The following is a 55,546-nucleotide window of genomic DNA, read 5'->3' on the forward strand; positions in this document are numbered from 1 at the left end:
GTTCGCCCAGCAGGGCTTCGAAGTCGCGCTTCACTTTGGCGATCATGCCGGCCATTTTGGCCTGTGCGGCAGCCGGTGCGGCATCGAAGGAACCGGTGCGGTTCCAGTAATCGATGAAGATGCGGGTGGCGTCCTGTGCTTCGGCGCAGGCCTTGATGCGCTCTACTACGGCGACGATTTCCGCGCGCGCCGGATGCTGCTCGGGCAGCAGGTGGAAGGCCACCGGCTCGTACACCGTCAGCGACAGCACGCGTTCCGGCATGCGACGCGCCATGTGCAGGGCCGAAGCGCCGCCATACGAGTGGCCGATCAGGTGGAAAGCTTCGCCCGGTTGCAGATGGGCCGCAACGGCCGCATTGACGGCGTCGATCTCGTGCGCCAGCGTGTGGCGGTATTCTGGGCCTAGCTGGGCCGGAAACGGCGCGCTGCCGTAGCCCAGCAGATCGACGGCGATGCAGCGGTAGCCGTCGCTTAATTGCGACACCAGCTCGCCCCATTGGGCTTTGGTACTCATGGAACTATGCAGCAGTACGACAGCAGGTTTCATACTCGGACAGGGGCGGAAAAAAGACCGCATATTATACCGGCATGGTGGTGGCACTTGTGAAAACGGCTACACTGCCTCATCTGCTGCAACAGTCGTCCTCAGGAAGCTAGCTGTTACATGAAACATACGAAAAAAGTCGCAGGGCTGGCCGGTATCGCCAGCGTGCTGTGGGTGGGGCTGACGGCTGCCGTGGCAGCCAGCCAGAAACGCCTGCTGTTCAACCCTCTGGGCAGCAAGCGCGAAGTGCTGCGCCCTTACAGCAGCGGGCACCGCACCCGTCCTGTGGTGATCCGCGCCAAGGATGGCACGCGCCTGTCCGGCTGGCTGATGACGCCTCCCATCCATGGCCCCCATCCGGCCGTGATCTATTTCGGCGGCCGCTCGGAAGAAGTGTCGTGGGTGGCGCGCGATGCGGGCAAGCTGTTCCCCGGCATGGCGGTGCTGGCCATGAACTATCGCGGCTACGGTGATTCGCACGGCGATCCGGCCGAAACCCATTTCGTCGATGATGGTCGCATGCTGTACGACTGGCTGGCCGAGCGCCATCATGTCGACCCGAAACGCATCGCCGTGGTAGGACGCAGCCTCGGTTCCGGCGTGGCCGTGCAGGTGGCGATGGAGCGCAATGCCCATGCCATCGTGCTGATTACGCCTTACGATTCCATCCTCGCCATTGCCAAGCGCAAGTTCAAGGCCATACCGGTGGAGTATGTGCTGCGCCACCGCTTCGAGTCGGTCAAATATGCGCATCACCTGAAGGCGCCCACCTATGTGCTGCGCGCCGAACAGGATGATGTGGTCCCGCATAGCCACACCGATCTGCTGGTGGAAAAACTGGGCCAGCTGCATGCGGACGAAATCGTGCCTGATTCCGATCACCTGAATATTCCGTATCTGGAAAGTACCCAGCAGCGCATCGCCGGTTTTCTGGCGCAGCGCTTCGACCTGCCGCCGGTGGCGGCTAATCCCGTTGCTAGTGACCCTGCGGCGCCGCTACAGCCGAACTCCTAGTGCTGTGGCCAGTGAGCCGGTTGTGCAGGCGGCGCAAGCCTAGCCATACGCCGGTGATCACCAGCGGCACGGCGATACCGGTCAGGACATCCGGATTGATGGGCAGGTTGGCGGCCTTCATGGCCTTGCCTGCGTAGCCGATCAGCCCCAGCGTGTAATAGGAAATCGCCACGGCCGACAGGCCTTCCACCGCCTGCTGCAGGCGCAGCTGCTGGGCCGCGCGGGTATCGAGCGATTGCAGTATCTTGCGGTTCTGGCGTTCCTGTTCGATGCCGACGCGGGTGCGCAGCAGGTCGTTGCTGCGGGCGATACGCTGGGCCAGCGTTTCCTGCCGCCGCGCCACCGAGGTGCAGGTGTGCATGGCCGGTGCCAGCCGCCGTCCCATGAATTCGGCCAGCGTGGGCATGCCTTCGATGCGCACTTCGCGCAGCTCCTGTATGCGCGCCTGCACCAGACTGAAATACGCTTGCGATGCAGCGAAGCGGTAACTGTTATTCACCGAGATTTTTTCCAGCCGCGCTGCCAGGCTGGTGATGTGGTGCAGCAGGCCCTGATCTTCCGGCATGGCCTGCGGCGGCGCGTCGGTCTGGTCGCTCTGTACCAGCAGGGCAGTCAGCTCGGCCAGTTCGTTCTCGATGCTGTTCAGTTCCGGCTGGGTGGCTTCTGCCTGCGGCAGGCCCAGTAGCGCCATCATGCGGTAGGTTTCGATTTCCAGCAGACGGCCGACCAGACGGCCGGCCTGATATTCGCGCAGCTGCAGGTCGCGCACCACGAAGCGGCTGAAGCCATCGGGCTGGATCAGGAAGTCGGTCCAGACTTCGGCGCCGCTGCCCACATTGCTGCACACCAGAGACTTGCCCTGAAACAGCGAACGGATGGCGCTCGTGCTGGCATCGTCATCGGCGCGGCCTTTACACAGCAGCACATGGGCCGCCACGATGATCTTGCCGTGCAGGCTGGCCAGCCATTCCTGCGGCACCTGCTGCAGCGGTGTGTGCTGCACGGCCAGATCGCAAGGCGTATCAGGCTGGCCCTGTTCGACGAAAGTGTAGGTGGCAAATTCGGTGTGGCATTCCCACTTCAGGCGGAACTGGCCGAAATCGTGGAAGAAGTAGCGCGCCTGCGCATGCGGCACGGCCACGCCGTAGTGCATGCATAGCTGCTGCAGGATGGCGTGCTGGCTGCCGCGATGCTGCTTCTGCGAAGGCTGCTCCTGCTTTACGTACAGGGCGAAATGGGTCAGGCTTTCCGGCGCCTGTAGATGCAGGAAAGGGCGTGAGTGGATTTCCGCCGATAGCGGCACCCGCATGGCGTGATTCAGACTGGCGAAATCGGCGTTACTACGGTAAGCGAGAGACATGGCCTTCCCCGGCGAGTACGAAGCTGTTAAAACGCGGATTGCTGCAGTGCAGTATAACGCACTGGCAGCAATCCCGCGACGGACGATGTTAGCGGCATTGCCGCTGGCTTGCGATTACTTTTTCGGCGCGATCGATGCCGCTTCGGTATACGCAGATGGTGCGGACGTTGCAATAAGGCTGGCCGCCGGGGTAGGGGCCGGGGAGGTCGCCGCAATACCTGCGGGTAGCAGGTTGGGGCAGGGACGGTGCTGGATGTAGCAGGCCAGATTGTCGAACGTGACGCTGGCGATTTCGCGCATGGCTTCGATGGTGAAGAAGCCCTGATGTCCCGTAACGAGTACGTTGGGGAAGGTCAGCAGGCGCTGGAAGACGTCGTCGGCGATGATGTCGCTCGAATGGTCGTGGAAGAACAGGCTGGCCTCCTGTTCGTAGACATCGATGGCCAGCGCGCCGAGCTGGCGCGATTTGAGTGCTTCGATCACGGCGGCGGTGTCGATCAGGCCACCGCGCGAGGTGTTGACCAGCATGGCCCCCGTTTTCATGCGGGCCAGACTGTCAGCGTTGATCATATGGCGTGTGCTGTCCATCAGCGGGCAGTGCAGCGAAACGATGTCGGCGCTGGCCAGCAGTTCGGCCAGTTCCACATGGTGCGCTACGGCGGCCAGATGGGGCAGCGGCATGGGGTCGCTGATCAGCACCTGACAGCCCATGCCATGGAAGATGCGGGCCGCAGCGGCGCCGATCTGGCCGGCGCCGACGATGCCTACCGTCTTGCCGTGCAGCGTCATGCCGAGCAGGCCGTCGAGCGAGAAATTCCCTTCGCGTACGCGTGCATAGGCGCGGTGGGTGTGACGGTTCAACGTCATCACCATGGCCAGCGCATGTTCGGCCACGGCTTCCGGTGCATAGGCGGGCACACGTGCCATGAACAGGCCCAGTGCATGGCCGGCCTGCAGATCGACATTGTTGAAGCCTGCGCAGCGCAGCAGCACGGCGCGCACGCCGCTGGCATGCAGCGCCGCCAGTACCTGAGCATCGAGCTGGTCGTTGACGAACACGCAGACGGCAGTGCAGCCCTGCGCCAGCGGGACGGTGTCCAGCGTCAGCGCGTCGGAGAAATACACGGCATCGACACCACCACCGGCAAAATTCTGCCGTGCTTCGTCGAGGAAGCGGCGGTCGTAGGGCTGGGCGCTGTAGACGGCGAGCTTCATGCCTGGCTACTGCCTTCCGCCATCATGGGTATCCATGCCGGCAGGTCGGTCACACCCACGTCGACGCCAGCCTGGAACAGCAGGGTGCTGATCTGGCCGCGATGGTGGGTCTGGTGGTTGAAGAAGTGCAGCACCAGGCTGCCGAAGTGTTTGCAGAAGGCTTCGTTCTTGATGTTGCGGTAGGCGAAGGCCTGGGCCAGATGTTCGGCTGTGACCTGCTGCGACCAGTCGAGAATCAGCGCGTCCAGACGGCGGCGGTGCGCCAGCAGGGCAGGCAGGTCGTCGCCGAAGCTTTGCGTCAGGCCGCTCACGGGCGGCTGATCCAGCAGGTGGGCCAGGGTGCTGTAGGCAGCCGGATGGCCGGCGAAGCGGCGCAGCCAGATGCTGTCGCCCACCAGCAGGTGGTTCATGGTGCCGAGGATGGAGCCGAAGAAGGCTTTGCGGTCGGCCACCAGTTCCGCATGGGGCAGCTGTGCTGCCGCCGTGTACATCTGCTGGTTCATGCCGGCGTTGTATTGCGCCAGTAGCTGGATCGAGGCTGGTGTCATGTCAGGGCTCGCACGGTAATGGTGGCTTTGCATTATACGGTGTTGCTGCCATGCTGGCGCAGCGTCGGGGCGAGCTTATCCCCGCGTCGCCGCAGGGGCGACGCCGGAGGCCGGAGCGGTGCGCTCCGCTAGCGGCTTATGCTGCCAGTTCCTGCAACGCCTGCTGGTCCGGCGTGTAGGGGCTGGCCTGCAGTTCGCTCAGTGCATCGAAGGTGATGAACTGCGGCGGACGCACCACTTCGTTGCCATACGGTGCCACGCTGATGGTCCACAGACCCAGTTCTTTGGCTGCCTGCAGGGCAGGTACAGCGGTATCGATGGCGATGGCATCCTGTGGCGCTATGCCGATGGCTGCCAGTGCGTGGGCATACGGGCCGGTGCCGGCCGGGCCTTCGAACGACGCGCCGCCCGAGACCACGGTGAACAGGCTGTTGACGTCGGCGCCGAAGCAGCCGGTCAGCAGGGCCGAAGTGGAGTGGGCCGGCAGGTCGGTCACGATGCAGATTTTGCCGCCCGCGCTGATGGCGTCGTCGATCAGCACCATGGCGGCCTGCAGGGCTTTCTGCGGCTGCGCCGTGATGGCCTGATGGAAGTGGCGGTGCTTGTCGGCATACAGCGCGGCGACCTTGTCCTTGTCGCGGGCGAATACTTCACCATTGATGGCGGCACCGATGGCGCGCGCATAGCCGTGGGTGGCGGCAGCGGCACGCAGCGCCGGCAGCGACCAGCGTACCGACAGACCGGCGTTCTCAAAGGCCGCGTTGCAGGCGGCGAGGTGCAGCGCTTCGGTGTCGAACAGTACGCCGTCCAGACCGAGGAATATCACGTCTATGCTCATGGTGGGCTCGCAGAAGAATTAGTAGGCAGTGGATGGTTTGAATATAGAGGTAGAATGAAGCAAAGAAAAATTAGAGTTTTTCTATAATCAATAAGGAATAGCTTATGTATCCTGCGAGTTTTCGCCAGTTACAGGCGCTGGTACTGGTAGCGCGGCACGAAAGTGTGGCGCGTGCGGCGGACGCATTACATGTGACGCAGCCAGCGATTTCGTTGCAAATCCGCACACTGGAAGAGAACGCGGGCATGGCGTTGACGCGCAAGGTGGGGCGCAATATCCAGCTGACGGCCGCTGGTGAGGTGATGGTGGCGTTCTCGGAACGCATATTGCGCCTGTGGGAGCAGGCGGGCGACGAACTGGCTGCGCTGCAGGGTGTGACCAGTGGTACCTTGCGCATAGGCGCCGTGACCACTGCAGAGCATTTGCTGCCGCCCATGCTGGTACCGTTCACGCTGGAGCGCCCCGATGTGCGCTTGAAGTTGCAGGTGGGAAATCGTGCCGAGATCGTGCAGATGCTGGCGCGCCATGAAATCGAACTGGCCATCATGGGTACGCCGCCGCGCGAACTGCGTACCAATGCCGCCAGGTTTGCGCGCCACCCGATGGCCTTTGTGGCCAGCCCGAACCACCCTTTGATGAAGAAGAAAAAGCTCACGCTCAACGATGTGCTGGGCGCCAACCTGCTGGTGCGCGAACGGGGTTCGGGTACGCGCACGGCCGTGGAGCGCCTGCTGCGCGAAGCGGGCCACCCGCTGGAATTCGGCTCGGAAGTATCGAGTAACGAGGCGATCAAGCGTATGGTGGCGGCGGGGCTGGGCGTGGGCTTTTTGTCCGTGCACGCCTGCGGGTTGGAATTCGAGGCGGGCCTGCTGGCCGTGCTGCCCACCCCGGCCCAGCCGGTGGAAGCGGACTGGCACATCATGCACCTGACGGACCAGCCCATCCCGAAAGTGGCGGCAGCGTTTCAGGACTTTGTGATCGAACACGGGCAGGAACTGGTGCGGCGCGAGCTGGAAGGCTACTACAAGCTGCTGGGGCGCCAGCGCAAGCGCGTGGCAGCGGCCAGCTGATACGGACAACGGTGTGGTGGTTTTGTGTCGGCCAAACGGCCAGTACACCTCTGCCAAGTGTTTGAGCAAGTGTACTGGTACAGATCCGCTAATCCTCCCTACAATAAAAACTCCCTGACACTACCGGATCACATCATGTCCATCGAATTATTCCTGCCTCTGTGCACGTTTGCTGCCATCAGTTCCATCACACCCGGCCCGAATAACACCATGATTCTGGCTTCGGGACTGAACTACGGCTTTCGCCGTTCGCTGCCCCATCTGTTCGGCATCTGCAGCGGTTTCACCTTCATGATTTTCGCTACCGGCGTGGGCCTGCACACGGTATTCCAGCAAGTGCCCATGCTGCAGGTGGTACTCAAATATACGGGCGCTGCCTATCTGCTATGGCTGGCGTGGAAGCTGGCCCATGCTGCGCCCATGAGCGCGGGCGAGGCCAGCACCAGCAAACCTATGAGCTTCTTTGCCGCTGCTGCCTTCCAGTGGGTCAATCCGAAAGCGTGGGTGATGGCGATCGGTGCGCTGACCACCTATCTGCCGGCCGGTTTCAAGGTGCTCGATGTGGCCATGCTGGCCGGCGTGTTTGGTCTGATCGGCATCTTCTGCGTGGGTGCGTGGGCGTCGTTCGGCGTGGCCATGCGGCAGGTGCTGCAGGATGCGCGCTCGGTACGCATCTTCAACCTGGTGATGGCGCTGGCGCTGGTGGCCTCGCTGTACCCGATACTGCTGGGCGCTAGTTAGTCGCAAACTGGCAGCAACTAAAAGCGCGGCAGCTCGCGCAGGCCTGCCTGCACGGCTTGCAGGTCGGTTGGCTGTTGCTCCTGCAGGGCGCGCAAATAGCCGCGCGCAAAAGCGATGTGGCGTGCCGCTGGCGTTGCCGCCGGATGCTCTGAACCCAATTGCTGCAGCAGGCGGTCCGCCACCACCAGATCGTTGTGCTGGCCCAGTGCTTCCTGTGTGGCTTCCAGTGTGGCCAGATATTTGCGCAGGGCTTTGCCGCGATACAGCGTATGGAAGAATTCCAGCGTGTAGCGCGACTGCTTGGCCGCGATGCGGGTGCGGTGAATGCTGGCCGCATCCGTGTCGTTCATGCCTCTGGCCCGTTTCAGCAGCGTCTTGCGCAGGCGCTGCATGGTGTGGCGCGAGAACTCGGCTGCGCTGGTGCCGGCTTCTTCACCAGTGCCGTGCGTGGCCTCACCTTGTGCGGCGTCGATACGCGTGCCGTCGGCCTGCATGGCTGCGGCGCTGCTACTGGCGGCGCCGGCGAGCAGCCAGTGTCCCATCTGCAGCAGCAGCCGCGTATAGCGTGGCGAGCGCAAAGCCTGCGCAGCCTGCTGCCTATGTGCGGCCACCTGCTGCTGTACCAGCGCCGGCAGATCGTGCAGGCCAGCCGGGCCGCCGGGGCTGGCCTGTACGCGCGCCAGCGTGGCGCTGCCCAGCACTTCCCAGTCGCGCGCCTTGCCCAGTACCTGTGCCAGCCAGCGCCAGTCCTCCTTCAGCTGGGGCGGGCAGGGTGCGACGCTACGGAATAGCTTGAGCGCCGAGCGCAAGCGGCGCACACCGACGCGCATCTGGTGCAGCGCTTCTGCGTGATCGCTGTGGATCACGGCCTGCTCGTTGTCCTGCACCTGCTGCAGGCAGTTGAACAGGATGGCGTGGCGCGCTGCATCGAGCGTGGCATCGGCCGGCAACGCCAGTGCGCGGGCATGGTGGGCCTGTGTGCCCGTCTGGCGGCACAGGCTATAGCCGCGCTGGGCCTTGTTGACGTTGCTGAGCTGTAGCGGCAAGCGTTCCAGCAGTTGCAGGGCCAGTGCGAACAGGTGTTCCGGCTTGCCCTGCCTGAGTTCCAGTTCGATTTCATTGAGCGGCAGTTGCTGGCCATGGCGTTCGATGTGGCCGCAATCGAGCACCAGTTCGATCTGGCTGCCCGCATAGTCGAGCTGCCAGATTTCACGCTCGACCACGACGGCGAACAGGGCTTCCAGCCGCTGCTTGAAGTGCGGCGCCGCCAGCACGTCCCGCCAGTGCGCATCGTCGCCGATCAGCTTGCGCAGCTTGCCCAGTTGCGGCCATGGACGGCTGACGGGGCCTTCCCATTCATTGCGCTGGTGTAGTCCGTTCTGCACGCTGCCGCCGGCCTTCATGGTCTGCATCCAGACGCCATCTTCCTTGCGTACGCGCAGACCGGCGCCGTGGCGCAGCAGATGCAAATCGGGCGTATCGAAGTAGTGCGCCAGCAGTGGCTGGGTGCGCGTAGCCAGCCCCGCCAGCAAGGGGTGCTGGCGTAGTTGCTGATTGTGTTCCGGCGCAAGCAGGAGTTTGAGTTCGACTTCCATGGCGACAGTGTAGCGCAGCTTACAGCCGGATCAGCGCCGCCCATGCGGGAATGGCGACTTGCCAGAACTCGTCTATGCTGCCGGCACGCAGATCGAGGCCGAGGAAGCGCGCGGCCGGCAGCAGCGCATGCTGCAGCAGCTGTTCGGCCGGCAGGCCCTGATCGAAGGCAGTAGCGCCGGTCTGCTTGGATAATTTGTCGCCCTGCGCATTGCACACCACCGGCACATGCAGATAGCGCGGCTGCGGCAGGCCCAGTACCTGCTGCAGATACAGCTGGCGCGGGGTCGAGTCGAGCAGGTCGGCACCGCGCACAATGTCGGTAATGCCCTGCGCGCCGTCGTCCACTACCACTGCGAGCTGATAGGCCCAGTAACCATCGGCACGGCGGATGATGAAGTCGCCCACTTCATCCGTCAGGTCCTGGCTCAGATGGCCGGCCCAGCGGTCGTCGAAGGCGACGATGCAGTGCGGCTCGGTCGGCACTTTCAGGCGCAGCGCACGCGCGCTCTTGCCTGCCGCCAGACCGTTGCGGCAGGTGCCCGGATAGATCAGGTTCTGCGCCTGTTTGCCGCGCAGGCTGGTCTGCGAATCGGCGATCTCCCTGCGCGAGCAGCCGCAGGGATAGACCAGATCACCGAGCTGGCGCAAGGCCTGTTCGTACAGCGCTGTGCGTTCGGTCTGGCGCGTGATCTCGCCATCCCACTGCATACCGCAGCGCTGCAGCGAAGCGATGATGTGCTGTTCGGCGCCCTCTACATTGCGGTCGCCGTCAACGTCTTCGATGCGCAGCAGCCACTGGCCATGGTGGGCGCGGGCGTCCAGATAGCTGGCCATGGCGGCCACCAGCGAGCCGAGATGCAGGGGGCCGGTAGGCGAGGGCGCGAAGCGGCCGATGTAGGATGGGCGGTCTGTCATGCCGCCATTTTAGCGCGGCGATGGTCTACAATGTACGCGCGGCAAAATTGCGCAGCAAAATACACGCCCGCCCACTACACTTAAGAACTCAGGAAATCATGCAAAAAATGACCCCCTCCTATCTTGCTTCCGCCGTGGCTATGAGCCTGGCGCTGGCATTCCCTGTTCATGCTGGCGCCAACGGTGGCGCCGCCGTCAAGGAAGCGCCGCTGCGCGCCCATCTGGCATTTCTGGCCAGTGATGTGCTGGAAGGCCGCGGCACGGGCCAGCGCGGTGCGGACCTGACGGTGGCCTACCTCGAAGCGCAGTCGCAGGCACTGGGCCTGAAACCGGGCAATGGCGACAGCTTCCGCCAGTCCGTGATGATTGCCGGTGTGAAGACCGACGCTGCCGCCAGTACGCTGGCGCTGCAGGCCGGTGGCCAGGCGCTGCCTGCCCGTTTCGGCGACGACTGGGTGTTTGCGCCGGGTGATGCCACGGCCACCCACAGCTTCGATAGCGAGCTGGTATTCGTCGGCTACGGCATCACTGCGCCGGACGAGCAGTGGAACGATTTCAAGGGCGTGGACCTGAAGGGCAAAACGCTGGTGGTAATGGTCAACGACCCGCAGCCGACGGCCGAACAGCCTAACCGCTTCAACGGCAAAGGCCTGACCTACTATGGCCGCTGGACCTATAAATTCGAAGAAGCGCGCCGTCAGGGCGCAGCCGGTGTGCTGCTGATTCACACCACGCCTTCCGCCTCGTATGGCTGGAGCGTGATCCAGAACAGCTGGTCCGGCGTAGAGCGCTTCCAGCTGGCGGCCGGCACGCTGGGCACCCAGCTGCAAGGCTGGATGACGGAAGCCACGGCCAAGGCGCTGTTCGCCGCCGCCGGTCAGGATCTCGATGCGCTGCGTGCTGCCGCCGAGCGCAAGGACTTCAAACCGGTGCCGCTGGCCGCCAAGCTGACCGGCACCATGCAGGCGGCCGTGCGCAAGGTCGAGCAGTTCAACGTGGCGGCCGTGGTGCCGGGCACCGATCCGAAACTGAAAGACGAAGTGGTGATCTATAGCGCCCACTGGGACCATCTGGGCAAGCAGGGCGATGCTACCGGCGGTAAGGATGTGATCTTCAACGGTGCGGTGGATAACGCTTCCGGTTCGGCCGCGCTGCTGGCAATGGCACAGGAAGCCATCCGCGTGCCAGCCAAGCGCAGCCAGATGTTCCTGTGGGTAGCGGCAGAAGAACAGGGCCTGCTCGGTAGCGCAGCGTATGCTGCAGCACCGCTGTGGCCACTGGCGAAAACCGCGGCCAATCTGAATCTGGATAGTCTGAACTTTGTCGGCGCCACGCGCGACATCGGTACCCAGGGCAGCGAACGCACGGAACTGGGCAAGCTGGCCGAAACCACCGCCAAGGCCATGGGCATGCGTATCGCCGATGCCGAGCCGGATCTGGCCGGTGGCTACTTCCGTAGCGACCACTTCAACTTCGCCAAGAACGGCGTGCCGGCCTTCTCGATCGAATCGGGCCGCGATTACATCAAGGACGTGGCAGCCGCCAAAGCCAAGGCCGCAGCCTACGGCCCGCGCTACCATCAGGTGACGGATGAATACGATGCCAGCTGGGATCTGTCGGGCATGGTGCAGGCGGCACAGTACACGCTCAATCTGGGCCGCGTGATTGCCAACGGCGCCAAGCTGCCGGAGTGGAAAGCGGGCGATGCGTTCGCCCAGCCGCGTAACAAGAAATAAGCAGTGAAATAAGCAATGAAATAAGCAGTGAGCCCGTAGCAGCAGGCATAAAACAACGGCGGACAGTATGCGAGACTGTCCGCCGTTGTCGTTTCTGCGGCCGGCGTTGCGGCGGCCTTAGTGGTGGAACGAGACGGTGATGGTGGTGCCCGTCAGGTCGATGCCGCGGATGGCGATGCTGCCGAAGCTAGGCCCTTCCGAACCTTTGACACGGATGTTATCGAAGTTGATTTCACCGATAGACGATGGCATGGCCAGCGTCAGCGAGCCATCCTTGTTGATGGTGGCAGTGGCCCGGCTAGGATCGTAGACCACGTTCTTCATGCTAGTATCGGCTTCCAGAAAACCCAGCACGGGATTGACGATCTTGGCCATGTCGCCTATCACTTCCAGCCCGTTATGCTTGGCGTCTTTGACGGCGTTGACCAGCTGGTCGCTCAGGCCCTGTGCCGACGTGTCGCCCAGTTCTTCCTCGCTCATGGCCTGCAGGCCGGGGCGTTCGTTGATCTGCATGCCGCGCTGGTCCTTGCTCAGCATGACGGGTGTGCCGACTGCCAGCGAGGGCAGGGCTTGCGCCGCATAGCCTTCCAGCGGCGCCAGTAGCGAAGTGGCGATGGCGGCGGCCATACGCAGACGGCGCTGCTTGCGCAGAGCGTCTTCGATGTGCTGCTGGGTGATGAGGTTAAGCTCGGCAAAAATATCACCGAGGCGCTGGCCCGTTTTGCGCTGGGTTTCAATTGCATGCGCCAGCTGTTCTTCCGTAATCAGCTTCTGTTTAACCAGCAGCTGACCCAGCATCGATTTATTTTGTGTGTTCGACAACCATCCCATCGCTCTTCTCCTGATGTTGTTTTTATGCCGACTTGCGTGGCAAGTTAGCTTGCAGCGATTCCGGCTCCGGCCCCGACTGGTGCGCCAGATGCACAATGTCCGAAGGCGCCATACCGAACCAGCGCTTGCAGGCGCGGTAGAACGCACTCGGTTCCGAGAAGCCGAGCTGGAAGCTTAGCATCTTTAAGGACAACTCCCCGCAACTGAGTGACTGGCGCGCCAGTTCGCGTCGCGTATCGTCCACCAGATTTGTGAAGCTGGTGCCTTCTTCGGCCAGCCGGCGCTGCAAGGTGCGCTCGCTCATCATCAGCTGGGCCGCCACATCATCGCGATGGGGCGGGCCTTTGGGCAGCAGGCTGGCCAGCAGGGCCTGTACCTTGGCGCTGAAGGTGGGCGGCTCGGCCTTGGCCAGCGATGCCAGCACGGGCGCGCCGCTGCCGGCTGCCAGTGGCGGATTGGCCGGCAGCGCCATCACCAGATCGGTATCGGAAAACTCCATCACGTTCTGCGGCATATTGAACTTGACGGGGCAGCCGAAGGTCTCCTGATAGACATGGGCATTAGCCGGTTCGGGGAAGGTGTATTCCACCACCACGGGGGCGATATCATCGCGGCCGGCGGCGCAGCGCAGCGAACGTAGCAGCACGCACCAGACGAAGTCGTAGCGTTGTTGCGGCACCACGCGCTGGGCGCCGGGCAGCACCAGACCGACCCGGGTATTGCCATGGCAGCGTTCGATCGAACTCTGTACCGTGGGCGAGACCAGCATGATGTGGCCCATCACACCGAGCCAGCCTAGCCGGTGCGGTGAGGAGATCTTCAGGCCGATCAGGGGATCGCCCGATTGCGCTACTACCAGTTCCCACAGGTGGCTTAATTTGTCGGACAGCGTCAGTGCATCGCAGGCCAGACCTTCGCCTTCGCTCAGGCCGGCTTCGGTAAACAGTGCCTCTGCCGCTACGCCGGAACTGGCCAGACGCGATTTGACGCCACGCACCAGATGCAGGGCGGACGAGTAACTCATGGCGTTACCGCAGCACGCAGACGCAGGCCGATTTTCTCTTTCAGGCCCTGCAGTTTAGGATCGATCACGGCGCGCGTATCGGCCGCCACACCTTCACCGAGCGTCTTCTGCATTTCCGGCAGCATGGTCTCGAATTTCTTTTTCACGGGCGATTCCAGGATTGCGATCAGCTGGCGCAGTTCTTCTTCGCTGAAGCGTTCCGCCATCAGTGGGGCAATCTTGGTCTGGATCAGTTTGTCGGCACTGGCCTTGGTAATCGGTGTGGCTTCGGCCATGAAGGCTTTGGCTTCATTGACGATGTCGACCATGGCGGCATCGCGTTTTTCCGGCACGGCACGGCCCTGCAGCATGGCGCGGGCCTGTTGTACGGCGTCGGCAACGGGTATCTGCAGCATGGACTGGCCGATGGTATCCGGGTTCCACAGCTTCAGCACCTGTTCGACCAGTGCTTGCTTGGACGCTGCGGCCGGTGCTGCCGTGGCGGCATAGGCGCCGGCGCAGGCGGCGCTCAGCGCCAGTGCCAGCAGGCTGCGGGTGAGGATGGGTGTGCTCATAGTTTGCTCCTTCTTCAATCAGAAACGCTTGTTGATTTCAAATCCGACATAGCGCACGTGGATATCGCCGTTGACGTTCTGTCCGGCATAGGGGTTATAGATAATGTTCAGGAAGTTGCTGCAGTTGAGATTGCAGTCCGTATTGGCAGGCACGTTGTAGCGGCCTTTCATATACGAGCCCGTGACACTGATGTCCAGATTCTTGCTGACCTTGAAATTCAGGCCAGCGCTGAGCAGCTTGGTGTTGGGCAGCGGTGCCAGCAAGTCGATTTTGTCGTTGGGCACAGAAGTTTTGCGCGGCTCGAAGCCGAAGCGCAGGGTCAGGCGGTCCATGGGGAAGAGCTGCACGCCGTAAGCGAAATTCACCAGACTGCGGTAGCCGCGCGGAATCACCAGCTTGCCCGAATCGGGTATGCCGTACAGGCGCGCCACTTCCAGCAGCTTGATGCTCTGGTCGAACTGGAAGCGCAGTGCATCCCACTCGCTCCAGCGTGCATAACTGGCATCGACGTTGAGCTGCACCAGATGGATGGGGCGCAGCTTGATGCCGACCTGCAGGTGCGAAGGGAAGGGAATGATGGCGCTCATATTGCCCTTCTGGGTAGCCGGTATCGAGCTGGGGAAGCCCAGCGTGGCACCGGCAATCGGCCCGAGCAGGCTGGCGTTCATGCCGCGCACGAAATTGCGCAGCATGGGTTCGGTGTCGAACTGGTAGTAGCCCGTGTAGTGGGTTTTCGAGCCGCCCTGATACACCACGCCGAGCGCGAAGCGGGGATTGGGTTCCCACAGCACGCCCAGATTGATGGTGGGGTCGAACGGTGCCGTCATTTCGAGGCGCATATTGGCAGCCTTCTTGAACGGGCTGACCATGCCGTCCTTGCCGCCGCCGCATACGCCGAAGCCCAGCACGTCGATAATGTTGCCGCCATCTTCAGGGCACCAGCCTTTTTGCAGCTGGCCGAATACACCCAGCAGCTCATTGGGGAAACGCATATTGGTGTCGACCACGAAAGCAGCGTGGGCGATCGGCACGGAGACGCCGAAGCGCAGCGTGTCGGAATATTTATAGCCTACCGAGGGCGACAGATAGACCAGCCGCTGTATCTGTTCCTGCCGGCCCTGGTACTGGCCCGGATCATTCGGGTCGGTGGTGCGGTCCAGACTCATGGCCTGCGACATATAGCTGTCGGTGGCAAAGGTCCAGGGCGAACCGGCCTTGTTCCAGGCCATGCCGACACCGGGCACGGCCACCGCAGGCAGGCGCCAGCCCGGCACGCCGTAGCCGGGCACGAACATGATCTGGCGTACCGGACCGGTGCGGGTATTCGACAGCGGATCGTCGCGCCAGCCGCCGATATCGAAATTCGGCCCCGGCGTAAACGCGGCCGAGGTGCGGATCGAGGCGACGAAATTGTGGATGCTTTCGCTATCGCCCGTCAGCCTTGCCAGTCCGGCCGGATTGAAGTGGATAGACGCAATGCCGGGCGGATCGGCCGTGACGGCATTCCCCAGCGACATGGCGACCACGCTGGTGGTGAGGTTTTCCGTCAGCGCTGCCTGGGTGGCTTGTGGCCACAGGGCACCGCAGATGGCGGCCAGCGCACCCGCCACGGCGAGTGCGGCCGGACGCAGACGTGCGTGAGCCCGTGCAGAGGCCCATGCGCTGCGTGGGATGCTGGTCTGCGGGCTGGCGAGGTGCGGCAACATGGCGGCGCGATCCGGTCAGGCTCAGAAGTTGAGCGGCATGTTCATGCCCACCGTCATGTTCGGCGAATCCGGCGTCAGGCCTATGCCCACCGACAGATTGATGGTGGTCTTGGGCGAGATGCGGTAGCCCAGACCCATGTTGAGTATGCTGGAAGTCTGCATATGGGTCTTGGCTTCGAGGCCGTCGGCAAAGCGCAGTTTGGAACCGGCTGAAATGGCCTGCTGGAACGACAGTGTGGTGGAAATGCCATACGACAGTGCGTAGGCAAAGCCCATGCCGAAGCCCAGCGTTTTGCCCGGCTGTACCCGGGTCAGGATACGCGTGCCGTTGACCTGCCACAGGTTCTTGGCCGGTGCGCTGAGGGTGAAGTTCAGCGAGCCGAACAGAGCGACCGGATCGACGATGCGGTTGACGCTGACGCCACCGGTAACGGCGGCCACGCCGCTGCCCGTGGCTTCGCCGCTACCGGCGATGATCTTGAACGGGCTGCGGCCCGTGGGCAGGCGCACATTGCTGGTCATGGTCAGGCCGGGGCGGTCGCGCTTGGCTTCGAACGGTTGCCAGCGCGCGCCCAGCGACAGGTCGCCCAGCGAATTCGAGGCGCCGTTGGACAGGTTGTTGTCCGAGTAGCGCGAAATCAGCGGCATGGTGACGTTGCCGGTCAGGTTGTCGAGCAGGCCGTAGTCGACCGAGAAAGTGTTGGTGACGCTGTGCGAGCTGGTGTTCTCGATGTTGAACAGAGTGGTGCTGCCATTGGCCAGATCGGTGACGATGCGTTCTTCGCCGACGTAGGAATAGGTCAGGTCATAGGTCACGGCGATCTGCTTGCGGCGGATCAGCGAGTACTGTTTGTCGACCGCCGTCAGGGTCTGCTGCAGCAGTGCGCTCTGGTCGCCTTCGCCTTCTTTTTTGGCCAGTGCATCGCGTGCGGCATCGGTGCTGGCCGGTGCGGCGCCCGGCGCCGTTGCTGGTGGCGTAGTGTTGAGCTGGGCCCATGCCGGGATGGCAAACAGGGTGGCGAGAGCGAGGGCGAGCGGGCGGGCAATCAGGAACTTCATGGTGGTCATCCTTGTGAGAGTGGGCGTGGCACTGCGGTAGCGGTTAGGGTTTAGTTACGGTGCATCCAGGTACCTGCGGCGCCCGAATTGACAGCCCGCAGTAACTGCTGGGCCGAGTTGCTCATAGGGCCATCCAGCCGGCCCTTGTTGGTGACGCGGTCCATGTCCGTGACGCCAAGTTCGTGATCGGTCAGCGCCATCTTTGCTACCGGCTGCTGACCGGCCGCGGGGGAGATGATGAACAGGGTGTTCTTGTCCCACCAGCGGGCGAATTCTTCCACTGAAAAAACCATGTTGCCGGCCGAGGGATCGGCCAGAAATACCACGCCGTCGCGGATGCCGCGCAATACCACGAAGTGCTTGAAGCCGGCATAGTCGATCGGCACGATGGCGGGCTCGTTGAGTGCCATCAGGTCCTTGATTTCGGCGCGAAAGCCGGCGCCGGACATGCCCAGCGAGCCCACATAGCGCTTCATGTCGAGCAGGGAAAAACCGCGCCGCTCGATGATTTTTTCCTTCTCGCCTTTTTCCAGCATGCCTTCCATGGCCTGCTGTTCGTTGACCATCACGCCGAGGTGGTAGTTGAGGATGGTCACCAGCGCGGCCGAACCGCAGCTGAAGTCGAACGCCTGGCGCACGATGTGGCGGTACTTAAGTTCCGAGAACGGTTCCGACTTGAACGACTGCACATAGCTGCCCCCGCCCAGCAGGGTTTGCGGCATTTCGTACTGGTCGTTAGGCCGGTCTAGCGGGGTGTGGCGTTCGATCAGACCGCCACCGCCGATGACGGCTGCGAGCACGCCGAGCAGGATCATCAGCATGATCAGCCAGCCCGGCTTGCGCGCGCGCAGAGCGTGCGCTGTACGCGCATTGCCCGCGCGTGAAACAGGTTTTTCCGGGGCGCAGAGTGAGCGCGGCCCCGGGGCGTCTGGCGCCCCATTGCTGGTGTCATGTAGTCTCCGTTTTGCTTATACGAACGACCGTGCTTTTATTGGGCACTAAGCGTTCGCGGTTTTTTATTGATGCCATTAACGCACGCATCGGTGCCGTAAGGCATATATTTTTTTAGAAATGTACCTCTAGACTTTTTCGCCACATGCTGTGGTAGCAAGGACAACTTATTTGCAACATTGCTCTCACTCTCAGTGGCTCTCAAGGTCAAGCTGTTGGCTTTTTGGGTCAGCGCGAAAAGATAGACCGTTGTTTAACAGGACTTTTAAGATGGAATCACTTAATAGCCAAATATTAAGATTTCACGCACCAAGCAGTGCACCCCGAAACTCCTACCCGGAGCCTAGGAAGGACCTGAGGAACGTGAGCCCACAATACAAAACCAACACAAACCGGAGATCACAAATGCAAATCGTTAAAACCGCAATCGCAGCAGCCCTGGCATCCTTCGCTTTCTCGGCTTCGGCCATGACCCCGATTCAAGACGCAGAACTGAGCACCGTTAGCGGTCAGGACGGCGTGTCGATCGCTGCCAATCTGAACATCAAGATTGATTCGTTCGTCTACACCGATACCGACGCAGTTGATGCGAACGGTCTGGGTGGTGGTTCGGTGAGCTTCAACGGTATCAAAGTGAACGGTCTGATCGCCGCTAACATCGACATCCTGTCGAAAGCTTCCTTCCTGGCCGCTGCCGGCGCTGCTGGCGTGACCAACCCAGGCACCTTCTACAACCCAGCTACCGGCGGCGACGTGGTGCAGATCGCTATCCCGCAAAGCGTGGTTGCTGACGGCCACTACCTGAACGTGTCGGTTGATTCTATCAAGATGGGCAACAACGCTGCCTCCTTCGGTTCGGTCGCCATGAACCAGATCGATATGCGCGGTACCACCGTGTGGATCTTCGCTCACTAATCTAGCCACGCAACGCAACGAACTGGCTCGATAAGTCTGTAGCTTGGCTTGTCGGGTCAGTGTAGCAAGCTAGACGGTAATAAAGCTGCGGCCCTAAGATGGCTTAGCAGCACAACAAGTAAGAAAACAAAAACACAACCATATTGGTTCACAACACAAACGGAGACTTACAATGCAATTCTTCAAAACCGCAATCGCAGCAGCCCTGGCAACCGTCGCTTTCTCGGCATCGGCCATGACCCCAATCCAGGACGCAGAGCTGAGCACCGTAAGCGGTCAGGACGGCGTATCGATCGCTGCTAACCTGAACATCAAAATCAATTCCTTCACCTACACCGATACGGACGCTCTGGACGCCAACGGTATGGGCGGTGGTTCGGTAAGCTTCAACGGTATCAAAGTTAACGGCCTGATCGCCGCTAACATCGACATCCTGTCGAAAGCTTCCTTCCTGGCCGCTGCCGGCGCTGCTGGCGTGACCAACCCAGGCACCTTCTACAACCCAGCTACCGGCGGCGACGTGGTACAGATCGCTATCCCACAAAGCGTGGTTGCTGACGGCCACTACCTGAACGTGTCGGTAGACTCGATCAAGATGGGCAACAACGCTGCTTCCTTCGGTTCGGTCGCCATGAACCAGATCGACATGCGCGGTACCACCGTCTGGATCTTCGCTCACTAATCAGCTGAGCTTCAACAGCAGCCGCGCAAGCGGCTGTTGTTGTCTCTGCGCCTGTCTCCTCTCTATCCATGAAGATGACTTTGCACTCCCTGTGGCTGTGCGCGGGGCTGGCTCTGGCCTGCTGCACGCTGACGGCATCGGCCCAGATGCAGCCGCTGAGCGAAGCGGAGCTGTCCAGCATGCATGGGCAGGGTATCGTCGCGATGACCAATACCAGTCTGAATGGCTTTGATTTCAGCAAGGTGTCGCTCGATGCCGACATAGCGCTGAGCGCTAACCTGCGCAATGTGCGCCTCGGTGAATACACCTACGCGGCACGCAATGGCACGGGCGCCGATCTCGATATTTCGCTGTTGCAGTTTGGCCGCAGCGATGGCAGCGAGGCGCAGCGTCTGGTACATATTGCCAATCCCTATTTCGAATTCGTCTACCGCAATGCGGCCGATGGCGCCTCGCGCGAAGCGATCGGTATGCGCTTCGGCTTTGAAGCCATCAGCGGTGACATCGGTATGAAAATCAACACCCTGTCCGGCTCGATGGCCGTGACGGGTATCGCGGCCAACGGCAGCACCGTGCAGCTGGACTCGCGCAGCGATGCGCTGGGCGGCAAACGCTGGGATGGTTCCTGCACGGCGCCCTGTCTGACGCTGGCGCAGGTGGGCGGTGTGACGGCCGGCGATGCCAGCGGCCCTAGCCGCGACTTCTGGGTGTCGCTGCTGAAAACCACCGTGCAGTTCCCCACCACCAATGGCGCGCCCGCAACGGATGCCGCGCAGGCCGGCGTGTGGCTGAACTGGCGCGACAAGCTGCAGGCCCTGAACACCAGCGGGCTGGTGCCCGCCAACCTGCCGAAAGGCCGCTGATGCGTAGCGCGCTGGCACGCTCCTACAGCATGGCCAGGCTGCTGGCGCTGCTGACTATGGTGCTGGCTGTGCCGGCGCAGGCGCTGGAGCCGCTCAGCGATGCCGCCATGTCGGCCGTGCGCGGACGCGACGGTGTGAGCTTCGACCTGAACGGCTTTGCCATGAGCGGTGATGCGCGTGTCAGCTACACCACACCGATAGGCACCACGCTGTATGTGGAAAAATTCGCTGCTTCGCGCAGCGATAATCCGCTGCCGTTTTCCGATCCGTACAGACTCGACATCGTAGCCGGCGCGCCAGGCCTGGCCGATGTAGTCAATATCGCCTTCCCGCAGAATACCTATGCGCAGCAGCGCTGGCAGATGGCTTACGACTGGGGCATCACGGCCGATGGCGTAACGCGCGAACAGAGCAGCGTGGTCATCAAGGATCTGGTGCTGTATGGCGGTGGCCTGCAGTTCACCACGCCGCAAGTCAATGATGGCGTGGCCTTCGGCGCCGCACTGCGCATGGATATCGGCCAGCTGTCGCTGCGCCCCCGTGGCCGCACCGATGATACGGAAGCCATGGTGTGGAACGGCATCCACGTGGGTGCCGTCGATGGCAGCGGCATGTTCACCAACACACCATGGATGCTGGCCAATGTGGCGTCGCAGCCGGCCGTGATCAATGCGCTTAGCGATGAAACGGGACCGCGTCTGCACATCGGCATCGACTGGCCCGATAGCCGTTACGGCAGCGGCGTGGCGCCGGCCGGCGGCATCGTGGTCGATAATATTTCGTTTGTCAGTCCCGGCCAGCCTACCGTCGATCTGGGATCGTCGCGCATAGGCTCGATCCAGATCCAGTACCTCGATATCAAGTTCAAGCACTGATGGCCAGCCGACTGCTCCCCCTGTCCCGATTCAGCAAAGCGCGCTGGCATAGGCGTCTGACAGGTACTGCTGCGGCGTTGCTGTGGCTGGCGGCAGCCAGCGCCAGTGCGGGCAGCCTGCGTGCGCTCGACGATCAGGAACTGGCGCAGGTCACGGCGCAGGATGGCATCAGCTTTGCCGCCCATATTTCGCTCAACGATCCCACGCTGGTGGGCGCCGTCAGCGATAGCCGGCTGTCGCTGGGCTTCAACGGCGACGGGCAGAACCGCTACATCGTGTTCAAGAATGTGCGCGGCAAGGTCGACATGTTCGCCGTCAGTCTAGGCGTGCAGACCCGTAGCGATGGCGGCGGCGATTACATCGCCATCGGTCTGCCCGGCTTTGTGCGCTACACCAATCTGGGCTTTGAATCGCTGAGCGTGCAGAATGACCCGCTGGCGCCCGTCACGGGCAATCTGGGCAGCCTGAATATCAACGGCACCGTGTCCCTGCAGGGGCAGGTGCGCTTGTGGTCCCACTGAAGCGCTGCGGCGCTTAGCTAAATTGATGCCAGCGGCAGCGCGGTGTGGTGTGCGCGCCTAGTCGCGTGCCGCGGCGAGCCAGATCAGGAAAGCGCTGAGGGGGAAGGCCAGCCCTGTCCACAGCACACCCTGCCAGCCATGCTGGGCAAACATCCACGCGCCCAGCGACGAACCCACTGCACCACCGAGGAAGAAGATGGCGATGTACAGGCCATTCAGACGGCTGCGGGTTTCTGCTGCCAGTGCAAACAGGGCGCGCTGGCCCGTGACCAGATTGGCCGAGACGCCCATGTCGAGCACGATGGACGCGAGCACCAGCACTGCCAGTTCCAGCAGCCGGCTGCCGTGCACCAGCAGGGGCAGGGCAAAGGCGGCCACGCCCAGCAACAGGGCGGCGGCCGTGGTCGAGTGGCTCTTGCCCTGATCGGCGCGCCGTCCGGCGATGGGCGAGGCGATGGCGCCGGCCACGCCGACCAGCGCGAAGATGGCGACGCCGGTCTGGCTGAGCTGGAAGCGCGGGCCCGTGAGCTCCAGCGAAACGCAGGTCCAGAACAGGCTGAAAGCGCCGAACATGCAGGCCTGATAGGCGGCACGGCGGCGCAGCACGGGAGTGTCGCGCAGCAGATGCCAGAGCGAGCCGAGCAGGGCAAAGTAATGCAGGCCCGCATGTGGCTGGCGCTGGGGCAGACGTTTGCGCAGCAGCAGTGCCAGTGCCAGCGTGGCGACGGCGGACAGGATGAAGATGGCGTGCCAGCCCAGCGCATCAGCCACCAGACTGGCGATGGGGCGGGCCAGCATGATGCCCATCAGCAGGCCGCTCATCACGGTGCCGACGGTCTGGCCGCGCGTTTCGGGACGCGACAAATGGGCCGCGAACGGCACCAGTATCTGCGCGGCGACGGCGGTCAGGCCGATGCAGAAGGCAGCGAATAGAAACAGGCTGGCGCTGCTGGTGCTGGCAGCGGCCAGCAGGGCGGCAGCACAGGCCAGCAAGGCGAGACAGATCAGGCGGCGATTTTCCAGCAGATCACCGAGCGGCACGACGAACAGCAGGCCGAGGCAGTAGCCGATCTGGGTCAGTGTGACGATCAGGCCGGCAGCGCCGGCCGCCAGCCCTGTGGCCTGGCTGATAGGACCGATCAGCGTCTGGGCGTAATACAGATTGGCGACGATCAGGCCGGTAGCGCTGGCCAGCAGCCAGACCATGCCGGCCGAAATATCTTGCTGAGCGTGAGACTGGCTCATTGCACCTCCTACAGTTAGCAGGCGGCAATTCTACCGGTGATCAAAAAATGCTGCTGAGCGTGGCCTAATTTGTACGGCGCTGCCACAGCCAGTACAGGCTGCAGGCTGCCACCATGGCGGCGCTGACGTCCACGGCCCAGTCGCCCACGCTGCCGTGACGGTAGGGGAAGAAGCTCTGGATGTATTCGTCGAGGGCGCCCATGGCGGCGATGGTGAGCACGGCTTTCACGGCACGCTGGCGCGGCAGGCCGCTGCCGCCGGTGAACAGCAGAAAGGTCAGGCCGGCGTAGGCGATGCTGTGCAGGATCAGGCCGGAGGCCACCTGGCCTATGTCCTGGCGTGCGCCGGGCAGCGAACCGAGGATCAGTATCAGCAGGTAGAGTGTGATGGCAGTCCAGTAACGCAGGCGGCCGTAGGTGTCGGTGAGGAGTAGTAGCTTGAGCATGGTGCGGACAATAGCACGGCCGGCGTGAAAAGAGCGGCTGCCATTCGGCAGGTACAAAAAGAAAGTGCGCCAGCAAGCCGGCGCACTGTACTTCCGTCATGCTTATCGTGTGCATGTACCGAAGATGTGTTCAGTATAGGCAGTGATTGTGACGGCGTGATGACGCTGCACAAACAGTACAGGTAAAAAAAAGCCCGCTGATGAAAGCGGGCTTAAAACTATTTTCTTGGAGGAGAATAGTGGAGACAGGTGAGATTATGGGTGTGGCGCAGATATTTGTCTAATTGTTGTTTCCGATAACAGACATGCGATTTTCTTATATCTCAGTTTTGGACGGGGACGGTGTAGTTGAGCGCCAGGCGGCCGCCGTCCACATACAGGGTCTGGCCCGTCATATAACTGGCATCGTCGCTGGCGAGGAAGGCGGCAATCGAAGCCACTTCTTCCGGCTCGCCGCAGCGGCCCATGGGCGTACGCGACAGGATGGTGTGGCGCGCTTCGGGGCTGGCCATCACGGCCTGTTTGGCCAGTTCCGTCAGGATGGTGCCGGGGCCTATGCCGTTGACGCGGATGCCGTGGCTGACCAGATTGAGCGACATGACTTTGGTGAGCTGGTTGATGGCGCCTTTCGACACCACATACGGCACCTGATTCGGAATCGCCAGTTCCGCGTTCACGCTGGACATATTGATAATGCAGCCGCTGTGCTGCTTGACCATTTCGCGCGCCACGGCCTGACCGCACAGGAACATGGATTTCAGGTTGATGCGCAGAACGCGGTCGAAATCTTCCTCGCACACGTCGAGGAAATTGGCTGCGTGGGTCACGCCGGCGTTGTTGATCAGGATATCGATGCGGCCAAACGCGGCCAGGGTGGCTGCGACCATGGCATCCACATCGGCTTTCTGGCTGACGTCGGCTGCGAAGAAGCGGGCCCGTTCGCCCAGCTCGGCAGCGGCGGAAGCGCCCTCCGGTTTGATATCGACCAGCATCACGCTGGCGCCTTCGCTAATCAGGCGCTGGGCGCAGGCCAGTCCTATGCCTTGCGTAGCACCGGTGACGATGGCGACTTTCTGGCTTAATTTCATGGTGGGGTCCCAGTTAGATTGAAGGCTGAATTCTATCAGCCTCACGACGCGGTTTTGCCCTGCCGGAGCGGCTGGCGGCGCAGTTGTTCGGCCGGGGCGGCGCGGTTTTCGTTACAATAGAGGGTTTGCAACAGAATAAGAGGGCTGGGCCGTGACTTTCATCAATAAATTATCCGCCGCTTGGACGGCTAACGACTCGCTGCTGTGCGTGGGTCTCGATCCCGATATGGCCAAGCTGCCCGCCCAGTTCCAGCAGGACCCGCAGGGCATTTACCACTTCTGCCGCGAAATCATCGATGCGACGGCTGATCTGGCCTGCTCGTTCAAGCCGCAGATTGCCTATTTCGCCGCCCTGCGTGCCGAAGCCCAGCTGGAGCAGATCTGCGCCTATGTGCGTGAACATTATCCGCACATTCCGCTGATTCTCGACGCCAAGCGCGGCGACATCGGCGCGACGGCCCAGCAGTATGCGCGCGAAGCCTACGACCGCTACGGCGCCGATGCCGTGACCGTCAATCCCTACATGGGTTCCGATTCGGTCGATCCGTATATGGACTGGGCCGATCGCGGCGTCATCATCCTGTGCCGCACGTCGAATGCAGGCGGCTCCGATCTGCAATTCCTGAATGTGGATGGCAAGCCGCTGTACCAGCATGTGGCCCAGCTGGTGGCCCAGAAGTGGAACCGCAACGGCCAGTGCGCACTGGTAGTGGGCGCAACCTTCCCGGAAGAACTGGCGCAAGTACGTGCCATCGTGGGCGACATGCCGCTGCTGGTACCCGGCATCGGTGCGCAAGGTGGCGATATTGCTGCGACCGTCAAATCGGGCCGCACGGCCAACGGTACGGGCATGATGATCAATTCTTCGCGCGCGATTCTGTACGCGCCGCAGCAGGCCGGGGAAGATTTTGCTGCTGCCGCCCGCCGCGTGGCACAGGAAACCCGCGACGCCATCAACCAGTACCGCGCCTGAAGCTAGGCTGCAGCGCCAGACTGGTGCACTGAAAACACAGGGCCCGCTGCAGCTGCTGCAGCGGGCCCTGTGTGTTTCTGCTGAACGCAGGCTTACTGCGCCGGTGCGATCAGCTCCACATATTCGTACAGTTCCGAGAGTATCTGTTCGGCACGTTCATCGGCGTCCTGCTGCAGGTGATCGATCTCGCCGAAGAACTGGTCTATGCTGCGCACCCCGCCCGCGCCATCGTAGAAGCGTGCCGCACGGTGCTGTTCCCAGTGTTCGAATTCCGTCTCCGATAGCGTCTCGGGGAAGTTGCGCGCGCGGTAGCGGAACAGCAGTTCGCCCAGACGCGCATCGCTGAACGCCGGCGAAGCAGCGGCCAGACGGGCCGGGCTTTCCTTGCGCAGGCCATCGAGCAGGCGGCGGTCGTCCTTGCTGACGAAGCCGTTGTACAGGTCTTCATCCACATCCAGCGGCGCGCCGGCAGGGCGGTAGAACACTTCGGCCCAGATCGCATCCATATTCGGCCCTGCTGCCGCCAGCGCCGCATGGGCTTTGCCCTGTTCCAGATCGAGGCCCCACTTGGCGGCCATGGCAGGCGACAGGGTTTTCAGATTCGCTACCAGCATCGGCGATTTATTCAGGTGCACGCTTTTCACGGGCAGGCGCGTCATCCCTTCCGGCATGGCATCGCTGCGCGTGAAGATGCGGGTGCGGATGGTGTCGGCATCGAGCGTGAACAGCTCGCGCGGATCGTAGGCACAATCCCACACGATCAGTTCGTTCTTGTTGGTGGGATGGGTGGCCAGCGGCCAGACCAGTGCCAGACAGCCCCGTTCCGCCGGGAACATGCCCGAGACGTGCAGGAAAGGCTGGCGCAAGGCCGGTGCCAGATGCAGGCCCACTTCATCGGCCACGCGGTCCTTCTTGTGCAGGGCCAGACAGAAGTCGAACAGCTTGGGCTGGTGCTGGCGGATCAATCGGGCCAGCGCGATGGTGGCGCGTACGTCGGACAGTGCATCGTGCGCCGCTTCGTGCACCAGGCCATTGGCGCGCGCCAGATCTTCCAGCCTGAAGCTGGGTTTGCCATCTTCCTTAGTGGGCCAGATGATGCCTTCGGGACGCAGTGCATAAGTCATGCGCACCACATCGAGCAAGTCCCAGCGGCCGCACTGGTTCTGCCATTCGCGCGCATAAGGATCGATCAGATTACGCCAGAACATGAAACGGGTGATTTCGTCGTCGAAGCGTATGGTGTTGTAGCCCACGCCTATGGTGCCGGGCTGGGAAAATGCCTGCTCGATGGTGGCGGCGAAGCGGTGCTCGGGCACGCCCCATTCCAGACATTGCTGCGGGGTGATGCCGGTAATCAGGCAGGATTGCGGATCGGGCAGGAAATCATTCGCGGGCTTGCAATACAGCATGATCGGATCGCCGATCTCGTTCAGGGCGGCGTCGGTACGGATGGCTGCAAACTGGGCTGGCCGGTCGCGGCGCGTGTTGGCGCCAAAAGTTTCGTAGTCGTGCCAGAGAAAAGTGGTTGTGCTCATAAATACGGTCAAGTTATTCGTTATTCTGCCGATCATTCCAGGATACCCCTCATCAGGAGCGAAATCATGGCAACTCCAGTATCGGCAACTTCGGGCGGCGCCTCAGCCAGCACCAGCGTTCCAGCGGCGGCCAAGGATGATAGCAAGATGTCGGCGACGGCCAAGGCCAAGGCGCAGCTGAATGGCTCTATCGTACAAGCTTCCTTGACGGTAGCGTTGAATTCTTCCAATGAACCGCTGTCGCTCGTGCTGAAAACGGCGCTGACCGGCATCAACGAGGCACTCAAGGGCGATTTCGGCGACAACGCCATCCAGAACGCCATGTCGCAGGATAATACGCCGGAAGGCACGGCGAGCCGCATTGTATCGCTGTCCACCGCGTTTTACGATGCTTTCAAGCAGCAGCACCCGGGCGAGGATAATGACGCGGTGCTCGACAAGTTCATGGCGACGCTCAAGCGCGGTGTCGATCAGGGCTTCAAGGAAGCGCGCGGCGTGCTGGACGGGCTGAAGGTGCTCAATGGCGACATCGCCAGCAATATCGACAAGACCTATGCTTTAGTGCAGCAAGGCTATGCCGATTTCGCCGCCGCGCACAAGACGCAGCCGGCACCGGCCAACTGAACAGGCGCCGTGCGGCCGGGGGGAGGAGCGCAGTCCGGCGCGGTGCCGGGGTGTATGCAGCCCCGCCGGTTGGCGGAGCTGTCCCTGCCCCGCCTGATGGCGGGGCCTGCGTCTTACAGCTTGTAGTTCAGGCCGATCAGGAACTGGCGGCCATAGCGGTTGGTGTAACGGGGCCGCAGCTGATCCGGGTCAGGTCCGCCGCCCACATTGCTGTAGTAGATGACCTGGGTGTCCAGCAGGTTGTTGGCCTGAATCAGGAAGGACAGGCCTTTGTAAGGGCCCTTCTCGAAGTTGTAGGCCAGCTGCATATCCACCACCCGGTCGGCCGAGTGCGCGCTGATGAATTTCTGCAGATAGACGTCGGTCGAGGTGGCCGTGAACGGCGAGCGGTAACGTTCGCTGATACGCGCCGAGAAGCCGTTCTTTTCATAGTAGGCCGTGGCGTTGAAGGCGGTGCCGGACAGGCCGTCCAGCTTGACTTCGTTGCCGGCTTTGTCCTGCAGGTCGCTGCCCAGCCGGGTCGCGCCCAGAATCACCCCGAAGCCTTCCAGCGATTTGCTGACCAGTTCGCCATCGAAGGCAGCCGACAGTTCCAGCCCGTGCAGCGCGCCGCCATTGCCGTTGACCGGACGGGTGTAAGCGCCGTAACGCTGCACCACGATGTCGGCCGGCAGATTGTTCGGGCGCGGCAGGAAGGTGTTGTCGCGCTCCGTGGTGCCGTCAAACACATAGCTGAGCAGTTTCTTGTGGAAGGCAGCCGCCGCCACATAGCTGCGCTTGCCGATGTATTTTTCCAGCGACAGGTCGGTGCCGTTGGCCAGCCAGGGGCGCAGCTCGGGATTGCCGCCCGAAGCGCCGGTCCATTCGCCATAGTGGGCGCCCGGTTTGTCGATGATGCTGGGGGTGCTGGTGCCTGCACGCAGTTGCTGCATATTCGGACGCGCCATGGTTTTGGCCAGACCGAAACGCAGCACCCAGTCGTTCTTCAGATCGGTGATCAGATTCAGGCTGGGCAGGAAGTTGCGGTAGCTGGCGCCACCCGTGTGGGGGAAGACCAGCTTGGGGTCCGGCGTGACATTGTTGCCGCGATATTCGAAGCCGTCGGAATTCTGCTTGGAGTGCACGGCCTGCATGCCCAGGTTGCCGCGCAGTTCATAGCCGCCCACGTCGGCATCAATGTTGAGTTTGGCATACGCAGTGGAGATGCGTTCGTGTACGCCGTAGTCATTGGTTACTTTGCCGCCGAATAAATCCTTATTCGATACCACGCCGCTGGCCACCACATCCGGTGCGCTGATGCGTGGCACCAGGCCCAGGCCGGCCCACGACATATCGACCGGAGCGCGTAGCGCGGCTGCCGGCACGTCGCGCACATAGCCGCCCTTGCCGTCGGAGGCCAGCAGCAGCAAGGTGTCGCCATTGGTGATGACTTTGTCGCGCTTGGTCACGTTCAGGCCCAGATCGAGGCTGCGGAATGGTCCGTCCAGATCGCGCTTGGCGCTCAGGCGCAGGGATTTGAGCTCGTCCTTCAAGGGGCGGGTGCGTACGCCGCCGGCCCAGGCGGGCGCATCGCTGGTGTGGTAGCCGTGGGCATCGCCCAGCACGGTGTCCTTGAAGGTATTGGGATTGACGGGGGTGAAGCTTTGCGCCGAACCATCGTAGGGTATGTTCCAGCTGAAGGCGCTGCGCTGCCAGTTATTGATGGCCTTGTTGAACGGCGCACCATAGATTTCATCGTACTCTTCGTCGCGGGCATCGCGCGAGTAGCTGAGGTCGGCAATACCTTTCCATTTTTCCGACAGCTTGAGTTCGTTGTTCCAGCCCAGCGCGCCTATGCTGTCGCGGCGGCGCGTTTCGGCATTGCCGATCACGAAGCTCAGGTTGTCCGCCGTACCGGTGGTGGCATAGGTGTTGCGGCCCACCTGGGTGGTGCCCACATTGGTGAGGGTGATGCGGTTGGCAGCGGGGCCATAGGCGTTGTACATATTCTCGCGGAAGAACACTCCGACTTCCTTGGTATCGAAACGCGAGTAGTAGAAATCGAGTGTGCTGTGCAGGTCGCGGTTGGGTTTGTACTCGAGCACGCCCATCAGGCCGGTACGGGTGCTGCGTTTGGTATTGGCCGTGGTATCCCAGAACAGCGGCAGCAGGGCGCGGTTATAGCCGTTGGCCGGCTGTTGCTGCGGCGGCGCGCCGTCGATAGGAATGCCGATCTGGTCGCGGAAGTTGGCGGTCTGGGTGCGCTTGATCTGGCTGCCCCGGTCTAGCCGGGCCAGACCCAGCGCCACACCGATGGTGTTGTTGGCGAACTGGTCGATGTAGGAAGCGCTGAAGCGCTTGCCAATGGGGTCCACCACATCCTTGATCAGGGTGCCATTGGAGTTGCGTTCGGCGCGTATATTGAGGGCGATTTCACGTCCCCGGCTGGCCAGCGGGCGGCGCGTCTGCAAATCCATGGTGCCGGCCAGACCCTGGCCGATCAGGGCGGCGTCAGGAGTCTTGTAGACCACGGCACCACCGATCAGTTCGGAGGGGAACTGATCGAGTTCGACGGCGCGCGATTCGCCCGAACTGACCATTTCGCGGCCATTGAGCAAGGTGCTGGAGAATTCGGGCGACATGCCGCGTACCGAAACCCGGTCCACATTGCCGTCGCCGCCACGCTCGCCCGTGACGCCGGGCAGACGCGCCAGCGCTTCGGCGATGCTGGAATCGGGCAGCTTGCCCAGATCCTCGGCCGATACGGCCTCGACGATGGAGCTATTGCTGCGCTTGACGGTCAGCGAGTCTTCCACGCTGCGGCGCAGCCCCTTGACCACCACCGTGTTGCTGGTGACGGGCGCAGCGCTGATTTCGGGCTCGGCTTGCTGGGCGTCGGCGGCGCCACACAGCAGCAGGGTAGAGGCGCAGGCGGCGACCAGGGGCTTGCGCTTGAAAATACCTTGGACGCCATGGTTGGCGTCCTGCGAATAAATTGATTGCAAAGCAGACTCCGTAAGTAGTGGTGGTGTTTTCGATACGTTGCTGACCCGATCGGTGCAGACGTCGGGCTTATCATGGAAAGCTTTCCAGTGTGGCCTTGATTTATCCCCCCAAATGAAAAGTGATGGTTGATGACTAGGAAATACGAAGCAGGAAATACGGACTAGAAAATCAGCGTGCGTCCTGCACGCAGCGGAATCCGAGGGTGCCGGCACGGTCTTTGGATGGCGCCATCAGCAGGTATTTGCCATGCTCGGTGAGCTTGTGCGCCTGCGGGAAGTACCAGTGCGAACCGGCCGGCTGGTAGAAGCTGCCGCCGCGCAGGATGGCGCTGCGGGTATGTTCGTCTTCGAACTCGTCGGTCCATTGCCAGACGGTGGCCACCATGTCTTCCACGCCGAAGGGGCTGGCGCCGGCTGGATGCTGGCCCACCGGCGGCAGCGGCGGCAGTCGCCGTGCCGTGGAGGGGGCCGGTACGCGCGCGGCATCCCAGTGATTGCCCCATGGGTAGAGGCGGCCGTCAGTGCCCTGCGCCGCGTACTGCCATTCCCATTCGTGCGGCAGGCGCTTGCCGGCGGCGCGGCAGTAGGCGCGTGCATCGTCGAGCGCAACCCAGGTGACGGGGCTGCCGGTTTCAGCAGCACGAGGCGCACCATCTTGCCAGTGGCGCAGGAAGTTGTGGCCGTCGGCCGGGCGGTAGCCGCTGTCGTCGAGGAAGCGGCGGAATTCCTCATTGCTGACGGGATAGCGGTCGATGTAGAAGGCGCTCAGTTGCATGCGGTGGACATGGCCGCGGCGGGGCGCATCTTCCCACGGGTATTGCACATCCATGCCGGCGCGGTTCTCGCCTTCGATCTCGATGCCGGTAACGCGGAAGTCGAAGCTGCCTGCCGGGATATGCACCATGCCCGGTGGCGCGCTGGCCGCACGCGCGGTGGCGGCAATCGGCACCAGCCGCTGCGGCAGGAACTGCCACTGGTTAGAATGGGCTTGCAGCGGCGTGCGCGCCAGCGCGCCCATGGTCGCCAGCAGGGGCGCCAGTCCGGACGGCAGGGTGTCGCCCTGATACTGCAGCACGGCGCCGTAGCCGCGCGGCTCCAGCACCAGATCGATGACGGCCTGGCCGGCCTCGATGCGCGGTTGCAGTTCGCGCCCATGCCACAGGTCCAGATAGCGCTGGCCGGGGCGGTGCTCGAGCTTGAGGATGGCTTCATCGATACGGAATTCATTGCGGTTGACCAGCGTCCACAGGCTGCGCTCGCTGGCGGGGAAGCGGCTGGCGTACACCCCATAGTGCAGGGTGGGCACATGGGGCGTCCACTGCGGGCTCACCAGCAGATCGGGTACGCCGCGGTAGATGGTGGCGATACGGCGCAGGGCAGCGGCGTCGCGCGCCGTCATCTGGTTCCACCAGCCCCAGACATTTTCCCAGCTCTGGATGCCGACGCCGTTAAAGAACGCGGCCTGGAAGGTGTTGCTGCGGTCGGTCGCCCAGCGGTCGCTGACGTGCACCATGTGGCGCGGCTCCAGCCATTTCCACTTGCTCACCAGCGGCACCAGCGAAGCATCCCAGTAGGCCCAGCTGTGCAGATTGTAGGCCAGCATGGCGTCCTCCTTGAACGACAGCTCCGGTTCCAGCACCAGCGGGTGGGCGCTGCGGGCGGCCGCTTCGGCATAGCTGTGCGGCAGGCCGTTCATGGTGTCGCCATTGATGCCGTCGGCGCCGATCTCGGCCATGAGCCGGGCGGTGGCCTCGGCCGGTGCCAGGCCCGGATCGCGCGAGCCGCCATCCCAGGGCAGGGTGGGGAAGAATACCCGCACGCCCAGGCGCTGGAAGTCTTGCACCATCTGGCGGGTGGCGGCGATGCCGCCGGGCAGGTCGCGCAGCATGTCCCACTGGTTGCGGTCATCGATGCCCAGATTGGGATAAAGCGGCCAAAGCAGCACGCTGTCGATGCCGCCGTAGCGCTGTTTCAAGTCGTCCAGAAAGCGCTGCACCGTGTAGCGGCGGGTTGCCGGGTCGTACAGATAGCGGTCTTCCACCATGGCCTGGGTCTGGACGAAATTTTTCTGCGTCCATTGCAGTTCGGCGCGGCGGTACTGGCTATCGTCGTAGCCGATGCGGGCCAGCTGGGCGGTGCGCCAGTCCTGCATGGCGGCCAGCCAGGCCGGCTGGGCGCCGGCGGTGTCGCGCTTCCAGTTATTCAGACGCGCCAGCCAGTCCACTTCACCCAGATCCATCTGGGCCGGCCCCGTGAGCTGGCTCTCCCGTACCGCGAAAGGCAGCTCGTCGGCGGCCAGGGCCGGCTGCAGCGCGCCCAGCACGGCGCAGGCCAGCAGGGGCAGGGTCCGGCGGCGCCGGCCGGCGTCCGAGGGGGCAGGGTTAGGCTTGCGCGTTTTGCCAGCGCTCATGCTCAGTCTCCGTCACATAGTTATGGGTTGAATTACCGTGCCGGCCGCCTTTGCTGCATGCCGGAAGTTTAGATTATTGCCAAGCAAACGTTTGCGCAAACGTTTTCCAAGGTAGCTCAAGTCTTTTTCGTTGTCAATATAAACATGTTGAAGTTGAAATAATCAGTGAATTTCTTGACAATTCCGGTGGCAATGGCTATGTTAGAAAAACGTTTGCGCAAACGTTTTCGTTTTGCGCCCCCCGCAGCCTGAAGCTTAGATTCCATGGAGACGTCTGGTGTTAGCTAGCAAATTCAAAATGGTGGTAGCCCTTGCCGCAGCGCTGTCTGCGCCGGTCATGGCGCAGGACAAGCCGCGCGTCGGTCTGGTGATGAAATCCCTGTCCAACGAGTTTTTCAAGAACATGGCCGACACGGCGCAGGCTTACCGCGCCCGCCGCGGCGATTTTGATCTGAAAGCGGTCGGTATGAAGGACGAGACCGACGTCGATTCGCAGGTGGTGGCGGTGGAGAGCATGATCATCCAGAAGGCCAGCCTGATCGTGCTGGCGCCGGCCGATTCGCGCGCCATGGTGGCGCCCGTGGCCAAGGCCGTCAAAGCAGGCATCATGGTGGTCAACATCGATGTGGCGCTGGACGAGGCAGCCAAGAAAAAGGCCGGGCTGGAGCTGGCCTTTATCGGTCCGGACAACCGTGCCGGCGCCAAGCTGGCCGGTGAGGCGCTGGGCAAGGCGCTCAAGCCGGGTGACAAGGTGGTGATCATCGAAGGTAATCCCGGGGCCGACAATGGCCGCCAGCGCAAGGCTGGCTTCATGGATGCGGTCCAGCAGTATCAGCTCAATCTGGTGGCGTCGCGCAGCGCCATGTGGGGCACGGATGAAGCCAACCAGATATTCAGCAATATTCTGACGGCCCACCCTGACGTCAAGGGGGTGATGGCGGCCAATGATTCCATGGCCGTGGGCATCGTCAAGGCCATAGACGCGGCCGGCAAGAGCGGCAAGATCAAGGTGGTGGGCTTCGACAATATCCCGGCCGTGCGGCCCCTGATCAAGTCCGGCAAAATGCTGGCCACGGTAGACCAGTTCGGCGCCGACATGGCGGCCAATGCCATCGACCTCGGCCTCAAGGCACGCAAGTCGGGCGTGGCCTTGACGGGCTGGGTGAAGACGCCCGTGGCCCTGATCACTGCAGCTGAACTGAAATAGGCCGCCATGCAGCCTGACTTCGATGCGGCCGGCGCAGGCTTGCGCGCGCCCGGCCCCCTTTTGCTGCAGATGAAAGGCGTGAGCAAACGCTATCCGGGCGTGGTGGCGCTCGATCACGTCGAGCTGGCCCTGCATGCGGGCAGCATCCATGCGCTGGCCGGCGAAAATGGTGCCGGCAAATCCAGCCTGATCCGGGTACTGAGCGGCAGTACCGCGCCCGATGGCGGCAGCATGCTGCTGGCCGGCATGCCGTATCGTCCGCGCAGTCCGTTCGACGCCATCCACAGCGGGATCCGGGTCGTGCATCAGGAACTGCTGATGCTGGAGCATCTGACGGTGGCGGAAAACCTGCAGTTCGCCGCGCTGCCGCGCACGCGCTGGGGCTGGATAGACCGGCGCACGCTGAACCGCCGCGCCAGCGAGCTGCTGGCGCTGGTCGGGCTGGAAGATGTGGCGCCTACCCAGAGCGTGCACACGCTGGGCATAGCGCAGCGCCAGCTGATCGAAATCGCCAAGGCGCTGTCGGGCGAGAGCCGCATCATCGTGCTTGATGAACCGACCGCGACCCTGACTGCGCGCGAGAGCGCCCGTTTGCTGGAGCTGATGGTGCGGCTGCGCGAGCGCGGTGTGGCCATGCTGCTGGTCTCGCACCATCTGCAGGAACTGTTTGCCGTGTGCGACCGCGTGACGGTACTGCGCAATGGCCGCACGGTGGCCACGCACGCCATGGCCGACGTCACGCCGCATACGCTGGTGCAGCTGATGGCGGGGCGCGAGGTGCCGGCGCTGCCGGCCCGGGTCCAGGTATGCACGGTTACGGCGCCCCGGCCGCCGGCCCTGAGCGTGGAAGGGCTGCGCTTCCGCGCTCAGGCGCCCGGCAAATCCATACGTCTGGCCGTGCAGCGTGGCGAGATCGTCGGCATCGCCGGCCTGGTTGGCAGCGGCCGCACGGAAACCCTGCGCGCCATTGCCGGTGCCGACCCCATGGCGGCCGGACGCCTGCTGCGCGACGGCCAGCCGGTAACGGTGGCCAGACCGGCCGATGCCATCGCGCACGGCATCTGTCTGGTGACGGAAGACCGCCGCCACGAAGGCCTGATGCTCGATCTGCCGCTGCGCGCCAATCTGTCGCTGGCCACGCTGGGTGATTATGCCCGCGCCGGCTGGCTGCAGCGGGGGCGCGAAGCGGCTGCCGCTGCAGCCATGGGCCGGGCGCTGCAGATACGCATGAGCAGCATCGAGCAGACGCCGCGTACCCTGTCCGGCGGCAACCAGCAAAAGGTGGTGCTGGGCAAATGGCTGCTGCGCGATCCGGCCGTGCTGCTCTTGGATGAACCGACGCGCGGAGTGGACGTGGTGGCGCGCGCCGAAATTCACCGTCTGCTGCTGACGGCAGCGGGCGAGGGCAAGGCGCTGCTGGTGGCGTCGTCCGATCTGGCCGAACTGATGGAAATCGCCGACCGCATCATCGTGCTGTCGCGCGGCGCCGTGGCCGGCGAGGTGGCACGCGCCGATTTCGATGAAACCCGCATACTCGCGCTGGCTTATAGCGAACTGATGAATACTGGAGTAGCTGATGTTGCAACCCTCTGAAATGATCCCGGCGCGGACCAGTCCGGTGCCGGCCGGCCTGCAGCGCTTGCTGCGCGAATCCGGCATCGCGCTGGCCCTGCTATTGCTGATCGCCGTATTCTCCGTGCTGTCGCCGCTGTTCCTGACGGCGGATAACGTCAGCAATATCTTTACCCAGATCGCCATCAATATCTGTCTGGCGGTAGGCATGACGTTTGTGGTGCTGATCGGCGGCATCGACCTGTCCGTCGGTTCGCTGACGGCCTTGTGTGCCGTGGTGGCGGGCAGCATCCTCAAGCTCGACAGCCTGAGTATAGGCGCGGCCATAGCGCTGGCGGTGGTGGCCAGTATCGCGCTCGGCGCCGTGTGCGGCCTGATCAACGGCACTGTGGCCAGCTACTGGGGCGTGCCGTCGTTCATCGTCACGCTGGGCATGCTCTATGTCGCGCGCGGCGCCGCGCTGCAATGGACCGAGGCCCGTTCCATCTACGAATTCCCCGACCTGTTCAACGAATTCGGTACGGCCAGCGTGGCCGGCCTGCCGGCGCCGTTTCTGGTGGCGCTGGCGCTGGTGCTGCTGGCCTGGGTGGTGCTGACCCGCACCGTATTCGGCCGTATCATTTACGCCATAGGCAATAATGAAGAAGCCGTGCGGCTGGCCGGTCACGACACGTTCCGTTATAAGATTCTGGCCTATACGATATGCGGCGCTGCCGTGGGAGTGGCGGCCGTGCTGTACATGACGCGGCTGACGGTGGCCAGCCCCATACTGGGCGTGGGTTTCGAGCTTAACGCCATCGCTGCCGTGGTGATAGGCGGCACCAGTCTGGCCGGCGGCCGCGGTTCCATCATCGGCACGCTGCTGGGCGCCTGCATCATCGGGGTGCTGGCCAATGGGCTGGTGCTGGTGGAAGTGGGCGACTTCGTACGGCAGATGATCACCGGAGTGGTGATCATCCTCGCGGTCGTACTCGATACCTATCGTTTGAAAAAAGCCGCCCGATAAAGCCGGGCTGGCAGCGGGCCGGCAGGGGGCTGACCCGTTCTATCAATTAATTCGCAGGGAAGTGAGCAGCAGTCTATGGCCAATATCAAGGATGTCGCGCTCCGCGCCGGGGTGTCCGTTTCGACCGTTTCGCATGTGGTCAACGGCACCCGCTTTGTCAGCAAGGAGGCGCGTGAAAGCGTGGAGGAGGCCGTTCGTGTGCTCGGTTATGTGCCCAGCGCCGTAGCGCGTAGCCTCAAGAGCAATAACACGCGCACCTTCGGCATGGTGATACCGAATAATTCCAACCCCTATTTTGCCGAGATCATCCAGGGCGTCGAAGAGCGCTGCTATGCGGCCGGCTACAACGTCATCATCTGCAATTCCAACGACGATCCGGAACGCCAGGCCTCGTACATCCGGGTGCTGGCGGAAAAGCGCGTCGACGGCCTGATTCTGGTGGTGGCGGGCAGCGATGAAATGGTCCGTGCCACCATAGGCGAACTGAGTATCCCGCTGGTGCTGCTGGACCGCGCCGTGACCGATCTGAATTGCGATCTGGTGGAAGTCGATCACACGGCCGGCGGCCTGATCGCCACCCGCCACCTGCTCGAACTGGGCCACCCGCGGGTGGCCTGCATCAGTGGTCCGTCGGGCCTGTCGCCCAGTTCGCAGCGCAATGCCGGCTGGAAGCAGGCACTGGCCGAAGCCGGTGTGCAGCGCCGCGACTGCGATCTGGTGCGCGGAGATTTCACCCCGGGCGGCGGCTATCTGGCCATGCAGCAGCTGCTGCGCGCGAGCCCGCCACCCAGCGCCGTCTTCGTATGCAATGACCTGATGGCGATCGGTGCGCTGACGGCGGCACGCGAGGCCGGCGTGCGCGTGCCCGAGCAACTGTCCATCGTCGGCTTCGACGATATCGAACTGGCCGCCTACTCGGCGCCGCCGCTATCGACCGTGGTCCAGCCCAAGCTGACCATAGGTACGCTGGCGGCCGAGCTGTTGCTGGAGCGGGTGGAAGCCCAGCGTGCCACGCCGCGCCATGTGGTGCTGGCGCCCGCGCTGAAAAGCCGGGCCTCGGCCGCGCCCTATGGCGGCGCCGGGGAGCCGGCATGATGCCAGGCCTGCCTGCCGTGGCGGCGGGCCGGCCGGTGGTGGTGGTCGGCTCGCTGAATATGGATCTGGTGTTCCGTGTGCCGCGCATGCCGGTTGCTGGCGAAACGCTGCAAGGTCATGGCTATGTGACGGCACCGGGCGGCAAGGGCGCCAATCAGGCCGTGGCCTGCGCCCGTATGGGCTGCGCCGTTGCGCTGATAGGCCAGACCGGCCAGGATGGCTATGGCGATGCGCTGTGCGCCAGCCTGCGCGCGAATGGCGTCGACATTGCCCGGGTGGGCCGGACCGCTGCAGCCGCAACAGGCGTGGCGGTGATACTGGTGGAAGATCAGGGCCGCAACCGCATCGTGCTGGCGGCCGGCGCCAACGGCTTGCTGGGTGCCGCCGATATCGATGCGGCCGGCGCGCTGATCGCGACTGCCGCCCTGCTGATCGTGCAGCTGGAAGTGCCGCTCGATGCGGTGCTGCAGGCCATGCGCCTGGCTGCTGCGGCCGGGGTGCCGGTGCTGCTCAACCCGGCGCCGGCGCAGGATTTGCCCGAGCAGTTCTGGCCCCTGATCGATATTCTGGTGCCCAACGAGAGCGAAGCGGCTTTGCTGACGGGGCTGGACGTGACGGATGTGCCCAGCGCCTGTCTGGCAGCAGCGCGCTTGCATGCGCGCGGCGCACGCCGCGTGCTGGTCACGCTTAGCGACAAGGGCGTGGTACTGCTGGACGAACACGGCGCGCGCCATCTGCCGGCGCGCGCTGTCAGTGCCGTCGATACCACGGCGGCCGGCGACACTTTTATCGGCGCGCTGGCGACGGCGCTATGCGAAGGCCAGACGCTGGATCAGGCGGCCGCTTTCGGCCAGAGCGCCAGCGCGCTGTGCGTCACGCGCGCCGGCGCCCAGCCGTCGATTCCCTACCGGCATGAGCTCACGCCCTGAGGCCGGCCATTTACCCCACCCGAGAAAGGAAACCGTTATGCCCAGCCCCTTGCGCCTTCCCTCTACTGCCCGCCTGTTGCGGCTAGGCCTGGCCGCCGGCTTGTGCTGCCTGTACGCCATGCATGGCGCGGCGGGTGCCCAGACGCTGGCGTTCGATGTGATGTCTTTCAATGTGCGGGTGCCGGTCGATCCGCCGCCGCATGACTGGGCTGCGCGCCAGCCCCGTGTGACCGCGCTGGTGCGCCAGCAGCGGCCGGACTTTCTGGGCTTGCAGGAAGCCTTGCCGGCCATGGTCGCCGACCTGCAGGCGGCGCTGGACGAATATGCCAGCACCGGCCGCGGGCGCGACAACGATAGCGGCGGCGAGGGCGTTCAGATCTTCTACCGCAAGGACCGCTGGGAACTCGATCTGGCCGACCAGGGCACCTTCCAGCTTTCCTCCACGCCCGAGATCGCGGGCTCCAATGACTGGGGCATGCAGTGGCCCCGCATCGTGACCTGGGCGCATCTGCGCGAGCGTGCCAGCGGACGTGGCCTGTATATCTACAACACCCATTTCCCGCTGAAGCCGGAAGAGCGCGAGCGTTCGGCGCGACTGCTGGCCCAGAAGGTGGCAGCGCGCAAGCATGGCGCCGACCCGGTGGTGCTGACGGGCGATCTGAATGCCTGCGAGCAGGAGGCGGCCGTGCGTCACCTGCTGGGTCAGGAAGGGGCACCGCTGGCGCTGCGCGACAGTTACCGCGTGCTGCATAGCGGTGCCGCCACGGGCAGCTTCCACGCCTTCGGCAAGGAGCCGCATCTGTGCCGGATCGATTACATCATGGCGACGCCCGAGGTGAACGTGCTGCGGGCCGAAGTAGTGGTGGACGGCCAGGATGGCAAAGGTTATGCCTCCGACCATTATGCCGTCACGGCCAGGCTGGCGCTGGACAACAAGCCGGCAGCCAGGCGCTAGGGCGCAGGGGCCCGCCAGTTCAGGCGGGCGTCTGCTGCCAGGCCACGCAGTTGCGGCCCTGCGCCTTGGCGCGGTACAGGGCTGCATCGGCTTGGGCGATCAGGCTCTGTTCATCCTGCTCCGGCTGCAGGCTGGCAACGCCGAACGAGGCCGTGATGTGCGGCAGCGGCAAGCGCATATCGCTGAACACCAGCGCCTGGCGCATGCGCTCGCACAGGCGCTCGGCCACGGCCACGGCGACTTTCTCGCTGGTGTCGGGCAGTAGCACCATCATTTCCTCACCGCCGTAGCGTACGGCAAAATCGGTCGGGCGCAGGGCGCTGCCCAGCACACCGGCCGCTGTGCGCAGGGCCTGATCGCCGGCCAGATGGCCGTGGGTGTCATTGAAGCGCTTGAAGTGGTCGAGATCGATCATGATCAGCGACAGCGGCACGTGCGACCCCTGCGCGGTCGCCACCATGGTGGGCAGCAGGTCGTTGAGCCAGGAGCGGTTGTACAGATCGGTCAGGCCATCGATCATGGAGAGCTGGCGGTAGAACTCGCCCAGCTTCTGGCGCCGGCGCAGCTGCGCATTGGCGGCGCGGATGCGGAAGGACAGCAGGCGCAGCAGATTACGTGCGAGTACATGCGATTCGTCGATCAGCTGCCACACCAGCTCCGCCTTAATCATCAGCACATCGGTTTCTTCCAGCGCCGTGATGGCATTCAGATTGGCTTCTTCGTCCAGCACGGCCTGTTCGCCCACGCTCTCGCCCGGCAGTATCTTGCTGATGGTGCCATCGGCCATGCCGGTGCGGGTATCGGTGGCCACCGCCAGCGCGCCGCGCAGGACGATGTACAGGTGGGCGATCTGCGATTCGGCGATGCTTTCATCGGCCGCCAGCCGCATGATGGGGCAGGGGGCCAGCAGTCTGGCCATGGCGTCAGCGTCGGTGGAATTGCGCAGCAGCTGCAGATCGCTGATCTGGTAATCCGAGGCGCCGAAGGTGCTGATGTGTTTCAATGTGGTCTTTCACGGTGCTAGTTGAGTCGCCCGGTCATCATAGCTGAACTGTTCGCGGCCTGGTGTAAGTTTGTTCAGGAAGTTGTTGCATGATCTATCTGGCGGTGCTCCAATACCGCCTTTCAACCTAGGAAAAGCTCGCGATGGAATGGACAGACGCGCTGGGAACGGTGCATCGTGCTGCGGCCGATGCGCGCATCGTTACGCTAGTACCCTCGATTACGGAAATGCTGTGCGACTTCGGGCTGGCCGGCCAGCTGGTAGGACGCACGGGCTTCTGCATACATCCGAGCGAAATCGTGCAGGACATACCCAAGGTGGGCGGCACCAAGGATGTCAATATCGACAAGATCCGCAAGCTGGCGCCCACCCATCTGGTGGTGAACATCGACGAGAACGAAAAGCCGACCGTCGAGCAGCTGGCCGAATTCATTCCCCATGTGATCGTCACGCATCCGATCGCGCCGCGCGACAATCTGGCACTGGCGCGCCTGCTGGGCGGGGTGTTCTGCCGCGAGCCGGAAGCGGCCGCCTGGTGTGCCGATTTCGAAGCGGAATATGCGCGCCTGCGTGCCATGCCGGCGGCGCCGCCGCGCACGGTGCTGTACTGCATCTGGCAAGACCCGTGGATGACGGTTTCGGGCGATACCTATATAGCCCGCATGCTGGCCGAAATCGGCTGGCAGCTGCCGGCGGAATTGCAGGGCTATGCAATCCGCTATCCGGAATTTAGCTGGGCGCCGGAACTGCTGGCGCAGATCGATGGGGTGCTGCTGTCGAGCGAACCCTACCGCTTCACGGAAGCGCATGCGGCCGTGCTGGCGCAGCAGATCGGCAAGCCGGTGCAACTGGTGGATGGGGAGATGCTGTCGTGGTATGGCAGCAGAGCGCTGCAGGGCTTGCGGTATTTGCAGGAGCTAGCAGGGCGCTAGCTCCGTGACGGGCTGACAGGCCGGAGTTTATTCGGCGTCGGCTTCGATGGCTACGCCGTTGTGGCGTTTATCCTGCAGGCGACCCAGAGCGCTATCGACCGCGCGTTTGAGTTTTTCGGCAGCACCGGCTATGGCCTGATGCAGGGTGGCAGCGTGGTCGCTGACAGCGATCGGTTGCAGACCCGTGACGCGGGCTTCCAGCATGCAGCGGTTGTCGCCGTCGGCAGATTTCTGGACCAGATTGTCGCTCAGATGCACTTCGACGCGATTGATTTGTTCGCCGAATCGTTGGAGCGCATTCTTCACGACAGTTTGTACGTGCTCATCGAGACCGGCATGACGTTCGATGGTTTTGTCGGCATGGATAATGATTTGCATATGCTTGCTCCTTGTTGTTGAACTGCGATTTCATCTTACTCCTTTTTTGCTCAGGTGGGCGCTTAGGCCGGACTTAAGCAGTGCGCGCAAGCGCCGGGCAAGTTCAGGCGTTGATCAGCGAAGCGCCGATATTGATCGACAGGCCCAGCACGGCCAGGTTGTAGAAGAAGCACAGCACCGACTGGCCCAGCACGACTTTACGTAGCTCGCGGCTGTGGATGCTCACATCGGCCGTCTGTGCCGCCACGCTGATGGTGAACGAGAAGTACAGGAAATCCCAGTAGTTGGGCACCAGATTCTGGTCGGGGAATTGCAGCACGGGCGGGCTGTTTTCGCCGTTGCTGTGATTGATGTAAAACAGATGGGCATAGTGCGAGCAGAACATGGTGCCTATCATGAACCACGAGCCGGCCAGCGTCAGCACCACGAAACCATAGTGGTACCACATGTCCTTGGGCGGTGCGTCTTTCAGTACCGACAGCTGCGAGATGATGGCGGCCAGACTGGCCAGTATCAGCAGCGACAGCATGCTCAAAATGACGGGGCCTTTTTCATCCTGACGGCAGGCCGTGCGGCGGATATCGTGATGGTCGGCGCGCGCCATCATCACGGCCATCATCAGCAGATAGCTCCATACCGTGGCATTCCACGCCGTCAGCAAACGGGTCAGCACCGGCCAGCTGGCCGGAAGCAGCAGGCCGGTGGCCGCACCCAGCGCCAGCGCGGCGCTCAGGTGCGGGCGGGTATGGATGATGCGCGGCAGCGGCAGGCTCATTTGCTTTCCTCCTTGTTCTCCCCGTTTCTTTCCTCGTGGGGGAAGCGATCCATGCGCGACAGGACAGGGAACAGTGCGCTCCACAGGCCCGTCACTACCAGCGTAGCAGCGCCGCCGAACAGCACGGCGCGCGTCAGACCCATCCAGCCGGCCGTCAGGCCCGATTCGAATTCGCCCAGTTCATTCGAGGCGCCGATGAAGACGGAGTTGACGGCGCTGACGCGGCCACGGATGGCATCCGGGGTTTCATACTGTACCAGCAGGTGGCGCACATACACGCTGATCATATCGCCGGCGCCCATCAGGAACAGTGCCACTAATGCCACGATGAAGGTAGTGGTGGAACCCAGTACCAGCGTGCAGACGCCGAATACGGCCACGCCGCCCAGCATCCATGCGCCCACGCGGCGCGTGATGGGGAAGAAGGTCAGCGTGATGGAGCAGACGGCGGCACCGATGCCGGGCGCCGTACGCAGCATGCCCAGCCCGGTCGGGCCCACATGCAGCACATCATGCGCCAGTGCCGGCAGCAGGGCGGTAGCACCGCCGAACAGCACGGCAAACAGATCGAGCGAGATGGCGCCCAGAATGACAGGCCTGGACCAGACGAAGCGCAGGCCTTCCAGTACGGTGTGCCAGGTGGCCGGTTCGCGGTGGCTGGCTTGTGGCGCCGGCTTGGTCAGGCACATCAGCAGCACGGCCAGCAGCAGCAGGGTGGAAGAAATGAGGTATACCGTTTTCGGTCCGGCCAGATATAGCAGACCGCCCAGCGTGGGGCCGAGGATGATGGCCAGATGGAAGCTGGAAGAACTCAGCGCCACAGCCTTGCTGAAGCTTTCCGGCGGCACCAGATTGACCAGCATGGCTTGCGTGGCCGGGCCCATGAAGGCGCGCGCACTGCCGAACAGCACCAGCACGGCGAACACGGGCCAGACGGTGCTCAGGCCGGCCAGCGTAAACGCCAGTAGCAGCAGGCCGCACAGCAGCTGCGCGGCCAGTGCCAGCGCCACCAGATTGCGCCGGTTGTAGCGGTCCGCCGCATGGCCGGCCAGCAGGATCAGCAGCAGGAAAGGCGCAAACTGGGCCAGCCCGATCAGGCCCAGATCGAACAGGTCGTGGGTCATGGCATACACCTGCCAGCCGATAGCGACATTCTGCATCTGCACGGCCAGTGTGCCCAGCGTGCGGGCCGACAGGTAGAAGGCGAAATTACGGTGGCGCAGTACGCTGAAACCGTTGCGCGAGGTGCTGCTGCTGTTTGCGGCGGGGCTGCTGCCAGCAGGCTGGCTGGCGTTGTTGTTGGCGTTGTTATTGGCTGAAGCCGTGCTGTCGGACATGGGCGCTTTCAGGGCGCCGCGCCGGATGGCGCGGCATCCGTGTGGGCGCCCGCAGGGGTGAGAACTTAGGGTTGGTTGAGGTCTGCTTCGCTGGTGAAGGCGTCGGCGTAGAACTCGTCTTCCGGCAGCTGGCAGCGGGCGACGAAATCACGCTTGGCCGATTCCACCACGATGGGTGCGCCGCAGGCATACACCTGATAGCCGGACAGGTCGGGCAGGTCGGCCATCACGGCGGCGTGCACGTAGCCGCTGCGGCCTTGCCAGCCATCTTCCGGCTGGGCGTCGGACACCACCGGCACGTAGCGGAAGTTGGGCAGCGTTGCGGCCCACTGGCGGCATAGCGCATCCATATACAGATCCTGTGGACGGCGGCCGCCCCAGTACAGCGTCATGGCGCGCTGCGAGCCTTGCGCCTGCAGGTGTTCGACGATGGCCTTGATGGGCGCGAAGCCGGTGCCGGAAGCCAGCAGCACCATAGGCTTCTCGCTATCGTCACGCACGAAGAAGGTGCCCAGCGGACCTTCGAAACGCAGGATGTCGCGCTCCTTCATGGTGGAGAACACCTGATCGGTGAACACCCCGCCCGGCATGTGGCGGATGTGCAGGCTCAGTGGCTGGTTCTGGTCCGGCGCCGTGGCCAGGCTGTAGCTGCGGCGCTTACCGTCGCGCAGCAGGAATTCGATGTACTGGCCGGCGCGGAACTTCAGCGTTTCATTGGCCGGCAGCTGCAGCGTCATCACCACCACATCCGGCGCGAGTTTTTCCAGCGTGGCCACGCGCGATGGCATCTTGCGCAGCGGGTAGTCCTCGCTGCCGGCCACTTCGCGCGCTTCGATCACCAGATCGCTGTGCGCGGTCGCGCAGCAGAACAGCGACATGCCGGCCGCTGCTTCTGCCGCTGGCAGGGCGCGTTCCTGATGGGCTTTGTGGCTGACCGTACCGCTCAGTACCTTGCCTTTGCAGGAACTGCAGGCGCCGTTCTTGCAGCCATACGGCAGGCCTATGCCGGCACGGACGGCGGCGGCCAGAATGGTTTCGTCTTCCTCGCAGCTGAATTGGTGGCCGCTAGGCTGTACAGTAACTTGAAACGTCATACAATCCTTCGATGAATAAAATCTCACTACAAAAATTCCGCCGTCCGCGCCTGCTGATTATCGGCTGCGGTGATGTGGGCATGCGCATGCTGCCTTTGCTGACGCCGTATTTCCGCGTCTTCGCCGTCACCAGCCAGCCGGCCCGCTGCGCCGAGCTGCGTGCACTGGGCGCTCAGCCGCTGGTGGCCAATCTGGACCAGCCGGCCAGCTTGCGCCGCCTGCGCGGGCTGGCCCATACAGTATTGCATCTGGCGCCACCGGCCGCGCAAGGCGCGCAGGATGTGCGCACGCGCCACCTGACCGCCATTTTACCCGAGCGGGCGCAAGTGGTTTATGTCAGCACCACGGGTGTGTATGGCGATTGTGGCGGCGCCCGCTTCGATGAAACCCGGGCGGTAGCACCGGCCACGGCCAGGGCGCAGCGCCGGGTCGATGCCGAGCAGGTGCTGCGCCAGTGGGCGCGCCACGCAGACGGGCGGCTGTCCATCCTGCGCGTACCGGGCATCTATGCGGCAGAACGCCTGCCGCTGGCGCGCCTGCAGGCCGGTACGCCGGCCCTGTGCGCCGAAGAGGATGTGCATACCAACCACATCCATGCTGATGATCTGGCGCGCATCGTGGTGGCGGCGCTATTCCGTGCCCGTCCCCAGCGCATCTACCATGCGGTGGACGACAGTGCCATGAAAATGGGCGAGTATTTCGATGCCGTGGCCGATGCCTACGCGCTGGCGCGGCCGCCGCGTTTGCGCCGGGACGAATTGCGCCAGGTGGTGACGCCGGCGCTGCTGTCGTTCATGTCGGAGTCGCGCCAGCTGGACAACCGCCGCTTGCGGCGCGAGCTGGGCGTGTGCCTGCGCTATCCCACGGTGCAGGCATTCCTGCAGCAGGCCCCGGCAGCGGCCTGAGCCCGGCGTTCGCTATCAGTTAAGGCTTGCGCTTGCGCTGCTGCTGCACGCGCTGCTGCTGTTTCTTCTGGGTCTGATTGCGGTCCTGCTTGGCTTTGTAGATGGCCTGGGCATCGATGCGCGCCTGCTCGGGCGTGCGCATTTCTTCCATTTCATCATGTTTGACGAAGTAGTCGTTGGCCTGCGCGTCCATCACCAGTTTGATGGCGGCAGCGTCGTCGAGCTCGTACATCTCGTATAGCAGGGTGGTTACTTCATCGAGGAATTCTTCGTAGGTCATGGTGTTGTAAAAACTTGTAAAGATTGCAGCTTGAAAGTGCGAAAATACACGTGTTGCTGCACAATGTGTCAAAATAACAACCTCAGTTGGCTGTCGAACATCAAGTTCGCCCACATCATACGGCATTCCTGGCAGTGCCGGACCTGAGCGGTTCAGCTCGCTTTACAAAAATTTATACCTTTTCTTACAACAGATGAATGCCTAACATAAGTTTTAGGGGTAGAATCTCTCACAATCTCACGAAATAAAGTGGTCTGTTAGATGATCGCTAACGAAAACGTGTATTATTTCGGTATGGCGCTAAAAATCAGGATAAATTTCTGAAATTCGTAGTGCTACATCGGTAATAGAGCAAAAATTTTTTTTACCCATGTGTCGTTTTTTATTCAAGAATGACCAAAATTATCTAAAATTCATCATGTCTCTCAAAGAAATCACCTCCTCGCCGACCTACAATCCGAATCGCGTGCTGGACGCTATCATCGAGAAATTGCAACTGAAAAACGATGCAGCCCTGTCCCGTGCACTGGAAGTAGCGCCGCCCGTGATCAGCAAGATCCGTCATAACACCCTGCCTATCGGCGCCACCATCCTGATCCGTATGCACGAGATCAGCGATTTCAGCATTCGCGAACTGCGCGAACTGATGGCTGCCTGATCAGGGTAACAGCGGAAAAGACAACGGCGCGCACCTCACGGTAACGCGCCGTTGTTGTTTGTGCACGCGCCGGGCCTGAACTCAGGCCGAGGTGCTGATGGTCGTGCCGATGCGCTGGCCACTGGTGTTGACGGTGGGCGCCACCGCAGCCTGCGGCGGCGGCGGTGGTGGTGGCGGTGCTGCCTGTTTCACCTGCTCGGCAGGTTTATCGACGGCTTTGCCGGCCGTCGAAGGCGTCAATTGCGTAGGCTGGATCTGTACGCTCGAAGATTGTACGGCTGGCTGGACGGCCATGGCGGGCTCCCAGAGTTGTTCGGATACCCTACAGTATGCCACTTTTTTGGGCAAATGCCAAAAAATTTCCAGCCGGCACTATTTTGCTTCAGGCTGCCTGCGGCAGGCGTGGCCGTACAGTGAACAGGCCGCTGTCCGCGTTCTGGCCAGTGGCGCTATTCGACACGGCCGAATACGCACTGCGCTGGCCCGGGGCCGATACGGCCGAATAGGCGGTCTGGGCGGCTACTGCCGAGTAAGCCGTTTTGGCTGCTACGGCCGAATACGCCGTCTGCCTGGCAACGGCCGAGTAGGCAGTCTGCTGGGCTACCGCGGAGTAGGCCGTCTTGGCGGCGACGGCGGAATAGGCGGTCTGGCTGGCGACGGCCGAATAGGCGCTGCCTTGGGCCTGCTGTTCTGCTGCACCGAGCAGCAGCGGGTAGGCCGTACCGAAGGTTTCCTCATACAGTTGCTGCATGCGTACGCCCAGCCGCTCGTGCGCTGCCAGATCATCTTCGCCGCGCAGGCCGATGTAGGGGAAGTGGTGCAGGAAGTGGCCAAACACGGCCTGGCAGTCTTCCGCGTATTTGAGCGTATCGAGGATGTGGTAATGCCAGAAGGTATCTACATCCACCAGCGGTGCCGCCTGTTCCTGCGGGAAGGTCTTCATCAGATACAGGAAGCGGCGGTATTCGCGTTCTACCGCGTTGGCATGTTCCAGCGTCCAGCCTTCACCGGATTCCTTGTGCATGAGTTTGACTTTGATAGGTTCCAGATCGAGCGCATCGATAACGTTCATGGGGGCGTCCTTTGCAATTGTTGGGCAAAATTTTGGGGAGAACGGGGTGGAGCAGAAGCAATTTTGTCTGTTGAGCAGAACAGGCTTTTGATTTTGCGCAAACTTTCTCGGTAAATTCCGATTGCCGCAACAGAATGCGCTGACGCGCACCGGAAAAATCCGGTTCCGTTCCCCGCTTGCTGCCCGCGCTGGTTATAGGCTGGTTTCTGCCGCCATTCGGGCCGTGGCGTTGATGTCGTCCATTGACGGCGGGGCCACATAATCGACGGGCACTGAAATCGAGACGGTGGTGCCGGCATGGTGGCCGGCCGTGATGGTGCACTGGCCGCCCAGCAGGTGGATGCGCTCTTCCATGCCCACCAGTCCGAACGAGCCGACCTTGTTACGGCTGCCTTCGCCCATGCCTATGCCGTTGTCGCTGATGGTCATGTTGAGCATGCCGTCGCTGTGGCGCAGCTCTACCCGTACCAGACTGGCGCGTGCGTGCTGCATGATGTTGCTGAGCGATTCCTGCAGGATGCGGAAGATCGCCGTGGCGCAGTGGTCGTCGATCTGGATATCGCTTTGCTGTTCGATCAGCTCGCAGACTATGCCCGAGCGCTGGCGGAACTGGGCGATCTGCCATTCCACCGCCGGGGTCAGGCCCAGGTCGAGCACGGTGGGGCGCAAGTCGTTGATGATGTGGCGCACGCTCTTGATGGTGCTGTCGATCTGCCCCAGCGTGTGGCAGGCGCGCGCATGCAGACGCGGGTGGCGCAAACGGGTACGGGTGGCCAGCATGTCCGTCTCGATGCGCAGGGCCAGCAGGTTCTGGCCCAGATCGTCGTGAATTTCGCGCGCGATGCGCTTGCGTTCCTGTTCCTTGATCTGGTCCGCATGGGCGCCCAGCTGGCGCAAGGTGTGGTACGACTGCTGCAAGCGGGCCTGGCTGTCGCGCAGCTCCTGCGTCATGGCCTTGGCCATTGCAATGGCGCGCCGGCGCGACGAGGCCAGCGTGTGGAACAGCAGGTAGAACAGCAGGGCGCCGATAAAGCCTGTGGTCATGGCCAGCCACGGCAGGAAGGCGTCGAAGCGCGACAGCCAGATGGCGCTCGGTGCACTGAATTCGGCGTTCCAGGTGCGGCCGTTAAAATCCAGCGGCAGGCTGACGCTGAAGTTGTTGGCTGCGCGCTGCCCGGCGGGCAGGCTGCTCAGATTATCGAACAGCAAAGTCGGCGCGGACTGGCTGCCGTCGCTGTTCTTGCCATCGTCATACAGGCGCAGATGGACTGCCTGTAGCTGGCTGCCTTCCATGGCCCCCCGCACCAGACGCGGCACGCTGAAGCCTATGCCGACCGAACCGATGTAGGCAGCGCGGCGCTGGTTGACGTCGCCTAGCGGCATATCCTTGCGGTAGATGGGCATGCGCAGGGCCAGAGCCCAGCCCTGGGCATTCCGGGTGTTTTCTATCGGCATGCCGGTGGTCATCAGCTGCCCCGTGTCGCGCGCGCGCGCCAGCGCCTCGGCAGCGCCGGGGCGCACCCCGATATCGAGGCCGATGCGATCACGGAAGTAGTCGGTCGGTTCTATCATGGTCAGCACGGTGTAGCTGTCGCGCTGGCTTTGCGGACGGATGAGGAAATCGGGATAACCACGGGCGCGTCCATCGCCGCTACGGTTACTCCACAGTTCGAACGCGGGCCGCTGGGCAGCGCTGACCACCTGGGCATAGTTGATATTGTCGAGTGCGGGAAACTGTTTCTTCAGCATCAGGCCGCTGACGTAGCGGTGAAATCCGGCCCGGTCTATGTGTTCGCTGGATGCCAGAAAGCTGGCCGTGCCGCGCAGCACGTCGGTGTAGGAACTCAGGCGCGCATTGATGCTGTAGCGTGTGTTGAAGGCCTGCTGGGTAAAGCGGCCGTAGGCTTCATGTTCGATGGTGTGGCGCACCAGTATCTGCAGGCAGGCGCCGATCAGCAAAGCGAGCAGGATGCCAGTCCACCAGACGGGGCGGTCGGGCTCGAACCAGCGTTGTTTTGGATGCAGGGTGTCCATTGTTCAGCTCGCTTAGATGATGCGGCTGACTATAGCGGAAGTTATTTATGGCGACTTGATTAATTTTGCTTCTTTTATATTTGTCCTGAACGAATTGTTGTAGCTGGCATGAAAAAAGCCGGTGGCTCCTGCTGGAGCACACCGGCCTGGCGGGACTGGCGGCAGCGACTTACTTGGCGCTCCAGTTATCCTTCAGCGTGACGATGCGGTTGAACACCGGTTTGCCGGGCTGGCTGTCGACGCGGTCGGCGACGAAATAGCCATGGCGCTCGAACTGGTAGCGCTGATCCGGCAGAGCAGCGCTCATGCCCGGTTCCAGATAGGCCGTCACCACTTCCTTGGCGTTCGGATTGAGCAGGGCGATGAAGTCCTTGCCGCCCGCATCGGGCTGGGCATCGGTGAACAGACGGTCGTACAGGCGTACTTCGGCCTGCAGTGCGCTGGCGGTGGATACCCAGTGGATATTGCCTTTGACTTTGTAGTTGTCCGAACCGGGCGTGCCCGATTTCGAATCCGGGAAGTAGTTGACGTGGACGGCGACGACTTTGCCGTTTTCATCCTTGTCGTAGCCCGTGCATTCGGTCACATAGCCATGACGCAGACGTACGCGCGCACCCGGTTTGTCGTCGATCGGCGGGTAGTAGCGGAAATAGCCCTTGCTCGGCACTTCCATGAAGTCTTCTTCTTCTATCCACAATTCGCGCGAAATCGGGAAAGTGCGTACGCCCATTTCCGGATGGTGCGGGTGCACGGGCGAACTGCATTCTTCTGTCTGGCCTTCCGGATAGTTATCGATGATCAGCTTCAGCGGACGCAGCACGGCCGTCGCACGCGGCGCTTTCGGGTCCAGATCTTCGCGCACGCAGCCTTCCAGCGTGCTCATATCGATCCAGCCGTCCGCCTTGGTCACGCCTATGCGTTCGCAGAACAGGTGGATGGCTTCCGGCGTGTAACCACGGCGGCGCAGGCCGACGATGGTCGGCATGCGCGGGTCGTCCCAGCCGTCGACGATGTTTTCTTCCACCAGCTGACGCAGCTTGCGCTTGCTGGTGACCACATAGGTCAGGTTCAGGCGCGAGAATTCGTACTGGCGCGGCACGGGCAGCTGGAAGAAGCCGCCTTTCGACAGGGTGGCCAGCAGCCAGTCGTAGAACGGACGGTGATCCTGGAATTCCAGCGTGCAGATCGAGTGGGTGATGTTTTCCAGCGCATCCGATATCGGATGGGTGTAGTCGTACATCGGGTAGATGCACCACGCATCGCCCGTGCGCACGTGGTGGGCGTGACGGATACGGTAGATGGCCGGGTCGCGCATATTCATATTGGGCGCCGACATCGCGTCTTCGCTGATCTTGGCGCGCAGGATATGCTCGCCGTCAGCGTATTTGCCGGCTTTCATGTCGCGGAACAGTTGCAGCGATTCGGCCGCCGGACGGTTGCGGAAGGGCGAATTCTTGCCCGGCGTGCTGAAGTTGCCGCGGTTGGCGGCCATATCTTCGGCCGACTGGCTGTCCACATAGGCATAACCCTGCTCGATCAGGTATTCGGCCATGGCGTACAGCTGGTCGAAATAGTCGCTGGCGTAGTGCAGATGGTGGTCGATGCCACCGGCGGCGTTGGGGTAGTCGTAGTTAAAGCCCAGCCATTTCACGCTGTCGATGATGGTGTCGACGTATTCCTGTTCTTCCTTGGCCGGATTGGTGTCGTCGAAACGCAGGTTGCAGCGGCCCTGATAGTCGCGTGCCAGACCGAAGTTCAGGCAGATCGACTTGGCGTGGCCCACGTGCAGGTAGCCGTTAGGCTCGGGCGGGAAGCGGGTAATAACGCTAGGCATGCCTTCGCGCACGTGGGTGCCGGCCGCCAGATCGGATTCGACGATGGCGCGCAGGAAATTGGAAGGCAGCGCTGGCGCTGGGCTGTTTTTATCGTTGCTCATCTGTGTTGTGGCTAGAAAAAAAGTTCATATTGGTAGCTATGGCAGGCATTCTACCGTATCCCCAGCCCATCCTCAGGGGAAATGCGGGCCAACGGCGGGCCGAGCCTGATCTGGCGGCGCGGGGCAGGTATAATTCGCCTTTACCTGTTTCGGCAACAAGGCCCGGAGTTTCCAAAATGGAAAATTATTACAACACACTGGGTATCGCGCCTAACGCCAGCGAAGATGAGATTAAAAAGGTGTATCGCTCGCTGGCGATGCGCTTCCACCCGGACCGTAATCAGGCCCCCGGCGCGGAAGCCCGCTTCAAGAGCATCACCAAGGCCTACGAGATCCTGTCCGATCCCGCCAAGCGCGAAGAATACAACCAGAGTCTGAATCACCGCATCATCATCGACGCGGAGGCGGAAGCCTATCAGCTGTGGCGTTCCGTGTTCAATCTGCACGGTACCCAGTTGCCACCGGCCTGATCGCATCAAAAAAATTAGAAAGTAAGCAATGAGAAAAGTACATCCCGAGTTCGCCTATCAGGCGCGCGAACTGGAAGGCCAGATCGAGGGCATACTGGGCGATCCGCCCGATCGCAAGAACTATCAGCGCATGATCGATGCGCTGGTGGAAGAATATGCCAGCGGCGGCGGCATCGAAGATGTCAATATGCTGGCCTTCGCGCTGGTGGATCATCTCGAGTTCAAGGACCCGAAAGGCTTGCTGGCCGAAGCGGAAGACTACGAGTTCGGCGATGCTGCACGGGTGTTTGCCATGGCCAGCTGCAAGGGCGCAGCAGCGGCGCGCATGTATGCGGCGCTGGAAGAAAATATGCCGGAACTGGGCCGTCAGGCCATCATCACGGCTTTCCTGCACCTCAATCCGCGCCGCTGGGACGACGACGACCAGTCGCTCGAACAGCTGTCGGCCAATGATGATGGTGATGATATCGACGATGAAGATCAGGCGAGCGATGACTTCGCCCAGATGTTCGATCAGGATGGAGATTAAGCATGAGTGACAACAGCAATCTGCCGGCACTGAGCAAGCAGGTGACCGAGCTGGTACTGGCCGGTTCCCTCGAGCACGCCGAAGAAGCTTTCGCCGAAGCGGCCGACCAGTTTGGCGATCTGGCCGTGGTGGAAGTGCTCAACAATATTCCGCCGCAAGTAACGGCATTGCACATGGCCGGTTTCGACGGCGGCAAGATGTCGCTGGCCACGCTGCTGGTGCCTCCCAAGGCGTGGGCCGACAGTCTGGCCTTTATCGCTGCGACCTGGCAGGACGATCTGATCGAAGATGATCCCGAGCGCATCGCCGAATCGCTGTTCGCCCACATCCACGGCGTGGTGTTCTCGACCGACGACGAAGAGCGCCGCAACGAACTGCTGGCCGCCGCCTCGGCCACCGACCACGGTGCCACCGCGTTCGCCATTCTGTTCTCGATGGCGCCGAAGGAAATTCTGGAAGTAGCAGGCGAAATCATTTCCAAAGGCCCGTATCTGACGGGACAGACGTCGTCCGATAACGACGTCGTGCCGCTGGCCATCGCGCTGGCGCAGGCGTCGGAAGATGGCTGGGATCGCGCCCTGTTCGAGCTGTTCCCGGAATTCCGCCACAGCGCCGATCTGGCCGATGCCGAATACGACGATGATCCCGATGCCGAACCTAGCATCCTGCAGCGTTCCACGCGCGAACTGCTGTACCGCTTGCGCAAGCAGGTACCGTCCACGCGCAGTGCAGCTAAGCCCGGCTCGCGCCGCAGCATGGGCACCAAGATCTTCTCGTAAGGGTTGTCATGCTGCCTGCATTAGTCATAGAACGTTTGCCGCGCCTGACGCGCGCCATCCAGCAACTGGCCAGCCATCCGGACGACGATGCGGCCTACGCGCTGGCCGATGAGCTGACCGGCATTACCGCCATGGTGGCCGAAAAGTTCACCAACGACCGCACGGCCGAAGGCATACAGAAAGCCTTGCTGCTGACGGTGGGCGGGGTGTCGCTGGGACTCGAGCATGTGCTGGGTGACGATACCGATCTGGCCGGTCTGGAATACCTGATCGAGCACGGCGCCGAGCATGCGTTCCAGCAGGGCTTCCGTCTGGTCAAGGAACTCTCGGCCATGCCGCAGGATGCGCTGGTGGGCGAGTACGATACTGATCCGCTGTACGCGGCACGGCGTCTGCGCGACCTGTTCGTGGAACTGTGCCAGACCGATCCTAACCAGAACTGGAACGGCATGGAGCGCTATCAGGTCATGCTGAAGCAGCGCAAGGAAGTGCAGGCCGTGGTGCGCCTGGCCAACTGGCTGCGCCGCCACAACAGCGAAGGCGCCGTGACGGATACCGATCTGAATGCGGAAGGCGTGATTGCGCTGGCCGTGATCTTTGCTGTCGAAGGGGGGGGGCGCATCGTGGCACGTACGGGACAGAAGGAGTTCGAGCGCTTCGTCAAAGCCGTGCGCAAGAACAAGCCCGACTTCGAACAGGGCTGGGCGGCACTGCTGGCCGTGGTGCCGGCCCAGCACCATCCCGTGCTGGTCGAACGCATCGATAACTACCGCCGTTCCTGCAGCGTGCTGCAGAACATCACCGGCCGCACGGCCATGAAAACCCTGTTCGCCGAACTGGAAAACTACGCCGGTTCCGAACTGGACGCCGACTACGCCTAAGGGCTAAATCTTGGCAGGCACCGTGGCAGCAATCGCTGCTGCGGTGCTCAATTCACGCTTCCCCCGCATCGCCCTTTTCTTCCGCTTTGCTCTCGCTAGCGCTCGCCATGGCGATGGCGACAAACGCTGCGACCAGCGGCGAACTTTCCTCTTTGCGTTGCGCCAGCATCAGCGCCGTGGTGGCCGCAGCGTCGCTGAGCGGACGGTAGCACACGCCGGCCATGCGGATAATCTCGAACGAGGCGGGCAGAATGGAAATGCCGCAGCCAGCCGCGACGAGGCCGATGATGGTGGACGCTTCGCCCGCTTCCATGGCGATGCTGGGCTGGAATCCGGCCGCGCGGCACAAACGGAAAATCTGCGGATAGATGCCGGTGCCGGTGGTGCGCGGATACATCACCAGCGGCTGGTCGCGCAGATCGCTGATGCTGACGCTGCGCTGGCTGGCCAGCGGGTGGCCGGTGGGCAGCACCAGTGCCAGCGGATCATGGCGCAGGGCGGTCAGGCTGACGCTGTCGGGGATGCTGATGTCGGGCGGGCGCACCAGCCCCAGATCGAGTTCGCGTTCGGCGATGGCGGCGATCTGCGGCACGGTGGGTAGCTCATGCAGGGTCAGCGTGACGCCCGGATATTGCTGGCGATAGCGGTTGACCACGCTGGCGAAGAGCGGCGTCAGCGGGGTGGAATAGGTAAAGCCGACGCGCAGTTCGCCCGCTTCGCCACGCTCGGCGCGGCGTGCCGTCTGCTTCGCCTGCTCGGACAGCGCCAGTACCCGGCGCGCATCTTCCAGAAACAGTTTGCCCGCTTGCGTCAGGCGTACCCAGCGCTTGCTGCGGTCCAGTAACTGAGCGCCCAC

At 62.7% G+C, this 55,546-nt stretch carries 54 protein-coding genes (2 of these 54 running past the window's edge); 24 read left to right on the forward strand and 30 right to left on the reverse strand.

All coding sequences use genetic code 11. From position 1 onward, the window contains the following. Window positions 1–577 carry the 5' portion of an alpha/beta fold hydrolase gene (locus GTP23_RS19110; protein ID WP_267874511.1) on the reverse strand. 227 nt of this gene lie to the left of the window's left edge, so only the first 577 of its 804 coding nucleotides appear in the window; it begins with the start codon at window positions 575–577; its stop codon lies beyond the left edge, outside the window. A gap of 87 nt (window positions 578–664) precedes the next feature. Here GTP23_RS19110 and GTP23_RS19115 point away from each other — a divergent pair, with 87 nt between their 5' ends. Continuing rightward, entirely contained in the window at window positions 665–1,558 is an 894-nt protein-coding gene (locus tag GTP23_RS19115; protein ID WP_161036566.1) for an alpha/beta hydrolase, read from the forward strand. Here GTP23_RS19115 and GTP23_RS19120 read toward each other — a convergent pair. The 4 genes from GTP23_RS19120 to GTP23_RS19135 all read right to left on the reverse strand — a co-directional run bounded on the left by GTP23_RS19120 (window position 1,521) and on the right by GTP23_RS19135 (window position 5,519). Beyond that, window positions 1,521–2,918: a DUF3422 family protein gene (locus tag GTP23_RS19120; RefSeq protein ID WP_161036567.1), complete on the reverse strand. Its 1,398-nt coding sequence runs from the start codon at window positions 2,916–2,918 to the stop codon at window positions 1,521–1,523. The genes GTP23_RS19115 and GTP23_RS19120 overlap by 38 nt on opposite strands. 114 nt (window positions 2,919–3,032) lie before the next feature. Beyond that, window positions 3,033–4,133, reverse strand: a complete 1,101-nt coding sequence (locus GTP23_RS19125; RefSeq protein ID WP_161036568.1) for a 2-hydroxyacid dehydrogenase — start codon at window positions 4,131–4,133, stop codon at window positions 3,033–3,035. Then, complete coding sequence (locus GTP23_RS19130; RefSeq protein WP_161036569.1) at window positions 4,130–4,681, reverse strand: DinB family protein; 552 nt, start codon at window positions 4,679–4,681, stop codon at window positions 4,130–4,132. Before GTP23_RS19130 ends, GTP23_RS19125 begins: the two co-directional genes overlap by 4 nt. A 136-nt stretch (window positions 4,682–4,817) precedes the next feature. After that, window positions 4,818–5,519 (reverse strand): HAD family hydrolase, encoded by a 702-nt coding sequence (locus GTP23_RS19135; RefSeq protein ID WP_161036570.1) that lies wholly within the window; start codon window positions 5,517–5,519, stop codon window positions 4,818–4,820. A 104-nt stretch (window positions 5,520–5,623) separates the two neighbouring features. Between GTP23_RS19135 and GTP23_RS19140 the strand changes: the two genes are divergently transcribed. Together GTP23_RS19140 and GTP23_RS19145 are read left to right on the forward strand one after the other, a co-directional pair. Further along, window positions 5,624–6,589: a LysR family transcriptional regulator gene (locus tag GTP23_RS19140; RefSeq protein WP_161036571.1), complete on the forward strand. Its 966-nt coding sequence runs from the start codon at window positions 5,624–5,626 to the stop codon at window positions 6,587–6,589. A 135-nt stretch (window positions 6,590–6,724) separates the two neighbouring features. Further along, a complete protein-coding gene (locus tag GTP23_RS19145) occupies window positions 6,725–7,330 on the forward strand; it encodes a LysE family translocator (RefSeq protein WP_161036572.1) in 606 nt (201 codons plus the stop codon). Window positions 7,331–7,347: 17 nt separating this feature from the next. Here the strand turns inward: GTP23_RS19145 and GTP23_RS19150 are convergent, their stop codons facing one another. Further along, a complete protein-coding gene (locus tag GTP23_RS19150; protein WP_161036573.1) occupies window positions 7,348–8,925 on the reverse strand; it encodes a CYTH and CHAD domain-containing protein in 1,578 nt (525 codons plus the stop codon). Window positions 8,926–8,944: 19 nt separating this feature from the next. Then, window positions 8,945–9,841 (reverse strand): tRNA glutamyl-Q(34) synthetase GluQRS, encoded by an 897-nt coding sequence (gluQRS, locus tag GTP23_RS19155; protein ID WP_161036574.1) that lies wholly within the window; start codon window positions 9,839–9,841, stop codon window positions 8,945–8,947. A 98-nt stretch (window positions 9,842–9,939) separates the two neighbouring features. On the opposite strand from gluQRS, the gene GTP23_RS19160 reads away from it, so the two are divergent. Then, entirely contained in the window at window positions 9,940–11,577 is a 1,638-nt protein-coding gene (locus tag GTP23_RS19160) for a M28 family peptidase (protein WP_161036575.1), read from the forward strand. Window positions 11,578–11,694: 117 nt separating this feature from the next. On the opposite strand, the gene GTP23_RS19165 is transcribed toward GTP23_RS19160, so the two are convergent. Genes GTP23_RS19165 through GTP23_RS19190 form a run of 6 tightly spaced genes read right to left on the reverse strand, consistent with a single transcriptional unit; the run spans window position 11,695 to window position 17,573 of the window. Continuing rightward, window positions 11,695–12,375 (reverse strand): cyclic di-GMP-binding domain-containing protein, MshE-related, encoded by a 681-nt coding sequence (locus GTP23_RS19165; RefSeq protein WP_229256179.1) that lies wholly within the window; start codon window positions 12,373–12,375, stop codon window positions 11,695–11,697. A gap of 55 nt (window positions 12,376–12,430) precedes the next feature. Beyond that, complete coding sequence (locus GTP23_RS19170; RefSeq protein WP_161036577.1) at window positions 12,431–13,432, reverse strand: AraC family transcriptional regulator; 1,002 nt, start codon at window positions 13,430–13,432, stop codon at window positions 12,431–12,433. After that, entirely contained in the window at window positions 13,429–13,986 is a 558-nt protein-coding gene (locus GTP23_RS19175) for a DUF2059 domain-containing protein (RefSeq protein WP_161036578.1), read from the reverse strand. Before GTP23_RS19175 ends, GTP23_RS19170 begins: the two co-directional genes overlap by 4 nt. An 18-nt stretch (window positions 13,987–14,004) precedes the next feature. Continuing rightward, complete coding sequence (locus GTP23_RS19180) at window positions 14,005–15,693, reverse strand: OmpP1/FadL family transporter (RefSeq protein WP_161036579.1); 1,689 nt, start codon at window positions 15,691–15,693, stop codon at window positions 14,005–14,007. A 21-nt stretch (window positions 15,694–15,714) separates the two neighbouring features. Next, window positions 15,715–16,752 carry a transporter gene (locus GTP23_RS19185; RefSeq protein WP_229256180.1) on the reverse strand — a complete coding sequence of 346 codons (1,038 nt, stop codon included), beginning with the start codon at window positions 16,750–16,752 and terminating at the stop codon, window positions 15,715–15,717. Between the two features lie 50 nt (window positions 16,753–16,802). Continuing rightward, window positions 16,803–17,573 carry a C39 family peptidase gene (locus GTP23_RS19190; RefSeq protein ID WP_161036581.1) on the reverse strand — a complete coding sequence of 257 codons (771 nt, stop codon included), beginning with the start codon at window positions 17,571–17,573 and terminating at the stop codon, window positions 16,803–16,805. A gap of 535 nt (window positions 17,574–18,108) precedes the next feature. On the opposite strand from GTP23_RS19190, the gene GTP23_RS19195 reads away from it, so the two are divergent. The 5 genes from GTP23_RS19195 (at window position 18,109) to GTP23_RS19215 (ending at window position 21,559) form a co-directional block, all read left to right on the forward strand. Then, entirely contained in the window at window positions 18,109–18,618 is a 510-nt protein-coding gene (locus GTP23_RS19195; RefSeq protein WP_161036582.1) for a DUF6160 family protein, read from the forward strand. A gap of 172 nt (window positions 18,619–18,790) precedes the next feature. Further along, the gene (locus GTP23_RS19200; RefSeq protein ID WP_161036583.1) at window positions 18,791–19,300 is read left to right on the forward strand and encodes a DUF6160 family protein; all 510 of its coding nucleotides are present in this window, start codon (window positions 18,791–18,793) and stop codon (window positions 19,298–19,300) included. Between the two features lie 74 nt (window positions 19,301–19,374). Further along, window positions 19,375–20,163, forward strand: coding sequence for a hypothetical protein (locus tag GTP23_RS19205; protein WP_229256182.1), 789 nt, complete (start codon window positions 19,375–19,377; stop codon window positions 20,161–20,163). Beyond that, window positions 20,163–21,038, forward strand: a complete 876-nt coding sequence (locus tag GTP23_RS19210; RefSeq protein ID WP_229256183.1) for a DUF6160 family protein — start codon at window positions 20,163–20,165, stop codon at window positions 21,036–21,038. Before GTP23_RS19205 ends, GTP23_RS19210 begins: the two co-directional genes overlap by 1 nt. Continuing rightward, complete coding sequence (locus GTP23_RS19215) at window positions 21,038–21,559, forward strand: DUF6160 family protein (protein ID WP_229256184.1); 522 nt, start codon at window positions 21,038–21,040, stop codon at window positions 21,557–21,559. Before GTP23_RS19210 ends, GTP23_RS19215 begins: the two co-directional genes overlap by 1 nt. Before the next feature lie 57 nt (window positions 21,560–21,616). Here GTP23_RS19215 and GTP23_RS19220 read toward each other — a convergent pair whose 3' ends face one another. The 3 genes from GTP23_RS19220 to GTP23_RS19230 form a co-directional block, all read right to left on the reverse strand. Beyond that, entirely contained in the window at window positions 21,617–22,804 is a 1,188-nt protein-coding gene (locus tag GTP23_RS19220; RefSeq protein ID WP_229256185.1) for an MFS transporter, read from the reverse strand. 64 nt (window positions 22,805–22,868) lie between these two features. Beyond that, entirely contained in the window at window positions 22,869–23,249 is a 381-nt protein-coding gene (locus GTP23_RS19225) for a VanZ family protein (protein WP_161036585.1), read from the reverse strand. Between the two features lie 323 nt (window positions 23,250–23,572). Beyond that, window positions 23,573–24,337: an SDR family NAD(P)-dependent oxidoreductase gene (locus tag GTP23_RS19230; RefSeq protein ID WP_161036586.1), complete on the reverse strand. Its 765-nt coding sequence runs from the start codon at window positions 24,335–24,337 to the stop codon at window positions 23,573–23,575. Between the two features lie 151 nt (window positions 24,338–24,488). Between GTP23_RS19230 and pyrF the strand changes: the two genes are divergently transcribed. Further along, window positions 24,489–25,310 (forward strand): orotidine-5'-phosphate decarboxylase, encoded by an 822-nt coding sequence (gene pyrF / locus GTP23_RS19235; protein WP_161036587.1) that lies wholly within the window; start codon window positions 24,489–24,491, stop codon window positions 25,308–25,310. 92 nt (window positions 25,311–25,402) lie between these two features. Here pyrF and sbcB read toward each other — a convergent pair whose 3' ends face one another. Continuing rightward, a complete protein-coding gene (sbcB, locus tag GTP23_RS19240) occupies window positions 25,403–26,845 on the reverse strand; it encodes an exodeoxyribonuclease I (protein WP_161036588.1) in 1,443 nt (480 codons plus the stop codon). Window positions 26,846–26,911: 66 nt separating this feature from the next. On the opposite strand from sbcB, the gene GTP23_RS19245 reads away from it, so the two are divergent. Next, a complete protein-coding gene (locus GTP23_RS19245) occupies window positions 26,912–27,469 on the forward strand; it encodes a DUF5610 domain-containing protein (protein ID WP_161036589.1) in 558 nt (185 codons plus the stop codon). A 113-nt stretch (window positions 27,470–27,582) separates the two neighbouring features. On the opposite strand, the gene GTP23_RS19250 is transcribed toward GTP23_RS19245, so the two are convergent. Together GTP23_RS19250 and GTP23_RS19255 are read right to left on the reverse strand one after the other, a co-directional pair. After that, window positions 27,583–30,453 carry a TonB-dependent receptor gene (locus tag GTP23_RS19250; protein ID WP_161036590.1) on the reverse strand — a complete coding sequence of 957 codons (2,871 nt, stop codon included), beginning with the start codon at window positions 30,451–30,453 and terminating at the stop codon, window positions 27,583–27,585. A gap of 169 nt (window positions 30,454–30,622) precedes the next feature. Next, a complete protein-coding gene (locus GTP23_RS19255) occupies window positions 30,623–32,863 on the reverse strand; it encodes a formylglycine-generating enzyme family protein (protein WP_229256186.1) in 2,241 nt (746 codons plus the stop codon). Between the two features lie 277 nt (window positions 32,864–33,140). Between GTP23_RS19255 and GTP23_RS19260 the strand changes: the two genes are divergently transcribed. From GTP23_RS19260 to GTP23_RS19285, 6 genes are all read left to right on the forward strand, one after another. Then, on the forward strand, window positions 33,141–34,070 hold the full coding sequence (locus tag GTP23_RS19260) for a sugar ABC transporter substrate-binding protein (RefSeq protein WP_371866948.1): 930 nt from the start codon (window positions 33,141–33,143) through the stop codon (window positions 34,068–34,070). A gap of 6 nt (window positions 34,071–34,076) precedes the next feature. After that, a complete protein-coding gene (locus GTP23_RS19265) occupies window positions 34,077–35,663 on the forward strand; it encodes a sugar ABC transporter ATP-binding protein (protein ID WP_161036591.1) in 1,587 nt (528 codons plus the stop codon). Beyond that, window positions 35,647–36,648, forward strand: coding sequence for an ABC transporter permease (locus tag GTP23_RS19270; protein WP_202412257.1), 1,002 nt, complete (start codon window positions 35,647–35,649; stop codon window positions 36,646–36,648). Before GTP23_RS19265 ends, GTP23_RS19270 begins: the two co-directional genes overlap by 17 nt. A 75-nt stretch (window positions 36,649–36,723) precedes the next feature. Then, window positions 36,724–37,743, forward strand: a complete 1,020-nt coding sequence (locus tag GTP23_RS19275; protein WP_161036592.1) for a LacI family DNA-binding transcriptional regulator — start codon at window positions 36,724–36,726, stop codon at window positions 37,741–37,743. Continuing rightward, window positions 37,740–38,672 carry a ribokinase gene (rbsK, locus tag GTP23_RS19280; RefSeq protein WP_371866949.1) on the forward strand — a complete coding sequence of 311 codons (933 nt, stop codon included), beginning with the start codon at window positions 37,740–37,742 and terminating at the stop codon, window positions 38,670–38,672. Before GTP23_RS19275 ends, rbsK begins: the two co-directional genes overlap by 4 nt. A 37-nt stretch (window positions 38,673–38,709) precedes the next feature. After that, entirely contained in the window at window positions 38,710–39,627 is a 918-nt protein-coding gene (locus GTP23_RS19285; RefSeq protein ID WP_161036593.1) for an endonuclease/exonuclease/phosphatase family protein, read from the forward strand. A 19-nt stretch (window positions 39,628–39,646) separates the two neighbouring features. Here GTP23_RS19285 and GTP23_RS19290 read toward each other — a convergent pair whose 3' ends face one another. Continuing rightward, window positions 39,647–40,630 (reverse strand): GGDEF domain-containing protein, encoded by a 984-nt coding sequence (locus GTP23_RS19290; RefSeq protein WP_161036594.1) that lies wholly within the window; start codon window positions 40,628–40,630, stop codon window positions 39,647–39,649. Window positions 40,631–40,773: 143 nt separating this feature from the next. Here GTP23_RS19290 and GTP23_RS19295 point away from each other — a divergent pair, with 143 nt between their 5' ends. Further along, window positions 40,774–41,562, forward strand: coding sequence for a helical backbone metal receptor (locus GTP23_RS19295; protein WP_161036595.1), 789 nt, complete (start codon window positions 40,774–40,776; stop codon window positions 41,560–41,562). Window positions 41,563–41,589: 27 nt separating this feature from the next. Here the strand turns inward: GTP23_RS19295 and GTP23_RS19300 are convergent, their stop codons facing one another. The 4 genes from GTP23_RS19300 to GTP23_RS19315 all read right to left on the reverse strand — a co-directional run bounded on the left by GTP23_RS19300 (window position 41,590) and on the right by GTP23_RS19315 (window position 45,146). Next, window positions 41,590–41,940 carry an HPF/RaiA family ribosome-associated protein gene (locus GTP23_RS19300; RefSeq protein WP_161036596.1) on the reverse strand — a complete coding sequence of 117 codons (351 nt, stop codon included), beginning with the start codon at window positions 41,938–41,940 and terminating at the stop codon, window positions 41,590–41,592. 103 nt (window positions 41,941–42,043) lie between these two features. Next, a complete protein-coding gene (locus GTP23_RS19305) occupies window positions 42,044–42,715 on the reverse strand; it encodes a DUF1345 domain-containing protein (RefSeq protein ID WP_161036597.1) in 672 nt (223 codons plus the stop codon). Next, window positions 42,712–44,052 carry an MFS transporter gene (locus GTP23_RS19310; RefSeq protein ID WP_161036598.1) on the reverse strand — a complete coding sequence of 447 codons (1,341 nt, stop codon included), beginning with the start codon at window positions 44,050–44,052 and terminating at the stop codon, window positions 42,712–42,714. The genes GTP23_RS19305 and GTP23_RS19310 overlap by 4 nt, the downstream gene beginning before the upstream one ends. Before the next feature lie 65 nt (window positions 44,053–44,117). Next, complete coding sequence (locus GTP23_RS19315; RefSeq protein WP_161036599.1) at window positions 44,118–45,146, reverse strand: CDP-6-deoxy-delta-3,4-glucoseen reductase; 1,029 nt, start codon at window positions 45,144–45,146, stop codon at window positions 44,118–44,120. An 11-nt stretch (window positions 45,147–45,157) separates the two neighbouring features. On the opposite strand from GTP23_RS19315, the gene GTP23_RS19320 reads away from it, so the two are divergent. Continuing rightward, on the forward strand, window positions 45,158–46,051 hold the full coding sequence (locus GTP23_RS19320) for an SDR family oxidoreductase (RefSeq protein ID WP_161036600.1): 894 nt from the start codon (window positions 45,158–45,160) through the stop codon (window positions 46,049–46,051). A 19-nt stretch (window positions 46,052–46,070) separates the two neighbouring features. On the opposite strand, the gene GTP23_RS19325 is transcribed toward GTP23_RS19320, so the two are convergent. Continuing rightward, window positions 46,071–46,331, reverse strand: coding sequence for a hypothetical protein (locus tag GTP23_RS19325; protein ID WP_161036601.1), 261 nt, complete (start codon window positions 46,329–46,331; stop codon window positions 46,071–46,073). Window positions 46,332–46,749: 418 nt separating this feature from the next. On the opposite strand from GTP23_RS19325, the gene GTP23_RS19330 reads away from it, so the two are divergent. Beyond that, the gene (locus GTP23_RS19330) at window positions 46,750–46,989 is read left to right on the forward strand and encodes a hypothetical protein (protein ID WP_155434577.1); all 240 of its coding nucleotides are present in this window, start codon (window positions 46,750–46,752) and stop codon (window positions 46,987–46,989) included. An 81-nt stretch (window positions 46,990–47,070) separates the two neighbouring features. Here GTP23_RS19330 and GTP23_RS19335 read toward each other — a convergent pair whose 3' ends face one another. From GTP23_RS19335 to GTP23_RS19350, 4 genes are all read right to left on the reverse strand, one after another. Continuing rightward, window positions 47,071–47,283 (reverse strand): hypothetical protein, encoded by a 213-nt coding sequence (locus tag GTP23_RS19335; RefSeq protein ID WP_161036602.1) that lies wholly within the window; start codon window positions 47,281–47,283, stop codon window positions 47,071–47,073. Window positions 47,284–47,371: 88 nt separating this feature from the next. Next, a complete protein-coding gene (locus GTP23_RS19340) occupies window positions 47,372–48,061 on the reverse strand; it encodes a glycine-rich domain-containing protein (RefSeq protein ID WP_161036603.1) in 690 nt (229 codons plus the stop codon). Between the two features lie 192 nt (window positions 48,062–48,253). Next, window positions 48,254–50,095, reverse strand: coding sequence for a CHASE domain-containing protein (locus GTP23_RS19345; protein ID WP_161036604.1), 1,842 nt, complete (start codon window positions 50,093–50,095; stop codon window positions 48,254–48,256). A 169-nt stretch (window positions 50,096–50,264) separates the two neighbouring features. Further along, complete coding sequence (locus GTP23_RS19350; protein WP_161036605.1) at window positions 50,265–52,031, reverse strand: glutamine--tRNA ligase/YqeY domain fusion protein; 1,767 nt, start codon at window positions 52,029–52,031, stop codon at window positions 50,265–50,267. 176 nt (window positions 52,032–52,207) lie between these two features. Between GTP23_RS19350 and GTP23_RS19355 the strand changes: the two genes are divergently transcribed. From GTP23_RS19355 to GTP23_RS19370, 4 genes are read left to right on the forward strand one after another with little or no spacing between them, the layout of a single operon-like run. Then, entirely contained in the window at window positions 52,208–52,501 is a 294-nt protein-coding gene (locus GTP23_RS19355; RefSeq protein WP_155434582.1) for a DnaJ domain-containing protein, read from the forward strand. A 28-nt stretch (window positions 52,502–52,529) separates the two neighbouring features. After that, a complete protein-coding gene (locus tag GTP23_RS19360; protein ID WP_161036606.1) occupies window positions 52,530–53,030 on the forward strand; it encodes a hypothetical protein in 501 nt (166 codons plus the stop codon). A gap of 2 nt (window positions 53,031–53,032) precedes the next feature. Further along, on the forward strand, window positions 53,033–53,809 hold the full coding sequence (locus GTP23_RS19365; protein ID WP_161036607.1) for a hypothetical protein: 777 nt from the start codon (window positions 53,033–53,035) through the stop codon (window positions 53,807–53,809). An 8-nt stretch (window positions 53,810–53,817) separates the two neighbouring features. After that, complete coding sequence (locus GTP23_RS19370; protein WP_161036608.1) at window positions 53,818–54,690, forward strand: DUF6178 family protein; 873 nt, start codon at window positions 53,818–53,820, stop codon at window positions 54,688–54,690. A gap of 52 nt (window positions 54,691–54,742) precedes the next feature. Here the strand turns inward: GTP23_RS19370 and GTP23_RS19375 are convergent, their stop codons facing one another. Next, on the reverse strand, window positions 54,743–55,546 hold the 3' portion of the coding sequence (locus GTP23_RS19375; RefSeq protein WP_161036609.1) for a LysR family transcriptional regulator. Its footprint extends 126 nt past the window's final position; only the last 804 of its 930 coding nucleotides appear in the window; the start codon falls outside the window, past its right edge; its stop codon occupies window positions 54,743–54,745.

The sequence above is a fragment of the Duganella fentianensis genome, from assembly GCF_009857835.1.
Taxonomy (GTDB): domain Bacteria; phylum Pseudomonadota; class Gammaproteobacteria; order Burkholderiales; family Burkholderiaceae_D; genus Rugamonas; species Rugamonas fentianensis.

Excerpts from the sequence above, each read along its gene's own strand:
- GTP23_RS19115 (WP_161036566.1), top strand. The coding sequence starts at position 665 with ATGAAACATACGAAAAAAGTCGCAGGGCTGGCCGGTATCGCCAGCGTG.
- GTP23_RS19120 (WP_161036567.1), bottom strand. The coding sequence starts at position 2,918 with ATGTCTCTCGCTTACCGTAGTAACGCCGATTTCGCCAGTCTGAATCAC.
- GTP23_RS19125 (WP_161036568.1), bottom strand. The coding sequence starts at position 4,133 with ATGAAGCTCGCCGTCTACAGCGCCCAGCCCTACGACCGCCGCTTCCTC.
- GTP23_RS19130 (WP_161036569.1), bottom strand. The coding sequence starts at position 4,681 with ATGACACCAGCCTCGATCCAGCTACTGGCGCAATACAACGCCGGCATG.
- GTP23_RS19135 (WP_161036570.1), bottom strand. The coding sequence starts at position 5,519 with ATGAGCATAGACGTGATATTCCTCGGTCTGGACGGCGTACTGTTCGAC.
- GTP23_RS19140 (WP_161036571.1), top strand. The coding sequence starts at position 5,624 with ATGTATCCTGCGAGTTTTCGCCAGTTACAGGCGCTGGTACTGGTAGCG.
- GTP23_RS19145 (WP_161036572.1), top strand. The coding sequence starts at position 6,725 with ATGTCCATCGAATTATTCCTGCCTCTGTGCACGTTTGCTGCCATCAGT.
- GTP23_RS19150 (WP_161036573.1), bottom strand. The coding sequence starts at position 8,925 with ATGGAAGTCGAACTCAAACTCCTGCTTGCGCCGGAACACAATCAGCAA.
- gluQRS (WP_161036574.1), bottom strand. The coding sequence starts at position 9,841 with ATGACAGACCGCCCATCCTACATCGGCCGCTTCGCGCCCTCGCCTACC.
- GTP23_RS19160 (WP_161036575.1), top strand. The coding sequence starts at position 9,940 with ATGCAAAAAATGACCCCCTCCTATCTTGCTTCCGCCGTGGCTATGAGC.
- GTP23_RS19165 (WP_229256179.1), bottom strand. The coding sequence starts at position 12,375 with ATGCTGGGTCAGCTGCTGGTTAAACAGAAGCTGATTACGGAAGAACAG.
- GTP23_RS19170 (WP_161036577.1), bottom strand. The coding sequence starts at position 13,432 with ATGAGTTACTCGTCCGCCCTGCATCTGGTGCGTGGCGTCAAATCGCGT.
- GTP23_RS19175 (WP_161036578.1), bottom strand. The coding sequence starts at position 13,986 with ATGAGCACACCCATCCTCACCCGCAGCCTGCTGGCACTGGCGCTGAGC.
- GTP23_RS19180 (WP_161036579.1), bottom strand. The coding sequence starts at position 15,693 with ATGTTGCCGCACCTCGCCAGCCCGCAGACCAGCATCCCACGCAGCGCA.
- GTP23_RS19185 (WP_229256180.1), bottom strand. The coding sequence starts at position 16,752 with ATGAAGTTCCTGATTGCCCGCCCGCTCGCCCTCGCTCTCGCCACCCTG.
- GTP23_RS19190 (WP_161036581.1), bottom strand. The coding sequence starts at position 17,573 with ATGCTGATGATCCTGCTCGGCGTGCTCGCAGCCGTCATCGGCGGTGGC.
- GTP23_RS19195 (WP_161036582.1), top strand. The coding sequence starts at position 18,109 with ATGCAAATCGTTAAAACCGCAATCGCAGCAGCCCTGGCATCCTTCGCT.
- GTP23_RS19200 (WP_161036583.1), top strand. The coding sequence starts at position 18,791 with ATGCAATTCTTCAAAACCGCAATCGCAGCAGCCCTGGCAACCGTCGCT.
- GTP23_RS19205 (WP_229256182.1), top strand. The coding sequence starts at position 19,375 with ATGACTTTGCACTCCCTGTGGCTGTGCGCGGGGCTGGCTCTGGCCTGC.
- GTP23_RS19210 (WP_229256183.1), top strand. The coding sequence starts at position 20,163 with ATGCGTAGCGCGCTGGCACGCTCCTACAGCATGGCCAGGCTGCTGGCG.
- GTP23_RS19215 (WP_229256184.1), top strand. The coding sequence starts at position 21,038 with ATGGCCAGCCGACTGCTCCCCCTGTCCCGATTCAGCAAAGCGCGCTGG.
- GTP23_RS19220 (WP_229256185.1), bottom strand. The coding sequence starts at position 22,804 with ATGAGCCAGTCTCACGCTCAGCAAGATATTTCGGCCGGCATGGTCTGG.
- GTP23_RS19225 (WP_161036585.1), bottom strand. The coding sequence starts at position 23,249 with ATGCTCAAGCTACTACTCCTCACCGACACCTACGGCCGCCTGCGTTAC.
- GTP23_RS19230 (WP_161036586.1), bottom strand. The coding sequence starts at position 24,337 with ATGAAATTAAGCCAGAAAGTCGCCATCGTCACCGGTGCTACGCAAGGC.
- sbcB (WP_161036588.1), bottom strand. The coding sequence starts at position 26,845 with ATGAGCACAACCACTTTTCTCTGGCACGACTACGAAACTTTTGGCGCC.
- GTP23_RS19245 (WP_161036589.1), top strand. The coding sequence starts at position 26,912 with ATGGCAACTCCAGTATCGGCAACTTCGGGCGGCGCCTCAGCCAGCACC.
- GTP23_RS19255 (WP_229256186.1), bottom strand. The coding sequence starts at position 32,863 with ATGAGCGCTGGCAAAACGCGCAAGCCTAACCCTGCCCCCTCGGACGCC.
- GTP23_RS19265 (WP_161036591.1), top strand. The coding sequence starts at position 34,077 with ATGCAGCCTGACTTCGATGCGGCCGGCGCAGGCTTGCGCGCGCCCGGC.
- GTP23_RS19270 (WP_202412257.1), top strand. The coding sequence starts at position 35,647 with ATGTTGCAACCCTCTGAAATGATCCCGGCGCGGACCAGTCCGGTGCCG.
- GTP23_RS19275 (WP_161036592.1), top strand. The coding sequence starts at position 36,724 with ATGGCCAATATCAAGGATGTCGCGCTCCGCGCCGGGGTGTCCGTTTCG.
- rbsK (WP_371866949.1), top strand. The coding sequence starts at position 37,740 with ATGATGCCAGGCCTGCCTGCCGTGGCGGCGGGCCGGCCGGTGGTGGTG.
- GTP23_RS19285 (WP_161036593.1), top strand. The coding sequence starts at position 38,710 with ATGCCCAGCCCCTTGCGCCTTCCCTCTACTGCCCGCCTGTTGCGGCTA.
- GTP23_RS19295 (WP_161036595.1), top strand. The coding sequence starts at position 40,774 with ATGGAATGGACAGACGCGCTGGGAACGGTGCATCGTGCTGCGGCCGAT.
- GTP23_RS19300 (WP_161036596.1), bottom strand. The coding sequence starts at position 41,940 with ATGCAAATCATTATCCATGCCGACAAAACCATCGAACGTCATGCCGGT.
- GTP23_RS19305 (WP_161036597.1), bottom strand. The coding sequence starts at position 42,715 with ATGAGCCTGCCGCTGCCGCGCATCATCCATACCCGCCCGCACCTGAGC.
- GTP23_RS19310 (WP_161036598.1), bottom strand. The coding sequence starts at position 44,052 with ATGTCCGACAGCACGGCTTCAGCCAATAACAACGCCAACAACAACGCC.
- GTP23_RS19315 (WP_161036599.1), bottom strand. The coding sequence starts at position 45,146 with ATGACGTTTCAAGTTACTGTACAGCCTAGCGGCCACCAATTCAGCTGC.
- GTP23_RS19320 (WP_161036600.1), top strand. The coding sequence starts at position 45,158 with ATGAATAAAATCTCACTACAAAAATTCCGCCGTCCGCGCCTGCTGATT.
- GTP23_RS19325 (WP_161036601.1), bottom strand. The coding sequence starts at position 46,331 with ATGACCTACGAAGAATTCCTCGATGAAGTAACCACCCTGCTATACGAG.
- GTP23_RS19330 (WP_155434577.1), top strand. The coding sequence starts at position 46,750 with ATGTCTCTCAAAGAAATCACCTCCTCGCCGACCTACAATCCGAATCGC.
- GTP23_RS19335 (WP_161036602.1), bottom strand. The coding sequence starts at position 47,283 with ATGGCCGTCCAGCCAGCCGTACAATCTTCGAGCGTACAGATCCAGCCT.
- GTP23_RS19340 (WP_161036603.1), bottom strand. The coding sequence starts at position 48,061 with ATGAACGTTATCGATGCGCTCGATCTGGAACCTATCAAAGTCAAACTC.
- GTP23_RS19345 (WP_161036604.1), bottom strand. The coding sequence starts at position 50,095 with ATGGACACCCTGCATCCAAAACAACGCTGGTTCGAGCCCGACCGCCCC.
- GTP23_RS19350 (WP_161036605.1), bottom strand. The coding sequence starts at position 52,031 with ATGAGCAACGATAAAAACAGCCCAGCGCCAGCGCTGCCTTCCAATTTC.
- GTP23_RS19355 (WP_155434582.1), top strand. The coding sequence starts at position 52,208 with ATGGAAAATTATTACAACACACTGGGTATCGCGCCTAACGCCAGCGAA.
- GTP23_RS19360 (WP_161036606.1), top strand. The coding sequence starts at position 52,530 with ATGAGAAAAGTACATCCCGAGTTCGCCTATCAGGCGCGCGAACTGGAA.
- GTP23_RS19365 (WP_161036607.1), top strand. The coding sequence starts at position 53,033 with ATGAGTGACAACAGCAATCTGCCGGCACTGAGCAAGCAGGTGACCGAG.
- GTP23_RS19370 (WP_161036608.1), top strand. The coding sequence starts at position 53,818 with ATGCTGCCTGCATTAGTCATAGAACGTTTGCCGCGCCTGACGCGCGCC.